Source organism: Oleomonas cavernae (assembly GCF_003590945.1).
GTDB lineage: Bacteria > Pseudomonadota > Alphaproteobacteria > Zavarziniales > Zavarziniaceae > Zavarzinia > Zavarzinia cavernae.
Genome location: NZ_QYUK01000011.1, coordinates 2,629,510 through 2,684,506, shown reverse-complemented (window position 1 = coordinate 2,684,506; position 54,997 = coordinate 2,629,510). Strand labels below are relative to the sequence as shown.

The following is a 54,997-nucleotide window of genomic DNA, read 5'->3' as shown; positions in this document are numbered from 1 at the left end:
CTGGCGTCCTGACGCCGGCAGGGGCGCCGTGCGTCCTTCGAGACGGCCCTTCGGGCCTCCTCAGGATGAGGAAAATCTTTTTGGCACAAAGGTTTACCTCATCCTGAGGAGCCATGCGAAGCGTGGCGTCTCGAAGGACGCACGATGCCCGTCCCACGCCCCTGCCGTCGCGGCTTTGTGGGGTTTGTTTCATCGTGGTGTAAGAAATCGCTTTCCTGCATCCTTCTTTTGGGTATTTTTACCCCAACTGACAAATTGTCGGAATTACCGGCAAGGCGGGAGGAGCGGCGAGAAGCCATGTACGACTATATCATCATCGGCGCCGGCTCGGCCGGCAGCGTCATGGCCAATCGCCTGTCGGCCAATCCCAATACCAAGGTCTTGCTGCTGGAAGCCGGCCCGACCGACCGCCACTGGTCGGTGCAGATGCCCTTCGGCGTGGTCGCCCTGATGAAGTCCAAGCAGCGCAACTGGGGCTTCCACACCGTGCCCCAGAAGAACATGGCCGGACGTGAGATGTTCTGGCCGCGCGGCAAGACCCTGGGCGGCTCGTCCTCGATCAATGCCATGATCTATACCCGTGGCCACCGCGACGATTACAACGACTGGGCGGCCCTGGGCCTGACCGACTGGTCCTACGATCGCGTCCTGCCCTATTTCAAGCGGGCCGAGCACAACGAGCGCATCACCGACCAGTACCACGGCAACTTAGGCCCCCTGAACGTCACCGACCCGCGCAACCCCAATGCGCTGTGCCCGCTCTATCTCGAAGCCGGTCAGCGCTGGGGCCTCAATCTCACCACCGATTTCAACGGCGCCGACCAGGAGGGGGTGGGTTACTACCAGCTCACCCAGAAGGACGGCCAGCGTTACTCGGCCGCCAAGGCCTATCTGTGGGATCTCAACCGCGACAATCTGACCATCGAGACCGGTGCCCATGTCATGGGTATCGAACTCGATGGCAAGCGGGCGCGGGGCGTGCGTTTCCGCCAGGGCAAGAAGGGCGAGCGCTACGAGGAAGCGGCCCAGGCCGTCATCCTGTGCGGCGGCGCGATCAATTCGCCCCAGCTTCTGCAACTGTCGGGCATCGGCGACCCGGCCGACCTGACGGCGGCGGGCGTGGCGGTCAAGCACGCGCTGCCCGGCGTGGGCAAGAACCTGCGCGATCACCTGGACATCACCCTGCAGCAGCGCACCAGGACCAGCGAATCCTACGGCTTCTCATGGCGCATGAGCTATCGCGGGGTGATGGGCCTCTATAATTACTTCACCCAGCACCGCGGCATCTTCACCACCAATGTGGCCGAGGCCGGCTGCTTTGCCCGCACCAACGAAGGCGATCCGCGCCCCGACGTGCAGATGCACTTCATCCCGGCGATCCTGGAGAACCACGGCCTGACCATGAAGTTCGGCCACGGCTTCTCGACCCATGCCTGCCAGCTTCGCCCCCAGTCGATCGGGCGGATCTGGATCAAGTCGGCCGATCCCTTCGCCGACCCGGCGATCGATCCCAACTATCTCGATCACCCGGAAGACGTCGCCTGCATGATCCGCGCCTTCAAGCTGTCGCGCGACGTGATCCAGGACCAGGTCTTCGCCGACAAACGCGGGCGTAACCACGACTTCCACTGGGAAGCGGTGAAGACCGATGCTGAGATCGAAGCCTATCTGCGGCAATGGGCCGAGACGGTCTACCATCCCGTCGGCACCTGCAAGATGGGCCTCGACGACATGGCCGTGGTCGACCCGGAAGGCCGCGTCCACGGCATCGACGGCCTGCGCGTGATCGACGCCTCGATCCACCCCACCCTGATCGGCGGCAACACTAACGCGCCCACGATCATGACGGCGGAGAAGATCTCGGAATACATGCTGGGCAGCAACGCCGCCTATTCCCGCGTGGCGGCGTGACGGGATCCGCTTCCAAAGTGGTGTCTCGCACCAGCGCTCTGCGTCCTTCGACAGGCTCAGGATGAGGGGAATCTTTGTGGCACAAGGACTTTCCTCTTGGTGAGCCTGTCGAACCACGCTTGGCGGCCGTCCGGGATGACCATGGAGTAACCCGGGCCGGCGCCCCATGAACCGGGGGCCGGGCGGAGGATACACGCAAGACCTGTCAATTTCTACGCGCGGCAACCTCGGCGCCGGTATTCGCCCCCGGCCGGCCGGGCGGGCTGGGGCGCAGCCCGGCCAGGAAGCGCGTGGGGCCGAAGGGGCGGACCACGAAGTGATAGGTCGCGAAGGTGATCGCTGCGGCGCCTGTGCAGATCACCGCCGCCTTCAGCCACAGGTTCCAGTCCAGCGGCACGATGATGAAGGCGAGCGCCACCACCGGCAGGTGGTGCATGACATAGAGCGGCAGGGTCGCCTCGCCCATGTAGCGGTCGAAGGCGGTGCGCTGGCGCCCCATGTAACGCCCCAGGCCCAGCAGGCCGGCGACCAGGCACCAGGCGGCGACGCCGTGGCCGGCCCGGGCCAGCGCCGGCAGCGTCGCCTCGCCCCAGTAGAACAGGGCGAAGGCGCCGAGCCCGGTCGCCAGCAACAGCTTCCAGCGGTCGGCGATGGCCTGTTCGATGCGGGGTTCGCGGGCGACGATGGCGCCCATCAGGAAGAACACCACCTCGCCCGCGATATTGGCCCAGTCGCCGAACAGGTTGGGCAGGTCGCCGAAGATCGGGCGCAGGGCGACCTCGACCGCGGCGCACAGGAGCGCCGGCACCACGATCCAGGCCCAGCCGCCGCGCATCCGGTCGTAGGCGCGGGCGATATGGCGCAGGACGAAGGCGAAGACCAGCGAGAACAGCAGCAGGTAGATGATGAACCACAGGTGCGACCAGGTGAACTGGTTCAGCCGGGTGAAGAAGCGCACGTAGAAGCTCAGGAAATCGAGGTCGAAGGGGCCTGGTTGCTCGACCAGGCCGCTGGGCCGCAGGTCGATGCCCGACCGGCGTTCGAGATATTTGATGACCGGCGCGAACAGGATCAGGCCGACCAGCAGGGGCGGCAGCAGGCGCAGGAAGCGGGTCTTGAGGAAGGTCAGGACGCTGCGCGAGCCCAGCGCCGTCACCGCCGCGAAACCGGCGATGAAGAAGAACAGCGGCATGCGCCAGACGTGGCAGAAGGCGGCGAAGAGATCGAGCACGCCCGATTCGACCGCGTTCTTGATGTGATAGGCGGGGTCGTGGTCGAACACCTTGGCCGTGTGGAACGGAAACTGGATGAGGCAGGCGCAGATGCGCAGCAGGTCCAGTTCGCGCCGGCGGCGCCCGGCCGGGAAGGCGCGCTCATGCCGGGCGGAACAGGCGCGGCAGGAACATGCCCGCGCGCCGGCGATAGGCGCTATAGTCGGCCCCAAGCGGGCTGTCGGCGAATTTCGCTTCCTCGCGCAGGGCGGCGGCGGCAAAGCAGGCCCCCATCAGGATCACGGTGGGGATCAGCCACAGTTCCTTGGCGGCGATCACCCCGGCGATCCAATAGAGCAGGTAGGCGGTATAGAAGGGGTGGCGGACGAAATTATAGGGCCCGGCCGTCAGCAGGAACTGCGGCTGGTCGGCGGAAAAGGCCACCGACAGGCGCTGCCGCCGGGTGGTCGAGACGGCCCAGAGATAGAGCGCGGCCGAGATGGCGTAGAGCACCAGCGCGGCGATGAAACTGCCCCAGCTTGCCCGTTCGTCGGTGATCTCGGCGATATGGACGCCGGTCACGATGCCCGACAGCACGGCGACGACGCGCATCGGCCAGGGCGTGCCTTCGGGGCGGCGGAACAGCACGACATAGCCGACGGTGAAGCCGACGAAGATCACGCAGGCGACGACGAGCAGGATATGTTGGGGCAGATGCATGCAGTCTCGATTCTCTCAGGCCTATGTTTTTTGTAAGGCCGATCGTAAACGGCGCGGACTATAGGGGCAGGTAATCGGCCTGCAAAGCCGCGACCGTCCCTGTCCGCAAGAAACAAGGTTGCACCGTTGCCGGCCAAGACACATGTTGCGTGTAAGTCAGCTCATACTGCTCAAAAGATGATGCCGATACCTGGATTGCCGCTTGTTCGCCGCCTTCGCGCGCTTATTCCACTCTGTGCCGCCCTGCTGCTGGCTGCCTGTGCGTTGCAGCTTCCCGTGTCGACGGAACGGGCGACGCAGTTCGAGGAATTCGGCGACAATCCCGGCAACCTGGACATGCTCGCCTATATCCCGGCCAATCTGAAGCCCGGCGCGCCGCTGGTGGTCGCCTTGCACCATTGCTTCCAGATGGCCGAGGAATATGCCGACGAGGTGGGCTGGCTGACCCTGGCCGACAAATACGGTTTTGCCGTGCTGCTGCCGCAGCAGAGTGTCTTCAACGATCCCAACTATTGCTTCCAGTGGTTCAACGCCTGGCAGCAGGACGCCAAGGGGGACGAGCCCGCCTCGATCCACGCCATGATCGTCTCCATGCTGCAGGCCTATGGCCTCGACCGGCACCGGGTGTTCGTCACCGGCCATTCGGCCGGGGCAGCATGGCGCTGATCCTGATGGCCGGCTATCCCGACCTGATCGCCGGCGGCGGCGTCTTCGGCAGCCTGCCGGTCGGCCAGTCCAGCGTCGTGCTGACGGCGCCGGTCGCAATGGCCGGCATCGGCACCAGCGAGCCAGAGGCCCTGGCAGCACGCATCACCGGGCAGACCGACTGGCGCGGCCCCTGGCCGGTCCTGTCGGTCTGGCAGGGCCAGGACGATCCGATGGTGGCGCCCTCCAACGGGCCCAGGGTGCGCGATCAGTGGCGTGGCTTGATGGGCCTTGCCGATGTTGCCCCGACCGTGGACCGCATCGGACCCTATCGGCGTGAAACCTGGGTCGGGCCCGACGGCCGCGGCCTGCTGCAATATGTGGCGCTGGACGATATCGGCCATTCCGTGCCGGTCGCCGCCGCTGCCGGCTGTGGCCGCAAGCCCCGGGGGTGACCCAACTGGTCAGCGATGTCGGCGTCTGTTCGTCGCTCGAACTGCTGCGCTTCTGGGGCATTGTGAACTAGGCTGCGGGCACGACGAGCATTGGGGTCGCGCCATGTATCAGCCGGCACACCACCGGGAAGACCGCCTCGCGGTTCAGCACGCGCTGATCGGCAGCCATCCCCTGGGCCTGCTGGTGACGGCGGGGCCAGGCGGGCTGATGGCCAACCCGATCCCGTTCCTGGTCGATCCCGGGCGGTCGCCCTTGGGCACGCTGCGTGCCCATTGCGCCCGTGCCAACCCGCAGTGGCGGGAACTCGACAAGGTCGACGAATGCCTGGTCGCGTTCCAGGGGCCGCAGGCCTATGTCTCACCGTCGTGGTACGCGACGAAGGCCGAGACCGGCAAGGTCGTGCCGACCTGGAACTACATCACCGTCCAGGTCCGGGGGCGGCCCCGGCTGGTCGACGACCCGGTGTGGCTGCGCCAGCAGATCGGCGATCTCACCCGGTCGCAGGAGACGGGGCGCCCCGATCCCTGGGCAGTCGAGGATGCGCCGGCCGAGTATCTCGCGACCATGATCCGAGGCATCGTCGGCATGGAAATCCCGATCGCGCGCATCGAGGGCAAGTGGAAGGTCAGCCAGAACCGCACGGCCGAAGACCGAGCCGGCGTCGCCGCCGGGCTGCGCGCCGACGATGCCGCGGCGGCCATGGCCGATCTGGTCGCGGCCTGGCGCGGCGCGGCCGACTAGTTGTCGGTGGTGGGAACCTTAAGGGCCGACGCCGGCGCCCAGCCCGCCGTACCGCTGGATTGCGCCACCAGGATCCAGCCGGCCTGATCGTCCAGGATCAGCAGGCGCTGATGGCCGGCCGGCAGGCGGGCCACCACGGCACACTCACGCTTGCCGCAGCGGCGCAGGGCGATGCCTTGGCCACCGACCTCGACCTCGCGGATCGGGGCCTGGGCGGTGCGCGGCGTCCGCAGCTCGGCCGTCGGCCGGTCCAGCCGCAGTGCCTCGGCCGACAGGAGGGCGTCGCCCGGTTCGACCTCGCCGCTCAGGGGAAAGGCCGCGGATCCGAACAATGCCGTGGCATAGGCGCTGACCACGGGGTGGTCGCAGGGGGCGAGGTCGGCCAGGGCGAGGCGGGCGCTCCATCCGGCGGCCGGCAGGTTCGGGTGTTTGCGGGCGATGTCGGCGCGCGTGCCGCTGACCGGCACGCTGGCGACCACCCGGTCGCAGGCGACCAGCAGGACGTCGGACATGCGCAGGCCCAGGTTGATGTCGCCCGCCCAGCCCGACAGGGTCACGACGCCGCCCTCGACATGGCTCTTGTCGATCGCCCCGACGGCCCCGCCGTTCGAGATGGTCCACAGCCAGATCGGATAAGTGTTGTCGCCCGCGCGCGAATCGACGGCGACCAGCGGCCCGGATGCGACGGCCGGGGCCGGTTGCTGCGGCGGCGCCAGAACCAGATCGAGGCCGGCCCGGCTCTGCTCGATCGTGGAGGCCGCCGGTGACGGTTCGGCCGTCGGTGCCATCGGCTCGTCCATGAGGATGAGCGCGCCGGCGGCGACGGCAACGAGCAGAAGCAGAAGGATGCGGAGAGGCGGCATGGTGGCGAAGGGGCAACACTGGCGATGAAAGGCAAGCTTTAACCCAGCTTGGCGCGGCGGTCGAGGCTTGCACCACCCGAATCATCGGCCGATGATCGCGAAAATTTGTCCTGGCGTGCCATGGACCCTCAACCAGACACCGAAATGCCCCTTTGGACCGCGCCCGCGGCCTCCTCCCTCGACCGCCGGTCGCTGCTGCGCCTCGGCCTGAGCGGCTTTGCCTTGGCAGCCGGCGGCATTCGTCCCGCCAGCGGGCAGCAGGCCCGCTATCTCCGCATTGCCACGGGCAGTGCCGCCGGCACGTATTTTCCGGTCGGCGAGACCATGGCCCGCCTGCTCAGCCACCCGCCGGGCCTGCCGCCCTGTGATCCCGGCGCCGCCTGCGGGGTGCCTGGTCTGATCGCGACCTCGGAAACCAGCGAAGGCTCGGTTGCCAATGTCCAGGCGGTGGCCGGTGGTGCGGTCGAGACCGCCCTGGCCCAGGCCGATGTCATTTCCTGGGCGCAGACCGGCAGCGGCCTGTTCGCGGACAAGCCGGCGATGGCCAACCTGCGGGTGATCGCCAATCTCTATGCCGAGAGCATGCACCTCGTGGTTCGCCGCGATGCCAAGATCGCCTCGGTCAAGGATCTGAAAGGCAAGCGCGTCTCGCTCGACCGGCCCGGCTCGGGCTCGCGGGTCGACGCCCTGCTGATCCTGGCCGCACACGGCATCAAGCAAAGTGCGCTCAAAGTGTTCGAACTGGGGCCGTCACAGGCCTCGGATGCGCTGGCCGGCGGCGAAATCGACGCGTTCTTCTTTCTGGGCGGCGCACCTGCGGCAACCGTGCTCGACATCGCCGGGGGCGACCAGATCGACCTGGTGCCGATCGCCGGCGAGGTCCGCGACAAGCTGCTTTCCCAGGCCCGCTACTTCACGGCGACAGTGATCCCGGCCGGGACCTACCCCGGGATCGGCGAGACCCCGACCTTGAGCGTCGGCGCCCAGTGGATCTGCGCGGCCGAGCGCAACGAAGAGCTGATCTACGACATCACCCGCAGCCTGTTCGACCCGGTCAACCGCCCGGTCCTGGAAGCGAGCCACCCCAAGGCCGCGGAAATCTCCCTGGCCAATGCCACCCGGGGCATCGCGGTGGCGCTGCACCCGGGCGCCATCCGCTTCTACCGCGAGATGGGCATCACCCTGCCGCCCAACGCCATCTGACCTCAAATCGCGGCCTCGGCCCGGGCACCTTCCGCCCAGGCCATGTAACTGGGATGGTGCGACGCCACCTCGAGATAGGCCCGGGCCGCGGGCGATACCCGCAGGTCGTAGGTGATGAAGCGGCTGACCACGGGCGCGAACATGGCATCGGCCAGGCTCCAGGCGCCGAACAGATAGGGGCCGCCCTGGCCCCACTGCCTGCGGCAGTCGTTCCACAAGGCGTCGATCCGGGTGATGTCGCCCAGGCATTGATCGCTGATCGGGTGATTCGCGAAACGGGCGAGCATGTCCATCGGGCATTCGTTGCGCAGCGCGCCGAAGCCCGCGTGCATCTCCGCCCCCGCGGCGCGGCAGACCGCACGGGCGACCGGATCCTGGGGCAGGATCGGGGTCTTGGCGTTCTCCGCCGCCCACTCGCAGATCGCGATCGATTCGCCGATCGCGACGGCGCCCAGCTTCAGCGCCGGCACCTTGCCGGCGGGCGAATGGCGCAGGATTTCGGCCTTGCTGGTCTCGGTCCGCAGCTTGATCCTGACCTCGTCGAAGGCGATGCCGGCGGCATGGAGGGCGACCCAGGGCCGCATCGACCAGGACGACAGGTTCTTGTCCCCGATGACCAGAACGGGGATCGGCGTCTCGACCATGGGCAGGGCTCCACTCGATGGCTAAAGTGGGCAACAGGCAACCCTGCCCCGAGTCGTTGTGCAAGCCCCCTTCCGCGAATGCCAGACCAGCGAAGCCCCGCAATGCCCCAGACCGAACCCGTCAGCCTCGCCTTGCCCCTGCCGCTGGTCGCCAGCCGCGATTTAGCCGTGCCGATTCACTGCCTGACCAAGGGCGGGCTGGACGCCCTGGCCGACCGCGTGCCCCCCTTCGCCCTGGCCTGGGCCAGGAGTGCCGGGTTCGACGGCAAGGCGGGCAGCCACCTGATGGTGCCCGGCCCCGACGGCGACCTGGGCCTGGTCCTGTTCGGCATCGGCGGCGCCCAGCAGGAGGCCGAGCCCTATGCCTTCGCCGCCCTGTCGGCCGCCCTGCCGGCCGGCACCTATGAGATTGCGACGCCGCTGGGCCCCCGCGAGGCCAATGCCGCGGTGCTGGGTTGGATCATGGGGCGTTACGCCTTCCGCCGCTACAAGGACGACGACGGCAAGGCGCCACCCCTGCTGGTGCCGCCGATCGGCGCCGATCTCGACCAGGTGCGCCGCACCGCCGAGGCGGTCTACCTGATCCGCGACCTGGTCAATACCCCGGCCAGCGACATGGGGCCGGAAGACCTGGCCGCCGCGGCGATCCGCGTCGCGGCGGTCCACGACGCACGCATCGCCGTCACCGTCGGCGACGACCTGCTCGAGGCCGGCTATCCCATGGTTCACGCGGTGGGGCGGGCGTCGGACCGGGCACCGCGGCTGATCGACCTCAACTGGGGCGAGTCGGATGCGCCGCGCGTCACCCTCGTGGGCAAGGGCGTGTGCTTCGATACCGGCGGGCTGGACCTCAAGCCCTCCGCGGGCATGCTGTTGATGAAGAAGGACATGGGTGGTGCTGCCCATGCCCTGGGCCTGGCCCATATGATCATGGACGCGCAACTGCCGGTGCGCCTGCGCGTGCTGATCCCGGCGGTGGAGAATTCGGTCGCGGGCAACGCCATGCGGCCCGGCGACGTGCTGACCTCGCGCAAGGGCCTGACGGTCGAGATCGGCAATACCGACGCCGAGGGCCGCCTGGTCCTGGCCGATGCCCTGGCCGAGGCGGACGAGGACCGCCCCGACCTGCTGGTCGACTTCGCCACCCTGACCGGCGCGGCCCGCGTCGCCCTCGGCCCCGAGTTGCCCGCCCTGTTCACGCCCGACGACGAGCTGGCGGCGGCGCTGGCCGATCACGCCTTCGAGCAGCGCGATCCCTTGTGGCGCCTGCCCCTGTGGGCGCCCTACGACAAGGGCCTGGAATCGAAGGTGGCCGATCTCAACAACGTCTCCGACGGTCCCTTTGCCGGGGCGATCACGGCGGCCCTGTTCCTCAAGCGCTTCGTCACCGAGACCACGACCTGGGCCCACCTCGACCTCTTCGCCTGGACCGCCAAGCCGGGCCCCGGCCGGCCGGTGGGGGGCGAGGCGATGGTGGTGCGGGCCCTCTTCGCCCTGATCGCCGAACGGTTCCCGGCATGATCGCGTCGGGCACTTTCGACCGGCGCATCGTGCCGGCCCGACCCGACCTCGCCGCGCGCTTTCTGGAGGGCAAGGTCGTGGCCGATCGCTTCGTCGAGGGCGCGCCCTATTACGTCATCGTCGGCCACGCCCCCCTGCGGCCGCGGCCCGAGGCGGCCTGCCCGCTCGATTCGCAGGTGCTCTACGGCGAGACCTTCACCGTCTACGAGGATCGCAAGGATGGCTGGGTCTGGGGGCAGTTGGCGACGGACGGCTACGTCGGCTACGCGCCGCGCGCCGCCCTGGCGCCGGGGGCAGCACCCGAGCCCACCCATGTGGTGGCGGTGCCTCGCACGCACCTCTATCCCGCGCCCGATCTGAAACGCCCCGCCGTCATGGCGCTGAGCCTGGGCAGCCCGCTCTGTGTGGTGGGGGGCAGCGGCGACGGCAAGTGGCTGCAATTGTCCTGCGGTCGCTTCGTCTTCGCGCAGCATGTCGCGCCGATCCACCGGCCATTCGCCGACTGGGTCACGACGGCGCAGGCCTTCCTGGGCACGCCCTATCTGTGGGGCGGGCGCAGCGCCGAGGGGATCGACTGTTCGGGCCTGGTCCAGGCCTGCCTGGGGCGGGCGGGCATCCCCGTGCCCCGCGACAGCGACCTGCAGGCCAAGGCGGGCGTGCCGGTCGACCCCGGCGCGCCGATCGAGCGGGGCGACCTGCTGTGCTACCCGGGCCATGTCGCCTTCGATCGCGGCGACGGCACCGTCATCCATGCCACCGCCGCCGTCATGGGCGTGACGATCGAACCGCGTGTCGCCCTGGAAGCCCGGGTGCGGGCCGAACGGCACACCCCGCCCGGTGCCGAGGCGGTAACGGCGATCCGGCGCTTTGGGAGTCTGACTCTGACGACCTGATCACCGACTCGCTCAGTTCTTCAGCATGGCCGCGTCGATCAGGGCCTGGGTATAGGGCTCCCGGGGGCGGCGATGATGTCGGCGACGGAGCCCTGCTCGACGATGCGGCCGCCCTTCATCACGATCATACGGTGGCTCATGGCACGGACCACCTTCAGATCGTGGCTGATGAACAGATAGGCGAAGCCGCGCCGGGCCTGGAGGTCGCGCAGCAATTCGACGATCTGGGCCTGGATCGAACGGTCGAGGGCCGAGGTCGGCTCGTCCAGCACCACCAGGTCGGGGTCGAGGGCCAGGGCCCGGGCGATCGCCACGCGCTGGCGCTGGCCGCCCGAGAATTCATGGGGAAGCGGTCGATCATGGCGGCGTCGAGGCCGACCTCGGCCAGGGCCGCCTGGACATGGGCGCGGCGCTCGGCTGTGTTGTGCACGATGCCGTGGGCGGCCAGGCCTTCGCCCACCACCTCGCCGATGGTCATGCGCGGGCTCAGACTGCCGTAAGGGTCCTGGAAGACGATCTGGAACGCGCGGCGGCGATGGCGCAAGGCACGCCCCGACAGACTGCGCAGGTCTTCGCCCAGGAACACGATGCGTCCCGTCGAGCGCACCAGGCGCATCAGGGCAAAGCCCAGCGTCGACTTGCCCGAGCCGGACTCGCCGACGATCGCCAGGGTCTCGCCTCGGCGCACGCTGAGCGAGGTCTGGTCGACCGCGATCAGTTCGCTGCGGGCGCGGCCGAACAGGTTGCGCTTGAGGGTGTAGGCGACGCGGATGTCGCTCGCATCCAGCACCACCGGCGCATCCGCCGCGACCGGGCCGGGCAGGCCCTTGGGCTCGGCCTCGATCAGGTGGCGGGTATAGGGGTGCTGGGCCTGGGTGAAGATCTGCTCGGTCGGGCCTTCCTCGACCAGCTCGCCCTTGGTCATGACCAGGACACGGTCGGCATGGCGGCGCACGACGCCCAGATTGTGCGTGATCAGCAGCAGCCCCAGGCCGCGCCGGCGGACCAGATCCTCCAGCAGGTCGAGGATGCGGGCCTCCACCGTCACGTCCAGGGCCGTGGTCGGCTCGTCGGCGATCAGCAGCTTGGGTTCGCCGGCCAGGGCCATGGCGATCATCACCCGCTGGCGCTGGCCGCCCGAGAGTTCGTGCGGGAAGGCGTCGAGCCGCTCGACCAGGGCCTCGAGGCCGACCTCGCGCAGCAGTTCGGCGATGCGGGCGCGTCGCCCGGCGCCATCGAGCGTGGTACGCAGCTCCAGCACTTCGTCGATCTGGCGGCCGATCCGATGCAGCGGGTTCAGCGCCGTCATCGGCTCCTGGAAGATCATGGCCGCCTTGGGGCCGCGGGCATCCCGCAGGGTGGCGTTGTCCGCCCCCACCATCTCGATGCCGTCGAGCAGGATCGAGCCTTTGGGATTGCTGCCCAGGCCGGGCGGCAGCAATTGCAGGACCGAGAGCGCGGTGACCGACTTGCCCGAACCGGATTCGCCGACCACGGCGACGATTTCGCCGGGCGACACCTGAAGGCTGACGCCCTTGACCACGTCGACCGTGCCGTGTTCGGCGCGGAAGCGAACCCACAGGTCCTTGATGGCGAGGATGGGGCTCATGGCCCGCGCCTCGGGTCGAAGGCATCGCGCGTCGCCTCGCCGATGAAGACCAGCAGCGACAGCAGCAGGGCCACGGTGAAGAAGGCCGAGAGCGGAATCCACGGCGCCTGCACCGCCAGGTCCTTGGCCTGCGACAGCAGCTTGCCCAGGGACGGGGCCGATTGCTGCAGGCCGACGCGCAGATAGTCGAGCGAGGTCAAGGTGGAGATCGAGCCGTTCATGACGAAGGGCAGGAAGGTGATGGTGGCGACCAGCGTGTTGGGCAGGACATGGCGCAGCATGATGCGGATGTCGGAGAGGCCCAGCGCCCGTGCGGCGCGGACATAGTCGAAATTGCGCGCGCGCAGCGCCTCGGCCCGTACCAGGCCGACCAGCTCCATCCACGAGAACAACAACATGATGCCCAGCAGCCACAGGAAATTGGGCTCGATCACGCTGGAGAGGATGATCAGCAGGTAGAGCGTCGGCATGCCCGACCAGATCTCGATGAAGCGCTGCATCAGCAAGTCGGTCAGGCCGCCCAGGTAACCTTGCAGCAGGCCGGCCAGCACGCCGATGACGCTGGCGAGCGCGGTCAGCGCCAGGCCGAACAGGATCGAGATGCGGAAGCCGTAGATCAGGGTGGCGACGATGTCATGGCCGTCGTTGTCGGTGCCCAGCCAGTTGAGCGCCGAGGGTGCCGCCGGATAGGGTGCGACCTCGCGCACCACCGTGTCCCAACTGAACGGGATCAGCGGCCAGACCACGGTCGCGCCCTTTTCCTTCAGCAGGTCCAACAGGAAGGGCGCGGTGTAATCGGCCGAGGTTTCGAAATCGCCGCCCAGCTCGGTCTCGGTGTAATCGACCAGGACCGGGAAGTAGTGTGCGCCTTCCATGCCGATGTAGAGCGGCCGGTCGTTGGCGATGAGCTCGGCGAACAGGCTGAGCCCGAACAGGCCCAGGAAGATCCACAGCGACCAGTAGCCGCGCCGGTTGGCCCGGAAGCGCGCCAGCCGCCGGCGGGTGAGCGGGGTAAAGGCGAAGCGGTCCATTACGCCGCCCCCCTCATGTCATCCCGGCGAAGGCCGGGATCCATTCTGGGGCAGCGCGCGATGGCGCAATGGATCCCGGCCTTCGCCGGGATGACGGTTATAAATGGGGTACCGCCCATCACACGTCCCGCCGTTCGAAGTCGATGCGGGGATCGACCAGGGTATAGGTGAGGTCGCTGATGATGCTGGTCACCAGGCCGATCAGCGAGAACAGGTAGAGCGTGCCGAAGACGATGGGATAGTCGCGCTTCTCGGCCGCCTGGAAGCCCATCAGGCCCAGCCCGTCGAGCGAGAAGATGACCTCGATCAGCAGGGACGAGGTGAACATGATGCCGATGAAGGCGGCGGGGAAGCCGGCGATGACGATCAGCATGGCATTGCGGAAGACGTGGCCGTAGAGCACGCGCCCCTCGCTCAGGCCCTTGGCCCGGGCGGTGGTGACATATTGCTTGCCGATCTCGTCGATGAAGGAATTCTTGGTGAGCAAGGTCAAGGTGGCGAAGCCGCCCAGCACGATCGACAGGATGGGCAGCACCATGTGCCAGGCGTAATCGACGAGCTTTCCCCACAGGGAGAGGTCGTGGAAATTGTCCGAGACCAGGCCGCGCAAGGGGAAGATCGACCAGAAGCTGCCGCCGGCAAAGAACACGATCATGAACACGGCGATCAGGAACGAGGGCACGGCATAGCCGACCACCACCACGGCGCTGCTCCACACGTCGAACCGGCTGCCGTCGCGGATCGCCTTGCCGATGCCCAGGGGGATCGAGATCAGGTAGATGAGCAGGGTGCTCCACAGCCCCAGCGAGATCGACACGGGCAGCTTTTCCAGCACCAGGTCGATCACCGGCCGGGCCTGGAAGAAGCTGCGCCCCAGGTCGAAGGTCAGGAAATCGCCGACCATGATGAAGAAGCGCTCGACCAGCGGCTTGTCATAGCCGAACTGCTGTTCCAGTTCCTTGATGAAGCGCGGGTCGAGGCCGCGGGCGCCGCGGTAACGCGAGGCATCACCCCCGCCACCGGTGCCGCCGCCCAGGGTTTCGGCGCCGCCGCTGGACAGGCGCCCCTGCATGGCATTGTCCGACGAGGTATAGCGCGCGATGACCTGTTCCAGCGGCCCGCCGGGGGCAAGCTGGATCACCATGAAATTGATCAGCATGATGCCGAAGATCGTGGGGATGATCAGCAACAGGCGGCGCAGGATATAGATGCCCATCTATGGCGCCTTTCCGGCATCGGTCGCCGCAGCCCGCGCGGCGTCGTACCACCAGGTGTCGAGCACGCCCAGGTCGTAGCGCGGCGGCAGGGGCGGGCGCCCGAAGCGGTCCCACCAGGCGATGTTGCGCTCGCTCTTGTACCATTGCGGGATGATGTACTCGTTCCACATCACCACCCGGTCCAGCGCCCGGGCCGCGGTTTCATAGTCCGGCCGGGTATCGGCCGCGATCACCCGTTCGATCAGGGCGTCGACCACGGGATCCTTGATGCCGGCGAGGTTCTGGCTGCCCGGGCTGTCGGCCGCGCCCGAACCCCACAGGTCGCGCAGTTCGACCGTCGGGGTGGGATCGAGGCCGTAACGCTGGGTCACCACGTCGTAGTCGTAGTTCTGCCGGCGCACGGTGTAACCGGTCGTCTCCATCTCGCGGTATTTGGTGATGAAGCCCAGGCGGTCGAGATTGGCCATGAAGGGCCGGACGATGCGCTCGAACGACGGCTCGTCGAGCAGGAACTCGATCTCGAAGGTCTCGCCCTTCTCGTTCACCAGCCGGCCGTCGGCGATGCGCCAGCCGGCCTGGGCCAGCAGGTCGCGCGCCGCCTTCAGGCGGTCGCGCAATTCGCCCGAGCCATCCGACAGCGGCGGGAAGTAGGGTTCGCCATAGACGCTGTCGGGTACCTTGCCGCGGTACATTTCGAGCAGCGAAAGCTCGGCCGCCGTGGGGCGGCCGTGGGCGGCCAGCGGGGCATTCTCGAAGATCGAGGCCATGCGCTTGTAGGCGCCGAAGAACAGGGCCCGGTTCGACCATTCGAAATCGAAGGCCGAGCCGATCGCCTGGCGCACGCGCATGTCCTGGAACTTGGGCCGCCGCAGGTTCAGGAAGAAGGCCTGGATGCCGGTGGGGCGTTCGTCGGCGACGCTGGCCCGCCGGATCAGGCCCTTGTCGACGGCGGGGCCGGCATAGCCGGTGGCCCACAGGCGCGAGGTGAACTCCTCGCGGAAATCATAGGCCCCGGCCTTGAAGGCTTCGAAATCCACGTCGCGGTCGCGGTAGTAATCGAAGCGGACGCGGTCGAAGTTGAAGCGCCCGCGGTTGACGGGCAGGTCGCGGCCCCAGTAATCCGCCCGCCGCTCGAAGGTGATGCTGCGGCCGGGCTCCACCACCGCCACGCGGTAGGGGCCCGAGGCCAGCGGCGCCTCCAGGCTGGGCATGCCGAAGTCCCGGTCCTTCAGCCAGGCGGCGGCGAGCACCGGCATGGTGGCGATGGCGATGGGCAGGGTGCGTCTGGTGGCGCCGGTGAAAATCACCGTCACGGTCAGCGGGTCGGGGCTCTCGATCGCGCCGATGTCGGCCAGGCGCTGGCGCCACACCGGGTCGCCCTTGGTGCGCAGCGCCTGGGCCGTGGCAGCGACATCCGCCGCCGTGACCGGCGTACCGTCGGCGAAGCGGGCCTGTGCCCGCAGGCGGAAGGTGACGCTCGACAGGTCCGCCGCCACCTCGACCGATTCGGCCAATTGGCCGTAGAAGCTGTCCGGCTCGTCGGCGCTCGCCACCAGCAGGCTATCGAAGGTCAGGTCCAGGCCGCCGTAGAGCAGGCCCATGCCGCTGATCGGCGGCAGGCCGCGGACGATGAAGGGATTGAGCGAATCGAAGGTGCCCAGGGCCGACAGGCGCAGCAATCCGCCCTTGGGGGCATCGGGGTCGACATAGGCGAAGTGGCTGAAATCGGCCGGGTAGCCCAGGTCGCCGAAGGGCGAGAAGCCGTGGCGGGGCTCGCCATGGGCCGCGGCCACGCCCAGCATCAGGGCGAAGGCGGTCAGGATCAGGCGAAGGGCGGCGCGCGACATCGGGCGGGATGATAGCAAGCCGCGCGCGCCGTGAAAGCCACCTCGATTGGGTTTGGCCGGCAATCACGCTATCCTCGCCGCCCTGAGGCAGCGGGCGGAGGCATGGTGGCCGGGACTGACTTGCGTTTCCCGATGATCGAGGGGCGCGACGGCTGGTTGTTTCTGACCGGGCTGCCGGACGGCAGGCAGGATCACTTTGCCTGGTACCGGGACCCGGCCACCCTGTCCCAGGCGGCTTTGCGGCGCTGGGCCGTCGCCCATCGCCGGCGCCAGGCCAAGCTGGCGGCCATGGGGCTGCCGCCGCTGCTCACCGTGGTGGCGCCCGAGGTGGCCTTCGTCTATCCCGAGCAATTGCCCGAGGGCGTCGCCTTCGATCCGCAGCAGTCGCCCTACCGGCGCCTGGCGCGCGAATTCTCGGGCCGGGAACTGGCTTATATCGCCTACCCGATCGCCACCCTGCGCCATGCGCGGGATCGCCGTCCCACCTATCCGCCGCATGATTTCCACTGGACGCAGTGGGGGGCCTACATCGGTTACCGCGCCTTGATGGACATGGTGGTGCGCTACCTGCCGAAGGCCAGGGTGATCATGCCCGCCGAGATCGACTGGGCGTCGCGGCAGATGATCGGCATGCTGGGGGTGCAACTCGAGCCGCCACCCCGCGCGGCACAGCCGGTCGCCCGCATCGAAGCCGGCCAGCCGGCGGCGCAGCAGTTGCGGATACAACTGGAATACGGGCTTTACATGGCTGTCTATGACGGCGGCGATCCCAGCCTGCCGTCAGCGCTGATTTGCATCGATTCCTTTGGCGTCGGCATGGTGCCTTATCTGCGCCGCTCGTTCAGGCGCCTGGTGGTGATGTTCGTCGGCAACCGCATGCTGTTCGATGTAATCGAGCGAGAGGCACCCGATATCGTGCTGCTCGAGCGGGCGGAGTTCATGCTCGTCCCCTCGGGGACGGACGACGAGACGGTCGACGCGCACATCATCATCGATGATCTGCACAGCGCCGATCCGGCTGAAGCCGCCGCTGCCCGCGGTGTGCGCAAGCTGATCGGGGAGAAGAAATACGCCGAGGCGGCTGCCGCGGCGGCAGATGTCTGCGCGCAATGGCCGGCCGCCAGCCACCACTATTTCCGCGCGGCGGCCCTGAACGCGGCCGGCCTTGCGGGGGAGGCCGCTGCCGCCTGCCGCGATGCCCTGGCCCAGGATCCGGCCACGGCCGCCATCCACGAGATGCTGGGCGACCTGCTACGGGCCGAGGGTCGCGGCGACGAGGCCCTGGAGCATTACCGGGCGGCGATCACGCTCAAGCCGGCGGCCCCGCGGCCCCGGCTGTTGGCGGCGCGCGTGCTCCAGCAGCAGGGGCGCCTGGACGAGGCGCAAGAACAGGTCCGGGCCGGGCTTGCGGCTGCGCCCGACGAGGCCTTCCTGCACAATGAACTCGCCGCGATCCTGCACACGCGCGGGGAACATCAGGCGGCCTATGACGCGGTATTGCAGGCGCTCTCGCTGGATGAAACCAATCCCGGCTACTGGCACCTGGCCGCGACCATCAGCTTCAAGCTGGCGCGTTGGCGTGAGTCGGTGGCCAACCTGGAACGCTATACGACCCTGGCGCCGGCGCAGGCGGCCAGCGTCGAACCGTTCCTGGCCGCGGCGCGCCAGGCGGTGGCGCGGCTCAACCCCTGAGGGCGGCGTTCTTGGCCGGATCGAACCACCAGGTATCGGGGAAGCCGGTGGCGTAGCGCGGCTGCGTGTCGGGGCGGCCGAAACGGTCCCAGACGGCGATGCGGTCGATGGCCGAATACCAGTGCGGCACGACGTAGTAACCCCAGGACAACACGCGGTCCAGGGCACGGCAGGCGGTGACCAGGCCCTCGCGGTCGGTGGCGAAGATGATCTTGTCGATCAGCACGTCGACGACCGGATCCTTGATCCCGATCAGGTTACGGCTGCCGTCGAGATCGGCGACCGCGCTGCCCCAGAATTCCCGCTGCTCGTTGCCGGGCGACAGGGATTGCCCAAACACGTTCACGATGACGTCGAAGTCGAACTTGTTGGTCCGCTGGATATATTGCGGCGGATCGACACTGCGAATGTTCGCCGCGATGCCGAGTTGTGTCAGGTTCTTGATATAGGGCTCGACGACCCGCTCGAAGGTCGAATCGTCGAGCAGGAATTCGATGGTCAGCGGCTGGCCGCCGCCATCGACCAGCTTGCCGCCCTTCACGGTGTAACCCGCCTCGGTCAGCAGTTGCTTGGCCCGGCGCAGCAGGGCGCGGTCCTGGCCCGAGGCGTCGCTGACCGGCACCGTGAATTCGCTGGTGAACAATTCCGGCGGCAGCTTGTCGCGGAACGGTTCCAGTAGCGCCAGTTCGGCGCCTTGAGGCAGGCCGGTGGCGGCCATTTCGGAATTGGCAAAGTAGCTGGTGGTGCGGGTATAGGCGCCATAGAACAGCGCCTTGTTGGTCCATTCGAAATCGAAGGCGAAGCCCAGGGCCTGGCGCAGCTTGGCATTCTGGAACTTGGGCTTGCGGATGTTCAAGACGAACGCCTGCATGCCCGCGGGGTTGTTGTCGGGCAGTTCCAGCTTCTTGACCTTGCCCGCCGTCACCGCCGGGAAAGTGTAGGCGGTCGCCCACAGCCGCGCCACGCGCTCGACGCGGGCATCGAGCGCGCCGCTCTTGAACGCTTCCATGTTCGCCGTTTCGTCGCGGAAGTAGTCGTAGCGCAAGCGGTCGAAATTGTTCAGGCCGCGGCTGACGGGCAGGTCGCGGCCCCAGTAGTCGGCCACCCGTTCCAGCACGAGGGCGCGCCCGGCGTCGACCCGCCCGATGCGATAGGGCCCCGATCCCAGGGGGACATCGAGGCTGGGAATGGCAAAGTCGCGGCCTTCCCAATAGCGGCGGGGCAGGGCGACCAGTTGCCCCATGATCAGCGGCAGTTCACGGTTGCCCGGCTGATCGAAGATGAAGCGCAGGCCATGCTCGCCCACGGCTTCCGCCTTGGCGACATTGGCGTAGTAGCTGCGATAGAAGGGGTGGCCCTTGGTCTTCAGGGCTTCCAGGCTGAAGATCAGGTCCGCCGCGGTGACCGGCGTGCCGTCGTGGAACCTGGCCTGGGGCCGCAGGGTGTATTCGACAAAGGCGCTGTTGGGTCCGACGCTGATCGATTCCGCCAGCAGGCCATATTCCGAGAAAGGTTCGTCCTGGGCCTGAACGGTCAGGGTATCGTAGATGGCGCCCGCACCCGCGGCGGGATCGCCCAGGACGATGAACGGGTTGAGCGAATCGAAGCTGCCCAGCACGCCCAGCCGCAATTCCCCGCCCTTGGGGGCGTCGACGTTGACATAGTCGAACTGGGTGAAGCCGGCGGGGTATTTGAGGTCGCCGTGCATGGCGAGGCCGTGGACCGGCGCCTGGGCAAAGGCCCGGCGCGTGAGCAGCGGGCCAAGCAATGGCGTGGCGGCGAGGGCGGCGAGCAGGCTGCGGCGGGAAAGTCCGGATGCCGTCATGCCCGCCGCCTCATCAGTCTATGGCGTCGGCAGCGGCACGGGCGAATCGGCCAGGGTGCGCAGGTAGGCGAGCAGGTCGGCGCGGTCCTGCGGCTTCTTCAAGCCGGCAAAGCCCATCTTGGTGCCCGGGACGTAATCCTTGGGCGAGCGCAGGAAGGTATAGAGCGCCTCGTAGTCCCAGCTGCCGGGCTTGGCCTTCATGGCCTCGGAATAGGCGAAGCCTTCCATGTGGCCATGCTTGTTGCCGACGATCCCGTAGAGGTTCGGGCCGACCTTGGCGGCACCGCCCTTGTCGACCGTGTGGCACGAGGCGCACTTGGCGAACTGCTTCTGGCCGTTCTCGGCCGAAGCCGAGGCCAGGAGGGTCGCGACCGGCGGATCCTGCGGCGCTGCCTCGGCAGGCCCGGCTTGCGCGGTCGTCGCCGCTTCCTCGACGCCCTCGACCACATAGGCCGGCTTGTCGAGATGATGCGGCGACACCAGGGCGTCGCCGACGTTGCCGATGACCAGAAGCACCAGGACACTGCCCAGCACCGCACCGGCGATCTTATTAAACTCGAAGGAATCCATTGCCCTCGTCCCCTCTGACCAGGATGTACGAACCCCGGCAGGCGCGCGGAGATTAGCCGTTTCCAAGCAAAGGGCGCAACCCGTATAAGGTTGTGCGATCGCCGCGGAAACTGGCGCCCCGGAAACTGGCGCCAAGCCGGTGCGCAATCGCCGTGTCACGTTGCCGCAGCGCTTCCCGGCGCCCGTCCAGGCGAGGTCATGCCCGCGTTGCATCAGGCCCGTACGGCCGGCCGCACTGGTCGGCGGCGTCGTCTTGCGTCTATCGTCGCGGCGCCGGCCCGATTCGTCGGGCTGCGCCCCTGGTCCACCTCCGAAGGCCGCCTGTCATGACCTATGATCCCGCCCGTGTCGGCAACGCCACCGTCGCCTACCAGGGGGCTCCCGGCGCCTTCTCGCATCTTGCCCTGACCGAGCTGTTCCCGCAGGCGACGCCGCTGGCCTGCCCGACCTTCGACGAGGCCCTGGCGGCGATCTCGGAGGGGCGGGCGCTGGTCGGCGTGATTCCGATCGAGAACACCCTGGCCGGGCGGGTGGCCGACATCCACCAACTGCTGCCCAACGCCAACCTCTATATCGTCGGCGAGCATTTCCTGCGCGTGCGCCACCAGTTGCTGGCGCCCAAGGGGGCGACCCTGGCCGGCCTGAAGACGGTGCATAGCCATCAGATGGCGCTGGCGCAGTGCCGCTCGCTGCTGCTGAGCAACCAGCTCACGCCGGTGGTGCACGACGATACGGCGGGGGCGGCGCGCGACGTCGCCCTGTGGAACGATCCCACCATCGGCGCCATCGCCTCGTCGATCGCGGCCGAGATCTACGGCCTCGACACCCTGGCCGCGAATATCGAGGATGCGGCCCACAACACCACCCGCTTCATCGTGCTGTCGCGCGAGCGGGTCGATGCCCTGGCCGACGTGCCGGCCATCACCACCTTCGTGTTCCGGGTGCGCAACGTGCCGGCCGCCCTCTACAAGGCGATGGGCGGCTTTGCCACCAACGGCATCAACATGACCAAGCTCGAGTCCTACCAGATCAGCGGCAGTTTCACCGCGACCCAGTTCTACGCCGACATCGAAGGCCACCCGGAGGACCGGGCCGTCCAGCTTGCCCTGGAGGAACTGGCCTTCTTCTCGACCGACGTGAAGATCCTCGGCTGCTACCCGGCCCACCCGTTCCGCCGGGAGGCCAGCAGCAGAGTCCCGGCCTAGTCGAACGCCCCCTCGACCCACGCCTTCACCAGGTGATGGGCGATGGCGATGGCCGGGGGCATGAAGAGATCGCTGTTGCGTCCCGCCAGGGCGTCGGCGCAGGTGGCACGGTCGACCCAGCGGGCTTCTTCCAGTTCTTCCTCGTCGATGGTGATGTCCGTCGACGTTGCCTCGGCAAAGCAGCCGATCATCAGGGACGAGGGGAAGGGCCACGGCTGGGTCGCGTGATAGGCGACGCGGCCGATGCTGATGCCGGCTTCTTCCTTGATCTCGCGGCGCACCGCTTCCTCGATCGTCTCGCCGGGTTCGACGAAGCCGGCCAGGGCCGAGAAGAAGCCGGGCGGGAATTGCGGCTGGCGGCCCAGCAGGCAGCGGTCGCCCGCCGCGGCCAGCATGATCACCACCGGGTCGGTGCGCGGGAAATGCTCGGCCTTGCAATCGGGGTTGGGGCAGCGGCGCGACCAGCCGCCGGCCTGCACCTCGGTAGGCGTGCCGCACTGGGCGCAGAAACGGTGGCGGGCATGCCAGTCGACGATCGACTTGGCCTGGGCCGCGATCGCCGCATCCTTGGGGTCGAGGATCATCGAGGCGCCGCGCAATTCGTTGAAGCGGCCGATGCCGTCCAGCACGCCGCCCCGGGCCGGGTCCGGGCCGTTCGACAGGTCGACGGCGAAGACGGGGGCGCCATTGTCGAGGCCCAGAAAGACCGGCGCCGGCGCGCGTGCCACCAGATTGTCGATCAGGCCGTTGCGCAGCAGGCCCAGGGTCGAGGTGCCGCCCTGCTCGATGATGAAGGGGCGGGTCTTCCACAAGGGCAGGATCTGGGCTTGCGCGTCGGCCAGGCGATCGGCGATCCAGGCCGCGTCCTTGCGCTTTTCCGAGGCGCGGTCGAGCGGGTTGCCGGCGAAGGTGGTCGCGGCGCTCGGTTCGGTCATGGTGGAAATCCTCAAGGCACAGCCTGGACGCTCAGCGGGTGGGTGCTGGCGGTACAGTACCGCCAGGCTGGCGCAGGCGGCGTTCGCATTCCGAAGCCTTGAATTGCAGATCACGCAAGGCCGTGCCCTCGTCGGGCAGGGAAGGGTCGCAACGCCGGGCCAGCGCCAGCCACATCTTGTAGCGTGCCGCCTGGGCGCCGTCACTCACGTCGCCGGTTGCCGTCTCGGGCGGGGGGGGGTCTCGGGCGGTAGGGGCGGCGGGTCGGCCGGGGCCAGCAGCAGGGCCTCGCGGGTGACATCCGCCGGCTGGCGCGCCACCTCCCACGAGGTGCCGCCATCCTCGGACTGGTAGAGGGCGATGCCGTCGGTCGCCAGCAGGACCGTGCCCCACAGGGCGAGCTTGTAGCCGTTCACGTCATAGGTGGCGGGCGAACCGGCCAGCCGGTCGAGGCAGCCTTCCAGGTCGTTGCCGCGCGAGGGCTCCCACTTGTCGCGGATCAGGCGCCGACAGGGTGCCGACACGTCGTCCTGGGCGACCGCCGCGACGGCACCAAAGCCGTTGGCGCAAAGGATGCTGCTCGCGACGGCAACCGCCATCACGCCAGCCCCCCAAGCCTTGCGCGATCCCCGCTTCATGGCGCCACTGTTGCGCCATGGATTGTTACCGTCCACCGCGATCGCATCCATAAACACCAGTAAATTACCGGCCTGCGGCAGGCTTGCCGCCATGTCGGGAAAATATTTCAACAGCAGGAAATAGGGTCTTTACTTCCCGCAAGACGGGCGTATAAGTCCGTTCCTCTCGCCAGCGGCACCCTGCCGGCCTGGCCGTTTTCGGAGCAAGACCCGTGTCACGCATGTGGATTGAACAGGACAATCGCCGGATAGCCGAAGGGCTATCGACGGTCGACCTGCATCCGGCATGCGCTGGATACGGTCGCGCCGGCGGCCATGGGGCGAGAGAGGATGTTTCCGTCTGACGAACAGGTCAGCGGCGACGCAGCAAACCTCTCCGGCCCCGCCGCGAGAGGTTTTTTTCTGCCCGCCGCCAGGATATTTCCGCGCGCCGGGCCAAGGGACCCGGACCTTGGGGTGTAACGCCCAAAGCGCGGGGACCGCCGGAGGGAACGGGGGCGACAAGCCCCGACACCGATGGCGGTGCCAGGAATGTCGGCGATCCCGGCCAGGCCTGGCAAAGGCCCCGCAACAGGCGGGGCCGACAGTCATATTTTCAATCCTGCCGTGGCGCAGGGAACTATTTCTTCGTAGAGGTCGCAGGTTCGACTCCTGCCGACGGGCGCAAGCCCGCCGAAGCTCGACGGTAGAGCACTGGAAAAGAGCGTTCCCGAAAGCAACCCGGCAGGCCCCATCGTGGCGCAGGCGGCGAATTCTTCGGCTGGCGTGGGGGCCCTTGGCTCCTCGACTTTATAGATACGTCACCACCAAGCTACCCGATGGGGTAACCTTTATCGAGACCTGCCGTGGCGCAGGGGACGACTTCTTCGATCATAACGCAGAGGCCGCAGGTTCGATTCCTGCCGACGGGCGCGAGCCCGCCGAAGCTCAATGGTAGAGCACTGGAAAAGAGCGTTCCCGAAAGCAACCCGGCAGGCCCCATCGTGGCGCCGGCGGCGATTACTTCGCTGGAAACGAAAAAGGGCGCCGCCACCAAACTACCCGATGGGGTCACCATCGCCACTCTTGCCGTGGCGCAGACAGCGGTTACATCGCTCCACCAAGCCAGGGGGCCGAGAACCCCCACCGCCGGCACGCCGGCGGGGCAGCCGCTTTCACTACTTCCCGGCAAGACCGATTTTTCCAAGGAGCCCGACACCGGCAGAAAGGAGGTGCGACATGGCTCGTCTCAACATCAAGTCCCTTCTCGCGGGGATCACCGCGAAGACTCACGAGGGCGCGCTCGCCGTGCCCCTCACGCCCTATGCCTCCCTGCGCAAGGCGGTGCTGAGCTGCCTGTTGTGGGAGGACAGCTTCTACGAGGGCGGGGTCGCCATCGCCGACCGCATCGCCAACCTGGTCCCTCAGGTCGAGCCGGCACGCGTTGCCGATCTGGCCCGCGAGGCCCGGCGCGCGTTCAAGCTGCGGCATGTGCCGCTGCTGCTGGCCCGCGAGATGGTGCGGCACGAGCGCTACCGGCCGCTGGTCGCAGGCGTGCTGGCCGACGTGGTCGAGCGGCCGGACGAGCTGGCCGAGTTCCTGGCCCTCTATTGGGCCGGCAGCCCGGAGGGCATCGTCAAGCGGGCGCCGCTGGCCGCCCAGGTCAAGAAGGGCCTGGGCCGGGCCTTCCTGAAGTTCGACGAGTACCAGCTCGCCAAGTACGACAGGGATGGCCCGATCAAGCTGGTCGACGTGCTGCGCCTGACCCACCCCAAGCCGGAGAGCGAGGCGCAGGCCCTGCTCCTGGCCAAGGTGAAGGCGGGCAGCCTCGCCACCCCCGATACCTGGGAGGTGGCGCTCTCGAGCGGGGCCGACAAGCGCGCGACGTTCGAGCGGCTGCTGGGCGAGAACCGGCTGGGTGCCCTGGCCCTGTTGCGCAACCTGCGCCTGATGGAGAAGGCCGGCGTCGAGCACGACCTGATCGAGACGGCGCTGGCGGCCAAGCGGGTCGACCGCGTGCTGCCGTTCCGCTTCGTCACGGCGGCGCGCCACGCGCCCTGGGCCGAGGCGGCGCTGGAGGCGGCCATGTTCCGGGCAACGGGCAGGCTGGACCTGGCGCTGGCCGGGCACACGGTGCTGCTGATCGACGTCTCCGGTTCGATGGGGGCGCCGATCGCACCCCGGAGCGAGACGACGCGGATCGACGCGGCCTGCGGCCTTGCCGTGCTGGCGCGGGAGGTGTGCGACCAGGTTGAGGTGCACACCTTCTCGAACCAGCTGGTCGAGGTGGCGTCGCGCCGGGGCTTTGCCCTGCGCGACGCGGTCGTGGCCAGCCAGCCGTTTGCCGGAACCCTGTTGGGCAAGGCGGTGGCGGGCCTGGAGCGGCGCCTGCGCAAGGCCACCCGGTTCATCGTCATCACCGACGAACAGAGCCACGACACCGTGGCCTGGCCGCCGGGGGTGCCGACCTGGGTCGTCAACGTGGCGCCGTACAAGCCGGCACTCGTGCGGGACAGCGCCACGCTGACCCGCATCGATGGCTGGTCCGAGGCGGTGCTGGCCTATGTGGCGGCCTGCGAGCGCGAGGCCGCGTGACAAGCCGGGCGGGCGAGGGGGAAACCCCTCGCCCGCCCTTTTTGCGTTTTGGGACTTGCCCAAACGCCGTCGAACGTCGATATAGACGCCGGGAGGTTGGCGATGGACAGGTCCCTCGCGAACCCGGTCAGGTCCGGAAGGAAGCAGCCGTAACGAATCCGATCTGGGTTGTTGTCCAGCCTCCCACCTTACTTACATTTGTCCCTCAGGCGCCGGGCGGCCGCATCCGCGGCCTTGGCTCGCTCCGCTAAAGCTACGCGGGCGCTCAATGCGCCTTGTTCAAGTGGCCGGGCATGGCCACAATCGCGCCCGATGAATGACAGCTCGATTCCCGCCGCCGAGGTGGCCGTGCCTTACCGGGTGCTGGCCCGGAAATACCGGCCGTCCAACTTTGCCGAGCTGATCGGCCAGGAGGCGATGGTCCGCACCCTGACCAACGCCATCGCGGCCGGGCGCCTGGCCCATGCCTTCATGCTGACCGGGGTGCGCGGGGTGGGCAAGACCACCACCGCCCGCATCATCGCCAAGGGCCTGAACTGCATCGGCCTGGACGGCAAGGGCGGGCCGACGGTCGAGCCCTGCGGGGCGTGCGTGAACTGCGTGGCGATCGCCGAGAGCCGGCACATCGACGTCCAGGAAATGGACGCCGCCAGCCGCACCGGCGTAGGCGACATCCGCGAGATCATCGAGGGCGTGCGCTTCCTCCCCGTTCAGGCGCGCTACAAGGTCTACATCATCGACGAAGTCCACATGCTCTCCACCAGTGCCTTCAACGCCCTGTTGAAAACGCTGGAAGAGCCGCCGGCGCATGTGAAGTTCATCTTCGCCACCACCGAAATCCGCAAGGTGCCGGTCACCGTGCTCTCGCGCTGCCAGCGCTTCGACCTGCGCCGGATCGAGCAGGAGCGGCTGATCGCTCACCTGCATGGCATCGCGACCAGGGAAGGCGCCAATGTGGCGCCGCCGGCCCTGGCCCTGATCGCCCGGGCCGCCGAAGGCTCGGTGCGCGATGCCCTGTCCCTGCTCGACCAGGCCATCGCCCATGCGGCGGGCGAGGTCGACGAGGGGGCGGTGCGCGACATGCTGGGCCTGGCCGACCGGGCGCGCGTCTTCGATCTGTTCGAGATGGTCATGCGCGGCGATGTGAAGGCCGCCCTGGGCGAACTGACCGACCAGTACGACACCGGTGCCGATCCGGCGGTGGTGCTGCAGGACCTGCTGGAACTGGCCCACTGGCTGACCCGGCTGAAGATCGTGCCCGATGCGGCGGGCGAGGCCACCGCCTCGGAACACGACCGCACCCGCGGCCTGGAACTGGCCAGGGCGCTGTCGATGCCCGTGCTGGCGCGGGCCTGGCAGATGCTGCTGAAGGGCCTGGGCGAGGTGCGCATGGCGCCCAGCCCGCTGTCGGCCGCCGAGATGATCCTGATCCGCCTGGCCTATGCGGTCGACCTGCCGCCGCCGGCCGACCTGGTGAAGCAGTATCTGGACGAGCGGGCCCAGGGCCAGCCCGGTGCCCCGCGCGGGCCGCAGGGCGGCGGTGGCGGGGCCAGCGCGCTTGCCGTCTCCAGCCCCGTCGCCATGGGCCGGCCACTGCCGGCGCCCGGCCCCGAGCGCAGCCCGGTCGCCTCGGCGCAGGGCAATGTCGTCTATCTCAAGAGCCCGGAAACGGCACCGCCGGCGAGCTTCGCGGCCGTGGCCGCCCTGGTTGAGAGCAAGCGTGAAATCCGTCTGCACGCCCATCTGATGAACGACGTTCATCCGGTGGCCTTCGCCCCCGGCCGGATCACCCTGCGCCTGCGCGATACCGCACCGCGCAGCTTAGGCCGCGACCTGGCCGAGTTGCTGAAGACCTGGACCGGGCAGCCATGGCTGATCGACACCTCGCTGGAGCCGGGCGGCCCCACCCTGGGCGACCTGGCCCGGGCCGACAAGAACGCCCTGGCGGAACGGCTGTTGAATTCCGATCCGGTGAAAGCGCTGCTCAGCGCCTTTCCCGGGGCCAAGCTGGTGGAAATCCGGGCCAAGGCCAAGGCGGGCGCGGTTGCAATCGAGCCGCCGGCCGACGATATGCCGGAGCAGGAGCCTGACGAGGATGCCCCCATCCTCGACATCTTCGATTTCGAGACCGACGACGATTGAGAGAGCACCCATGAAACTCAACGAAATCATGAAGCAGGCCCAGGTCATGCAGGCCAAGATGGCCGACATGCAGAACAGCCTCGACACGGTCGAGGTCGAGGGGCGCTCGGGCGGTGGGTTGCTGACCGTCACCATGAACGGCAAGGGCGAGCTCAAGCGGGTGAAGATCGACCCCAGCCTGATCGTCGCCGACGAGGCCGAGGTACTGGAAGACCTGATCGTCGCCGCCCACCGCGACGCCAAGGGCAAGGTCGAGGCGCGCATGGCCGAGGAAATGCAGAAGGCGACCGCCGGCATGGGCCTGCCCGCCGGCTTCAAGCTGCCGTTCTGATCGCTTCATGGCATCCGGCGGACCCGAGCCCGGCGGCGCCCTGGACCGCCTGATCCAGTTGCTTGCCAAGCTGCCCGGCCTGGGCCCCCGCTCGGCCCGCCGCGCCGCCCTGCACCTGATTGCCAGGCGGGAGGCGCTGATGGGGCCGCTGAGCGCCGCCATGGCCGAGGCGCTGGTCGCGGTGAAGGCCTGCTCGCTGTGCGGCAACATGGACACCAGCGACCCCTGCGCGATCTGCCGCGACCCCGGCCGCGACCAGGGGGTCATCTGCGTCGTCGAAGGCGTGGGCGATCTGTGGGCGATCGAACGCTCGGGTGCTTTTCGCGGGCGTTACCATGTCCTGGGCGGGCACCTGTCGGCGATCGACGGCATCGGCCCCGACGATCTGCGCATCGCCGGCCTGATGCCGCGCCTGGGGCCGCCGCTGCGCGAGGTGGTGCTGGCCCTGAATGCGACCGTCGACGGCCAGACCACGGCGCACTATGTCGCCGGCCTGATCGAGCACAAGGGCGTGTCGGTGACCCGGCTGGCCCACGGCGTGCCCGTGGGCGGCGAACTCGATTATCTCGACGACGGTACCCTGGCGGCGGCCCTGAAGGCAAGGCGGCCTTCCGAGAGCTAGTCGCCGGCCCGGCGCAGCTTGATGTCGCCGGTCGAGGGCCGCCAGAGCTTTTCCGAGCGATCACGATAGAGTGGGCGCGGCGGCTCGAAGCGCTGCCAGCTATCGCTCCGGCCCAGGAGCTTTTTCTCGACGCGCGTCTCGAGCCCGGTCGGCTTTGCCGTCGTCCCGGTGGTGGGCTTGGTTGCCTGTTCGGCCGCGGCGACACTGGTCGACATGGCCAGGGCCAGCAGGCCGGCGGCGGCGATTGTACTCAACTGTTTCATCACCATGGCTCCCAAGCAGCCTGAATCTATAACAACACGCAGGCCCCAAGCTGGTTGCAGGGCCGGGCTGAATGACCGATCTTTGCCGCGGAACGGGGCCTGGGGAGGCGATCGAATGCGTCGATTTGTTGTGCTGTTGCAGGTGGTCCTCGCCGTCTTGGTGGCGGGATCGGCGGCCCACGCCGCCGACCAGACCTTGCTGGGCGCCTGGAAGATCAGCGATGCGGTGATGGCCCCCTGGGTTGCCCAGCAAAGCCCGGACGAAGTGGCCGAGATGGCCAAGCTCAAGGGCCAGCCCGTCACCTTCGCGGCCCACGAGGTTATCGCCGCGTCCGTCATCGGCTGCACGGATGTCGGCTACGAGGTCACCCGCATCCCGCCTGAAGGCCTGTTCCAGGGCGGCCTGCCCGAGGGCCGTCAAGCCCAGGCAGCGGCGGCGCTGGGCCTGCCGCCGGGCGAGGTGCCCGGGATCGACGTCGCCTGCTCGACCGGCCTGTTCTCCTATCATTTCCGGGACGCCAGCACGGCCCTCTTCGCCCTCGACAACGTGATCTACACGCTGACGCGGCAGTAAACAGGCCCCTCCGGCCCGGCTGCGCGATTTTACCGCGAAGGCAAATTCGAGATTCTCGCCAATGGCCCGAATGGTGCCTAATATCGATGCTTTGCGGCGTTGAGCATCTGGCGATTTGAGAGACCAAACATGTTTGCGGGTCGTGCCCTGGGGCGCTTGCTTCTTTCCTTCTGGTTGCCGGTCATCATGCCTGGGGTCGCGCTCGCCGCCAGCGACTATGTCGCGCCGGCGCCGTCCTGGGCATTGCCGATGGCTGTGCCGGCCGCCAACCCCGATCGCGCCGCCGAGGTTTCGGGCGGCCTCTATTTCCTGCTGGTCGACCGGCAGATCGATTGGCGCGAAGGCGAGGTCGAGTACTACTCACGCTACGCCTATCAGGTGCAGAGCCGGCAGGGCCTCGAGGAAGCCGCGGCGATCAGCGAAGTGTTCGACCCCACCCACGAGACTCTGCGCGTCAACAAGGTCACGGTGACCCGCGATGGCCAGACCATCGACCTGACGGGGACGACCGATTTTGAAACCTTCCGCCAGGAGGAAGACCTGTCCGAAGGCATCCTCGATGGCTATCTGACGGTCCACGCCAACCTGAAGGATATCCGGGTCGGTGACATTGTCGATTACGCCTTCACGGTGTACCGCAAGCCCAAGATCGCCGCCGGGGATCTCTCGGTGCGTTTCAGGACGGCATGGTCGACGCCGACGGCCTTCGCGCGGGCGCGGATCATCCTGCACGGGGACAAAGCGCTCCGTCAGCGATCCGCCGACGGGCGCAAGCTGGACCTCGTGGCCCAGGATGCCGCAAGCCGGACCTACGAGTGGACGGTCAGCGATCCGCAGCCGATGCCGGCCGAGGCGAATGTGCCGAGTTGGTACGATCCCTGGTCGACGATCGAGGTGACGACCATGGCGGGATGGGGCGACCTGACCGGCGAAATGGCGCCGTACTACACGACGGACCAGGCCCTGCCGAAAGCCTTCGGTGATCAGGTCGATCTCATCGCGTCGAGCTATGTGGCGCCCGAGGAGCGGATGAGCCGGGCGCTGCGGCTGGTCCAGGACCAGATCCGCTATGTCGGCATCGAAATCGGCAAGGGCTCCTATTTTCCGCGCAGCCCGCAGGAGGTCGTCACCAGCGCCTACGGCGATTGCAAGGACAAGGCCCTGCTGCTGGCGACCGTGCTGAAGCGCCTGGGCATCGAGTCTCATGTCGCACTGGCAAGTATCGACGAAGGGTGGGCCTTGGCAGACCGGTTGCCCTCACCCTATGCCTTCGATCACGCGATCGTAACCGCCAGGATTGCCGGCGAGACCTATTGGCTCGACCCGACCCGGTCCCATCAAGGCGGCGTCGGCCGGAATCTGGCGCCGCCGAACTATGGCTGGGGCCTGCCGATTTTCGCCGGCTCGGCCGAACTCGTGCCGATCCCCCGGGCGAGGCCAGGGCACGCGACCGCCGTCACGCGCGAAGCCTTCGAGGTGCCCAAGGCGGCGGACGAACCCGTCACGCTGACCGTGACCACCACTTATCAAAGCCGCGAAGCCGATTGGATGCGCCGCCAACTGGCCTCGTCGTCCCTGGCCGCGACCAGCAAAAAGTACGGCGACTACTACTATCGCCTCTATCCCGGGCGACCATGCAGGGCCCGATCACCGTCGACGACGACCGCGATGCCAACGAATTGACGGTGACCGAGCGCTATCTGATCGACAAGCAGGAACTGGCCGAGGGGGTGGAGGACCACCGTTGGCCGCTGCGGGCGGACCTGTTGGAAGACATGCTGGAGACACCGGGCGCGGCCAAGCGGCGGGCGCCGGTCGACCTGCCCTATCCGATGTTTCGGGAGCATGTGGTCTCGATCACGGGCGAGGGCGTGCATATGACCGCGCTCGATCACATTACCGTGGGCAACGACTATTTCCATTTCAGCCGGGAATCGGAGAGCCGGCGGGGCTCGTTCACGGCGGACTGGAGCCTCGAGATCAAGCAGCCCGAGGTCCCGGCGGCGGGCATCAAGCCCTACCTGCGGGACGCCAAGGATGTGGATGGCTTTCTGTGGAGTACCTACGACCTGAGCGCCGTGCTCGGCCGGGGCGGCGTCTCCAGCTCCAAGGGCATGACGTCCTTCGCCGGCGCCACCCCGGATAAACCGCCCACGCCGCAGCAACTCGCCGAGATGACCAAACGCGTGCTCTGGCCGTCGGCGATCTTCCTCTCGATGAGCGGGCTGATCTTCTGTGCCGCGATCTTCAATCTGCGGGCCGATCGCGCCTATGCGCAGCAAGGCTTCTACTACCCCGTCAGCCTCGACAAGTTCCTGGCGCTAAGCCTCGCGACCTGGGGCACCTACACCATTTTCTGGCTGTGGAAGTGCAATCGCTGGCGAAACGAGTTCGAGGGCGGGCGGACCTGGGCGTTCTGGCGGGCGCTTTTCTATCCCTTCTGGCTGTTTCCCATGTTCCGGGCGGCCAATCGGCGCAACGAGCGAGCACCGCTGCCGCGATGGCTGGGCGTGGGTGCGGCCATCCTGTCGGCGGCGCTCTATTTCGCCAGTTTCGGGGTGAACATGGCCTTTGTCGGCAGCGGCAAGGCGTTTGCCGTGGCCCTGCTGCTGGCGGTGCTGCAGACCGCCTGCGCGGTTCCCGCCGTGCTCGCCGTCAACCGGCTGCACAGACCGGGCAACATTGCCCTGGTCCAGAACTCGAAATACAACGCCTGGAACATTGTCGGTATCGTCGTGGGGATAGCGACGGTCTTCGCCCTGCTGCTGTTGCCGCGGTTCGCCGCCGCCGGCTAGCGGGCCTGTATCAATAGGCGATCTTCACCACTTCGATGCTCTCGGCCCCGGCCGGCGTCGCGACCTGCACCACGTCGCCTTCCTCGGCCTTCAGCAGGGCGCGGGCGACCGGCGAGACCCAAGAGATCTCGCCCTGTTCCGAGCGCGCCTCGTCGGTGCCGACGATGCGCACCGTGCGCTCGGTATCGTCGTCGCCGACATAGGTCACGGTCGCGCCGAAGAAGACACGGGCCTTGTTACGCTGCTGCGCCGGGTCGACGACCTCGGCGCCTTCCAGGCGCTTGGTCAGGAAGCGGATGCGCCGGTCGATCTCGCGCAGCCGCTTCTTGCCATAGAGATAGTCGCCGTTCTCCGACCGGTCGCCATTGCCCGCCGCCCAGGACACGATCTCGACGATCTTTGGCCGCTCGACCCGCGAGAGGTCGCGCAATTCGTCGGCCAGGCGGCGATAGCCTTCCGGGGTGATGTAGTTCTTGGGGGCGGTGGAACTGGTTGTGAGCGACATGGAACTCGCTTGCTGTATCGCCTTACTTGATCACGCCGCAAGCCACCCGTGGGCCGGCGCCGCCGATGGGCTGGGCGGCGTAGTCGTCGGGGTTGGCGTGGATCACCAGGGCGGAGCCGTCGGCGTCGAGCAGGGCGGGACGGTCGGTGCCGGGCGTCAGGGCCACCAGGGTCGAGTAGAGTTCGACGGTCACGCTGCCGTCCGCCGCCACATAGAGGTTGGGCAGGTCGCCCGCATCCGTGGCTGCCGGGTTCAGCAGGCCGTGCACCAGCGCGGCGTCGCCGTGAACGTGGCCGCCGGCCTTCTTGAACTCGGCGTCCGAGCAGTCGCCCTTCTCATGGAAGTGCATGCCGTGCCAGCCGGGCGTCAGCCCCTTGGCCTCGATGCGCAGGATCACGCCCTTGGGCGCGCCCGTCAGGGTGGCGGTGCCGAGGGTCGCGCCTTCGGGGTTCTTGATCTCGACGGTAGTGGCAGCCGGCGGCGTTTCCGCCTGCGCGGCCATGACAAGGCCAAACGTGAACAGGGTAGCGAGCGACGTGCGCAGCATGTGGTCCTCCGCGGTCTTGTTGGCGCGCCGGTGCGTGCCCGCCCCCGGCGCCGCGCCACCATAACCCCGAAGCAATGCGGTGCCTACTCCGCCGCCTTGCCCCAACCGGCGGCCGGCTGCACGGCGATTTCGCTCGCCGTCGACTTGATGCGGTTCTGGCCGTCGACATAGACCAGCCTGGCGGCGAAGCCGGGCAGTTCGGCTTCCTCGACCTCGACATAGGCCGCAATGATCAGGATGTCATTGTTCTGGGCCTTGCGGGCGGCGGCGCCGTTCAGCGAGATCACGCCCGAGCCGCGTTCGGCCCGGATGACATAGGTCGAGAAGCGCTCGCCGTTGTTGACGTTGTAGATGTCGATCTTCTGCAGGGGCAGCAGGCCCGAGGCTTCGAGCAGGTCGTCGTCGATGGCGCAGGAGCCCTCGTAGTCGAGCTCGCACTGGGTGACCTTTACGCGGTGCAACTTGGCCTGAAGCATGGTGCGGCGCATGTTTTCCTCCGCCCGGTCTCTCGTCGCCGGATCGGCGGCCCTCCTAACATCCAGGGGGCAGGGGGACAAGTATTTGCATTGTCGCGGGCGAGGATTGCGCGGGCATCGCTTGACGCGCCCCATGGCTCGTCATACCTACCGGAGATGGCCATCCGTCCCATCCTTGTCGCGCCCGATCCGCGCCTGAAACAGAAGTCGACCAAGGTCGAGGTCTTCGACGACACCCTCGCGCGCCTGATCGCCGACATGTTCGAGACCATGTACGAGGCGCCGGGCATCGGCCTGGCCGCGATCCAGGTCGGGGTGGCCAAGCGCCTGCTGGTCATGGACATCGCCCGCGAGGACGAACCCAAGGGGCCGCGCGTCTTCATCAACCCGGAGATCGTCTGGTCGGGCGAGGAACGCTCGGTCTACGAGGAGGGCTGCTTGTCGGTGCCCGAGCAATATGCCGAGATCGAGCGGCCGGCCAAGGTCCGCGTCCGCTTCCAGGACGCCAAGGGCGAGGTTCACGAGGAAGAGATGGAGGGGCTGCTGGCCACCTGCATCCAGCACGAGATGGACCATCTCGAAGGTGTGCTGTTCGTCGACCATCTGTCCTTTGCCAAGCGCAGCATGATCCTGCGCAAGGTGGCCAAGGCGAAGAAGTTCGCCAAGGTTTGACCCGCCTGCGCCTCGCCTTCATGGGCACGCCCGACTTTGCGGTGCCCACCCTCAATGCCTTGATCGCCGCCGGCCACGAGGTCGCCGCGGTCTACAGCCAGCCGCCCCGCCCGGCCGGCCGGGGCCAGAAGCTGACCCCGTCGCCCGTCCACCTTGTGGCCGAGGCCGCCGGCATCGCGGTGCGCGCGCCCAAGAGCCTGCGCGACCCCGCTGAACAGGCGGCCTTTGCCGATCTCGAGCTCGATGCCGCGGTGGTGGTGGCCTACGGCCTGATCCTGCCGGCGGCCGTGCTGTGGGCGCCGCGCCTGGGCTGTTTCAACCTGCATGCCTCGATCCTGCCGCGCTGGCGCGGGGCCGCCCCGATCCAGCGGGCGATCTGGTCCGGCGATGACGAGACCGGTGTGGCCGTCATGGCCATGTCCGAAGGCCTGGACGAGGGGCCGATCGTGCTGGAACAACGCATCGACATCACGCCCACGGACACCGCCGGCAGCCTGCACGACAAGCTCGGCGCTTTGGGCGCGCCCCTGATGGTCGATGCCCTGGCCCTGATCGCGGCGGGCCGGGCGCGGCCCCGCCCGCAGGATGTCGAAGGCGTGACCTACGCCCGCAAGATCGCCAAGGAAGACGCGCGCATCGATTTCTCGGTCTCGGCCGATGCCATCGATTGCCAGGTTCGCGCCCTGCTGCCGGCGCCCGGCGCCTATGCGCAGATCCTGGGCGAACGCTGCAAGATCCTGTGTGTCGTGCCGCTCCATGACGAAGTCCACAAGGCAACGCCGGGCATGGTCCTGGACGAGCGCCTGACCATCGCCTGCGGGCGCGGCGCCGTGCGCCTGGTCAAGATCCAGCGCCCGGGCAAGGCGCCGATGACCGCCGCCGACCTTCTGCGCGGCTTCAGGGTGCCGGTCGGCACCGTCCTGGGCTAGGGCCGGTGCCGCGCTACCGCATTACCGTCGAATACGACGGCGGGGCCTTTTCCGGCTGGCAGCGGCAGGACGATGTCCCCACCGTGCAGGGGGCGATCGAGGCAGCGGCCGCCCACCTGAACAATGGCATGCCGGTGACGTTGATGGCGGCCGGGCGCACCGATGCCGGCGTCCACGCCACCGGCCAGGTCGCCCATTTCGACCTCGAGCGCGAGATCGAGCCGGGAACGCTGGCCAATGCCCTGAACTTCCACCTGAAGCCGGCCCCTGTGGCCATCGTCGAGGCGGCGCTGGCGGCGCCCGACTTCCATTCCCGCTTCGATGCCACCGGCCGACATTACCTCTACCGTATTCTCGACCGCCGCCCGCCGCCCGCCTACACCACCGGCCGGGTCTGGCATGTCAGCCGGCGGCTGGATGTCGAGGCGATGAATGAGGGCGCCAAGGTGCTGGTCGGGCATCATGATTTTTCCAGCTTCCGGGCCACCGAATGCCAGGCCAAGTCGCCGATGAAGACGCTGGACCGGCTGGTGCTGGCCCGGGTGGGCGAGGAAATTCACGTCGAGGCCAGTTCGCGCTCGTTCCTGCACCACCAGGTACGGATCATGGTCGGCACGCTGAAGCTGGTGGGCGAGGGCAAATGGACGCCGGCCGATGTCGCGGCGGCGCTGGCGGCCAGGACCCGTGCCGCCGGTGGGCCGACCGCCCCGGCCGAGGGCCTGGTCCTGACCCGGGTCGACTACGGCACGGCCGCAACACAGCCTGAGAAATAATCGGCTGACGCGCCGAGCCGGAACCGCGATCATCGGCCTGCATTCTGCTGACAGATCGAATCGCGGGAGGACGCTCAATGAATAGTCGCATCGTCGTTGCGGCGTTGTTGGCTTTCACGCTGGTGGCCCCGGCGCAGGTGGTGGGCAAGCCGAAGAATCCGGGTCAAGGCCACGGCAACGCCGATACCACCGACAGTGTCGGAGAGGCCGTGGGCGGCGCCGTCGCGGCGGCCTTGTTCGGCGCCTCCGACCGGCAGTTGATCTCCAACTATTTCCTGCGCAACAGCGGCTACCTCGACGGCCTGCCGCCGGGCATCCGCAAGCAACTGGTCACCAAAGGCCGCCTGCCGCCGGGGATTGCCAAGAAGGCGCTGCCGCCGGGCCTGGCCGGGCAATTGTCGCCGCTGCCGTCCGGTTTCGACCGGATGATCATCGGCCCCGATGTCCTGCTGGTTGAAATCGCCACCGGAATCATCGTCGACATCATCCGCGACGTCGTTCGTTAACGAATACGGAACCCGGATCGCGCTGCTGCATTCCTTGTGCATCAACTCTGCCAGGGTGGCAAAAATGAGTATCCGCAAACCGCTAATTCTGATGGCTCTCGCCGCGGCGCTGATCGCGCCTGCCGGCGCGGCCCTTGCCGACAGCGACCACGGGCGTGGCCGCGGTCACGACAAGCACCGATATTACTATTCCGACCGCGAATATCGCCACCATCGTGGCGATGACGATCGGGTGGTGGTCATCCGTCCGGCGCCGCGCCGTGACCCCTACGCCTATGGCCGGGGCTACGATCGCGGCTTCAACGACGGTGCGCGCTTTGCCAGTCGGGACCGTGATCGGATGCGCGGCTGGTATACCCGCTATCCGTCCTATTATCGCCCGATGCCCCGGGTCACTATCGTCAGCTTGTCCGCGGCGGCTACCTGCCGCGGGGCTACTACTACGAGGCGCCGCCGATCCTGGTGCGCGACTTCGATCCGCTGCCGCGGGGCTATGGCTATTACGTCGTCGACCGCGACATCGTCATCGCGTCGGTCGCGACCGGCTTGATCCTGGACGTGCTGCTGGGCGGCAACTGACCGCCGGGCGACCGGGCCGATCCGAGCGGCCCGGTTGCCTAGGCGTGCAGCCGGCGGCGGCCGCCATAGCCGGCCACGGCTTCCATCAACTCGGCCACGGCATTGCGCGTGGCCGGTGACGGGACACCGCCGAAGGCGCCGACGATGCGGCTGGCGAGGTGGGAGAGTTCGCTGGCCTCGCCGGCGCTTTCCGAGGCGGCCCCCACCGTCAGGGCAAATTCCACCATCCGCGCCATGATGCCGGGTTCGATCACCTTGAGCAGGGCGTTCATTTCGGCGATATCGATGACCGCGCCATGGCCCTGTTCGATATCCTCGATACGGGCCACGGAAAGCGCCGAGCGCGCCGCAAGCGTGTCGATTGAAAGACCCTGCATCGCCCGCAGGCCGCGGAGCCACCGCCCGATCCCCTGGATCAGTTTTTCCATTTGTGGGTCTTGCGAAAATTCCACCGTCGTCGCCCCCTGAATTAAGCCAGCTCTGCGACCCTTAACCTCTCCGCCTTTGCCTCCGGTGTAATCCCCATCCGATCAGGGGGGTTGACCAATGTCGGCGGTTCGGGGGTGCTCTCCCCCGAGCCGCCAATATTAACCCTGTTTGCCGATGTTAACCTTATTTCCCGATTTTGGCGCGAATTGCGGCGAGGCGGTCGGTCACCGTGGTCGGCTTGGGGCCGGAGGCGCTGGCCAGCGCCGCGGCGATGTTGGGATCGTCCTGTTCGGGCTTGGTCGGCTTCAGCAGGCTGGCCTTGGCATTGGCGGCCTCGGCTGCGACCAGGTCCTTCTCGGCCGCGTCCTGCATGGCCTTCAGGGCGACGTTCAGGCTCGAGGTGGCGCCGGCCAGGCCGGCCGCACGCTTGGCCGCGTCGGCCTGGCGCTCGGCCATGTCCCGCTGCTGCTCGGCGCGCGCCATGGTGCGCTGGGCGCGTTCGAGCTCGCTGCGGGCATCCTTCAGCTTGGCACCAGCACCGCTGTAGGCTTCTTCCAACTGGGCCAGGAAGGACTGTGCGTCCTCGGCATCCTTGGCTTCGCGGTCGATGTCCGGGGCCATGTCTTCCAGCATCTTCAAGAGCTGGTTCAGGCTCTTCTCCAGGCTCGCCTTGCGCTCGGGGTCATTGGCTTCGGTCGCCTGGATCTGCAGCGTCTCGGCCGCGGCCAGGCGCTGCTCGCTCAGGGCCTTGATGGCGTCCGACTCTTTCTTCTCCTTCTGGAACGAGGCGCGGGCCTTGGCGACCTCGGTCCCCAGGGTGTCGAGGTGCTGCTCCATGGTGCGCAGCTCGGCCTCGGTCGCAGCCTTGGGATCCCAGCGGACCAGGGCTTCGAGCCCCGATTGCACGGCCTGGTCGGTCTTCACGCCGATCAGATTCTTGATGAAGGTGAACATGGGCTCTCCCTTGGGGTTGTGAGGGGTGGAACTTAGGCGTCAACCGGCCATGGCGCCGGCGTTGAGCAGGGCCACCGCGACCTGAGTGGCGGCCAGAGTCAGTGCGGCGGCGTCGTTGCCGCGTTCGATCTGTTCCTTGAAGCCGCGTAGCACCAGGGCCACCACGAGCAGCGTCACCAATTGCAGCACCAGGGCGACGACGCCCCACAGGACGATGTCGATCAGCGCCGTCGAGGTGGCGAGGGTCGAGGCCAGCGGGATCGCCAGGGCCAGGACCGCCCCCGCCAGGACGATGCCGGCTGCGCTGTTGCCCTGGGCCACCAGCGACCGTTCATGGAACGGGGTCAGGAGCTGATAAAGAAAGACACCGATGGCCAGCAGGATGACCGTGATGCCGAATTGCGTCAGCAGTGTCGGCAGCGCGCCGCCCAGCACGTCGAGAATGTGATCCAAGGTCGCCTCCATGGGGTGCCTCTGTCCTGCGTCAGCTCAACGAGAGGGCGCTGGGGTTGATGTCGATGCCGGCGTGCAGTTCGACCCAGGCCTCGCCCTTGGCGTCGACCGCGGTGACCAGCAGGTATTCCACCGCCGGCGCGGGATCCGCGCGGCCGGTCTTGCGGGCATAGAGCATCATGTGCAGCTTGCGCTCTATCGTGCCCTCCAGGTTCTCGATCGCCTCCGTCACGTCGCGCGGCGGCACTTTGGACGATCCGGGCGACCAGGCGCGGGCATAGCGCTGCCCGTCCTTGGTCTCGAATTCCGGCCAGCCGATCATGCCGTCGGTCTTGTCGAGCCAGAAGCCCCATTCGTCCTTGTCGGCCGGCTGAATCTCGTCGAGGCGCTTGAAATAACGGCATTCCGACGGGTTGCCCTGGGCGTCCAGGACCAGTTGGAAGAAGGCGCCCTCGTCTTCGAGGTAGAGCCGGTGATAGGTGCCGGCGCCGTCGGTCACGGTGCCGATGGCATCGACGCCGATCCGGCCATTGTCCATCCCCGCCTTGGGGGCGGTCACCTTGGTCATGCCTTCGGCCAGGATAAAGGGGGCGGGGTCCAGGGTCAGGGGCATGCCGACGCGGAACAGGTCGGGCTGGTATTTGGCGCCCGAAGCCTTGTTGCGCAGGATCGCGGCGGCGGTGCCCAGCATGGTGCCGTCGCCGCCTTGGGTGCGGGGCGGCTGACCGCCCGGGGGTTTGCGGGGGCGTGACATCTTCCACATCATGAACAGGACGAAGCCGCCGATCAGGACCACGATCAGAATCGTGCCCATGCCCGGGCCTTCGCCCAGGCCGCGGGCCCGGGCGACCTGGTCGGGCACGTCGGCCGGCACCTGGCCGGCGCGGGCCGGATCGCCGCCGCCGGCCGCCAGTTGCCGGTCCAGCGCGGCGAGCTTAGCCTTCAATTCAGGATCGCTTTGCGCCTGGGCGTCGGCCTCCGCCCGCCATTCGCGGTAACCGGGGTCGTCGCGATTGTCGCGGAAGAAGTCGGCATGGCTGCGATCGCTGATCGTATCGAGCAGGTACCACAACAGCACGGCATCGAAGACGCCGAAGCTGGAGCGGCCGCGCGAGGCATAGTCGGGCGGGCGATAGCCGCGATCGCCGTAGTAACCGTAGGGGTCGGCATCGTCGCTGCGCGGCCGCCGCGTCGTCGAACCGCTGCCGCCCGAGCCGCTGCCGCCCGAGCCGCTGCCGCTGCTGCCGGCCGAAGGGGTGCGGGTTTCGGGCGTGAGGAAATCGTCCAGCGCGCTGCGCGATTGCCCGCGCGAGGCGCTGCGATCGGAGCCCGATCCTGAATAGCCGCTGTCATAGCCCGACGAGCCGGCACTGCCGCTGCCGGGCCTGGCATAGCCGCCGCTGGAGGACGAGCTGCTGTCGCCGAAGGAAGGGGTGCGGGTCGACCCGCTGCTGCCGCCGGGCCGGCTGTACCCGCCTGACGAGCCGCTGCGGCGGGCTTCGGCCTGATCCGGCGCGGCCACGGTGAAGGCCGCCGCGACCACCGCGGTGCGGACAAGCGCCGGCGCGACCGGGCCCGAGCCCAGCCCGATCAGGGCCGCCATCAAGGCGGCGCCCAGGCGCCGCCTCAATCGCAGACCGGCATGCCGGTCAGTTTTGGTCATGGCGCGGGCGCGCGACCGTCAATAGGTCAGCGTCGCCGGCAGGCCCTTGGCTTGCTCGATCCAGTCCGCGACGTCGGCCGGCGTGGGCAGGCGGCGCACCAGCGATTTGGCGGCGTTCACCTCTTCCAGCTTCTTGTGCAGGTTGGCGGCGACCCGGTTCTTCAGTTCCTTCACCGTGTCAACGCCGGCGAATTCCAGCAGGTCGCCATATTCCTCGCCGATGCCCTTGATCCGCATCAGGTCGGCGCGATTGGCCCATTCCAGGATCTGGTGGGTGGTCAAGCCGGCCTTTTCGGCAGTGGCTTCGCGGGCGGCGGGGGTCAGGCTGGCGTTCAGGAGTTCGGCGGTGGTATCGATGCCGATGGCCTTCAGCTTGTCCCGGAAAACCGGTCCGATGCCTTCGATTTTTTCGATTGCGTAGGACGACATAGGCCCACTCTCCCCTTGATTGCAATCAATACGGAAACGCCAAGCACCGGAACAACGAACATGCCCGAGCGAGGTTACAGTCTCGCGACGGCATGGCAACGAAGAAAAAAGGACGATCGTCAAGTTTTGCCCGCGGGCTGGAACACTCGCGGCTGCCACATCTTTCCTTCAAGTGGGGCTCGTGAAGCAAGGAGCCAGCCATGACGAAGAGAATGATCGCCGTCGTCGGTGCCGCCGTGCTTGCCTTGGCAGGCGCGCCGTCCCAGGCCAGAACAGTGGAGGATCCGACGGGCGCGATGCTGCCTCTGGTGACCTCGGCCGCGACGGTCAGCTACATCCAGTCCGCGGGGCAGATCGACTTGTTCGAGATCGCTGCCGCGAAACTTGCCTTGCAGCGCAGCAAGCGCGCCGATGTCCAGGCCTTCGCCGTCGAGGTGGCACGGGCGCACCAGGACGCCGCGGCAAGACTGCAGGGCGAGTTGATCGGGCTCGAGCCGACGATCAGCCTGCCGGCCCAACTCGATGCCGAGCATCAGGCCGGTCTTGCGGCGCTGGAACGTGCTGGCGAGGCCGATTTCGACCGCCTCTACATCGAAGGCCAGGTGGCCGCCCAACACAGGGCGCTGAAACTGCATCAGGCCTATGTCGACGGCGGCGACGATTCGCAGATCAAGACGGTGGCCAGGGGTGCCGCCGCCATGGCTGCCTCGCACCTGGAGGCGGCGAAGACCCTGTCGGGCAGGGGGTAGCGATGGGTGATGGTGCCCCCGGCAGGGATTGAACCCGCGACCTTCGGTTTACAAAACCGCTGCTCTACCGCTGAGCTACAAGGGCACGGCCCCTACATAATGGCAGGCCGCACGGAACGGAAGGGCAAAGCGCGAGCGCTGTTCAGCTCAAATAGCTGACGCCGGTGAGCTTTTCCGACAGGGCCCACAGGCCGGCGCCGGTCTTCTCGCTCTGGGCTTTTTTCAGCGCCACCGCGGGGGCCGGGGCGCCGCCCCACATCTCGAAGGGGCCGTCGGGGCCCCAGTAGCTGCCGCCGGCGATGCCGGGCGTCATGGCGGCGTGCAGGGTCGGGATCGCGCCCTTGGCCGACGACTGGGCGAGCAGGGCGCCGCTGAGGGACATGACGGCCTTGGCGATCGCGGATTTCTCCATGATCGGGCCGGCGGTCAGCAGGTTGGTCGCGGCAAAGCCCGGGTGGGCGGCGGTGCTGATGGTCTTCGACCCCGACGCGGCGAGGCGTCGGTGCAGTTCGAGGGCGAACACCAGATTGGCCAGCTTGGCCTGGCCGTAGGCGTCCCACTTGCTATAGGGCCGGCGTTCCCAGTTGAGGTCGTCGAGGTCGATGCGGCCGCGGCGGTGGGCCAGGCTGGCCACCGTCACGATGCGGCTGCCGCCGGTCTTCTGGACCAGGGGGAGCAACCGGCCGGTCAGGGCGAAATGGCCCAGGTGGTTGGTGCCGACCTGCATTTCGAAGCCGTCCTTGGTGCGGCGCAGGGGCAGGGCCATGACGCCCGCATTGTTGATCAAGAGGTCCAGGCGCTCGAGCCGGCCCATGACCTGGCCGGCGAAGCCGGCGACGGAGGCGAGATCGGCCAGGTCCAGGGCCATGAACTCCACCCGCGCCGCCGGGTGGCGGCCGCGGATCCGGGCGATCGCGGCCTCGGTCTTGGCCTGGTCGCGGCAGGCGAGGATCACCTGGGCGCCCCGCTGGGCGAGGCCCAGGGCGGTTTCCAGTCCCAGCCCGCTGTTGGCACCGGTGACGACGGCCACGCGGCCGGTTTGATCCGGCACGCTGTCGATGCTCCACTGCGCCATGATTTCCCCCGCAACCCCTGTACGGCCGGCGCTCGTTGAAGCGTCGCCAGCTCGCCTATTTCAGCGCCCGCGCACCAGTTCGTACAGCGCAACAGCCGCCGCATTCGAGACATTCAGCGATTCGATGCCGCCGCCGATCGGCAGCTTGGCGATCGCATCGCAGCGCTCCTTGGTCAGGCGGCGCAGGCCCACCCCCTCGGCCCCCAGGACCAGGGCGACCGAGCCCGTGGTATCGGTATCGGCCAGGGTCTGCGCCGTGTCGGCATCCAGCGCCACGCGCCAGTAGCCGAGTTCGCCCAGCTCGTCCAGGGCGCGGGCCAGGTTGACCACCCGGACCAGGGGAATGACGTCCAGGGCGCCCGAGGCGGCCTTGGCCATCACCGCGGTGGCGCCGGGGGCATGGCGGTCGGTGACGACCACCGCCTTGGCCCCGAAAGCCGCGGCCGAGCGCATGATGGCGCCAACATTGTGGGGATCGGTCACCTGATCCAGCACGACCACGATGGCGCGTTCGTCGATGTCGCGGGCGCAGGCCTCGTCCAGGGCCAGTTCCTCGAGCGGCTCGATCTTCAGGGCGACGCCCTGGTGCACCGAGGCGGGTGGCAGGACCCGCTCGATCATCTCGCGCGAGACCGATTCGTATTCCAGGCCGCGGGCGGCCAGGGCACGGGTCAACCGCGGGCCCAGGGCATCGGCATCCTGGGCGGTGATCATCAGGCGCAGGCAGCGTCTGTCGGGGTTTTCCAGCGCCGCCAGGACCGGATGGTGGCCATAGAGCCACAGGCCCGATTCGCGCGGGGCAGGGCGCGGTCGCGTGCCCGGGCCCTGGGGCGCGGCATTGACGGAAGCCGTCTTGACCGGCGCCGGCTTGGCGCCGGCTAGCGTCCGGGGGCCTGCCGGCTTGGCGCCGGTCAGGGGCCTGGTCGCCGCCGGCTTGGCGCCGGCCGGGGCCTGGGGCGTCGCCGGCTTGCCGCCGCGGCGCTGCTTGTTGCCGTCCGGGGGCGGCGGCGGTTTGCCGCCGCGGCCGCCGTGTTTGCGTCTGTCCATGCCGTGTCTTATAGTCCGGCTCTCCTGGTCGGCGCAATCAGCGGGCGACGCTGTCTTTCTGTTGTTCATATCCCAGGCCGTGCGGAGGTTTTCCGGCACCGTGGTTTCCCGATTGACACGGCAACGCAAATGACCATAGTGCGGCGCTCTGGCGGGCAGGTCTTCCTGTGCGTCACACCCTGAGTGGAGGGGTGGCCGAGCGGTCAATGGCAGCAGACTGTAAATCTGCCGACGAATGTCTACGTTGGTTCGAATCCAACCCCCTCCACCACACGGGCCTTCGGGCCAGCGGGCGGGTGGGCGGCGAGCCTGAGGCCCGGCGGGCCAGGGCATACCGGGGACGACGGCGGATGGGTTGGAACTGTAAGCCTGGTGCGCGGGTGTAGCTCAATGGTAGAGCCCCAGCCTTCCAAGCTGGTTGTGTGGGTTCGATTCCCATCACCCGCTCCAAGCTCCCGGCCGGGAACGGCAACGGGTCGGCCGGAAACGGCGGGGCGGTGTGGTGAATAAAGTTTCCCGGGTTGCGGCGCGGTGCCGTAGCCCTTCTTCACAAGTCGATGGTTTAGACGGACTGCGGAAATGGCCAAGGAAAGTTTCAAGCGGACGAAGCCGCACTGCAACATCGGGACGATCGGACACGTCGACCATGGCAAGACGTCGCTGACGGCGGCGATCACCAAGGTCCTGGCGGAGTCTGGTGGTGCGACGTTCACGGCGTATGACCAGATCGACAAGGCGCCGGAAGAGCGGGCTCGTGGCATCACGATCTCGACGGCGCACGTCGAGTACGAGACCAAGAACCGGCACTATGCCCACGTCGACTGCCCCGGCCACGCCGACTATGTGAAGAACATGATCACGGGCGCGGCGCAGATGGACGGCGCGATCCTGGTGGTGTCGGCGGCCGACGGCCCAATGCCGCAGACGCGCGAGCACATCCTGCTGGCGCGCCAGGTCGGCGTGCCCTCGCTGGTGGTGTTCCTGAACAAGTGCGACATGGTCGACGATCCGGAACTGCTGGAACTGGTCGAGCTGGAAGTGCGCGAACTGCTCTCGTCCTACCAGTTCCCCGGCGACGACATCCCGGTGGTGAAGGGCTCGGCCCTGTGTGCGCTCAACGACTCGGACAAGAAGCTGGGTCATGACGCGATCATCGAGCTGATGGCGGCGGTCGATGCCTACATCCCGCAGCCCGAGCGCCCCAAGGACCGTCCGTTCCTGATGCCGATCGAAGACGTGTTCTCGATCTCGGGCCGCGGCACCGTGGTGACCGGGCGTATCGAGCGCGGCATCGTGAAGGTGGGCGAGGAAGTCGAGATCGTCGGCCTGAAGGACACCAAGAAGACGACGGTGACCGGCGTCGAGATGTTCCGCAAGCTGCTGGACCAGGGCGAGGCGGGCGACAACGTCGGTGCGCTGCTGCGCGGTGTCGGCCGTGACGACGTCGAGCGCGGCCAGGTCCTGGCCAAGCCGGGCTCGATCACGCCGCACACCAAGTTTAAGGCCGAGGCCTATATCCTGACGAAGGAAGAGGGCGGCCGTCATACGCCGTTCTTCACCAACTATCGTCCGCAGTTCTACTTCCGGACCACGGACGTGACCGGCGTCGTGACCCTGCCCGAGGGTGTCGAGATGGTCATGCCGGGCGACAACGTCGCCATGGAAGTCGAGCTGATCGCGCCGATCGCCATGGACGAAGGCCTGCGTTTCGCGATCCGCGAGGGCGGCCGTACCGTCGGCGCCGGCGTCGTCGCGTCCATCGTGAAGTGAGGCCGACGGCATACTGAGTTAGCCCTGCCCGGGCCGGAGGAGTGTAGCTCAATTGGTAGAGCACCGGTCTCCAAAACCGGGGGCTGGGGGTTCGAGCCCCTCCACTCCTGCCAACTTCATGATGGCGAAGCTGGCCGGGCGGGAAAAGTGAACTGGGTTAAGGGCCGGACGCGGGTGACTGCGTCCCGGCCCTGGACTCGTTGAGGGGAAAGGTGTATACCGCCGGCCCCGCCTAAGGATGAGTGAGCGCATGAGCAAGCCGAGTCCGATCGAGTTCGCGCGGCAGGTGCGCCAGGAAGTTTCCAAGGTGACCTGGCCTTCGCGGCGGGAGACCGGCGTTACGACCGTGATGGTGTTCATCATGGTGGTGGTGGCATCGCTGTTCTTCCTGGTGGCCGATATCGGCCTGTCGAAGCTGGTCGAATTTGCCCTCGGCCTGGGAGCGTAAGTCGATGGCAGCGCGTTGGTACATTGTTCATGCCTATTCCGGCTTTGAGAAGAAGGTCGCAGGCGCGATCCGCGAACAGGCCGAACAGAAGGGCATGACCGAGCAGATCACCGAGGTTCTGGTGCCGACCGAGGAAGTGGTCGAAGTGCGCCGGGGCCAGAAGATCAATGCCGAGCGGAAGTTCTTCCCCGGCTATGTTCTGGTGAAGATGGAGATGAGCGATCAGGGCTATCACCTGATCAAGAACACCGCGAAGGTGACGGGTTTCCTCGGGCCGGCCGGCAAGCCGACGCCGATTACCGAGACGGAAGCCCAGCGCATCCTGCACCAGGTGCAGGAAGGCATCGAGCGGCCCAAGTCGACGATCAGTTTCGAGATCGGCGAACAGGTGCGGGTGGCGGACGGCCCCTTCACCTCGTTCAACGGCGTGGTGGAGGATGTCGACAACGAGCGTTCGCGCTTGAAGGTCGCGGTTTCGATTTTCGGCCGGGCAACCCCGGTCGAATTGGAGTTCGCCCAGGTCGAAAAGGTCTGAGGTGGATGGCCCGGCGGCGTGCCGCCGGGTGGCGAGGGGTCGATAACGGTGCGGGGACGCACGGTGCATCGGCCGGTGAGGGAGGCCAACCCGGACAGTCCACCGGGGGCCGTACCCACAACCTCCCGGTTCAACCGGTCGGTCTCGGTGTGAGGCTGGCCAGGAGAGGGATGCGTTATGGCAAAGAAGATTGACGGTTATATCAAATTGCAGGTGCCGGCAGGCTCCGCCAACCCGTCGCCGCCGATCGGGCCGGCGCTGGGTCAGCGCGGCGTCAACATCATGGGCTTCTGCAAGGAATTCAACGCCCAGACCCAGAGCCTGGAAAAGGGCATGCCGATCCCGGTCGTGATCACGGTGTTCTCGGACAAGTCGTTCACCTTCGTGACCAAGACCCCCGGCCACCTACTTCATCAAGAAGGCGGCGGGCGTGAACAAGGGCTCGACGACTCCGGGCCGCGGCACGGTCGGTGCGATCACCAAGGCGCAGCTCCTGGAGATCGCCGCGATCAAGATCAAGGATTCCAATTCCAACGACGTCGAAGCCGTGGCGCGCCAGCTCGCCGGTTCCGCCCTGTCGATGGGCCTGCAGGTGAAGGAGTAACCCCGATGGCTGTCGCAAAGCGTCTGCGCAAGGCCCACGAGGGCATCGATCCTGCCAAGTCCTATCCGCTGACCGATGCCGTGAAGATGGTTCGCGAGCGCGCCACCGCCAAGTTCGACGAGACCATCGAGGTCGCGATGAATCTGGGCGTCGATCCGCGTCACGCCGACCAGATGGTCCGCGGCGTCGTCCTGCTGCCCAACGGCACGGGCAAGACCGTGCGCGTGGCCGTGTTCGCCAAGGGCGACAAGGCCGAGGCGGCCAAGAAGGCCGGTGCCGACATCGTCGGCGCCGACGACCTGGCCGAGAAGGTCCAGGCCGGCCAGATCGAGTTCGACCGCTGCATCGCCACCCCGACATGATGGTCGTGGTCGGCAAGCTGGGTAAGGTGCTGGGCCCGCGCGGCCTGATGCCGAACCCCAAGCTGGGCACCGTGACCGCCGATGTCGTCGGCGCCGTCAAGGCGGCCAAGGGCGGCCAGGTTGAGTTCCGCGTCGAGAAGGCCGGTGTGCTGCAGGCCGGTGTCGGCAAGGCGAGCTTCTCGCCCGAGGCGCTGGAACAGAACATCAAGGCCTTCGTCGAGGCGGTCAATCGGGCCAAGCCGACGGGCGCCAAGGGCACCTACCTCAAGAAGGTCGCGCTCAGCTCGACCATGGGCCCGGGCGTGAAGGTCGAAGTCGGGACGGTCGTCGGCTGACGACCATCTGACGATTTGTGAGTTTGAAGGTCTCCCGGTCACCTGATCGGGGGACTTTCAGGGTTTCCCGGTCGGCAACGGCCGGGAAGGGTGGTCCGGGAGACCGGATCGCCACCCTGTCCGAGACTGCTGGTGTTCTCCCTGTCGCATGCGAACAGGGGGAACTTAAAAACCGCCAGCATAGACGGGAGACAGCTCGATTTCGGGCCCGGACGTATCCGGGCAGCAGCACGGGTTTTAGCGCCTCGTGTCCAAGATCGGGTCTTTCCTGGGACAGGTGTCACGGGTCGCGGCCGCTAGCCGCGATCTTGGGCAAAAACGGCCGGGCACGCATGGTGCATGTTCGGCTAACTCGGGAGTAACAAGGTGGACAGAGCCGCAAAGAAGGAGCTGGTCACGACCCTCTCGGAGGTCTTCGACAAGACCTCTCTGGTGGTCGTGGGGCACTACAGCGGGTTGAAGGTCTCGGAGATCACCGATCTCCGTCGCCAGATGCGCGCTGCCGGTGCCGGCTTCAAGGTTTCCAAGAACCGGCTCACCAAGCTTGCGCTCCATGGCACGAAGTTCGAAGCCATCGGGGACCTGCTCAAGGGTCCGACCGCGATCGCCTATTCGGATGATCCGGTCGCCGCGGCGAAAGTCGCGGTCGAATACGCCAAGAAGAACGACAAGTTCGTTCTGAAGGGCGGCGTGATGGGCGGGACGACATTGGACGTCGAGGGTGTCAAAGCCCTGGCGACCCTGCCGTCCCTCGACGAACTGCGTGGCAGGCTCCTTGGCATGATCCAGACCCCGGCGTCGCGGATCGCATCGGTGCTTCAGGCACCGGGCGGTCAGTTGGCCCGGGTGCTTTCGGCTTATGCGACCAAGGACGAGGCGCAGGCGGCGTGAGCCACCTACTCAACCCAATCCAGGAAAGACTAAGGACACACTACAATGGCTGATCTTGCCCGTATCGTTGATGAACTCTCGGCCCTGACCGTTATCGAAGCGGCCGAACTCTCCAAGCTGCTCGAAGAGAAGTGGGGCGTTTCCGCCGCCGCCCCGGTGGCCGTTGCCGCTGCCGGTCCGGCCGCTGCCGCTGCCCCGGTCGAAGAGCAGACCGAATTCTCCGTCATCCTGCAGGAAGCCGGGGACAAGAAGATCAATGTGATCAAGGAAGTCCGCGCCGTCACCGGCCTGGGCCTCAAGGAAGCCAAGGATCTGGTCGAGGCTGCCCCCAAGGAAGTCAAGGGCGGCGTCTCCAAGGACGAAGCTGCCAAGATCAAGGCTCAGATCGAGTCGGCTGGCGCCAAGGTCGTCGTTAAGTAATTTAACGATCGATCTGTCGGTTATCGGGGGCGGGTTCGCCCGCCCCCGGTCTCCCTTCGGCGGCGAAGGGCCGGCCCGGAGGGCGATGACGGAACATCCGGCTGCGCGCCGTTCCGCATCTTTATCAAGGTAGCGCAGACGAGAGTTGTCGAGAGGCTCCCCATGGCGATTTCCTTCACTGGCCGCAAGCGGGTCCGCAAGAGCTTCGGGCGCATCCCTGAAGTCTCGACCATGCCGAATCTGATCGAAGTTCAAAAGTCGAGCTACGACCAGTTCCTGCAGATGGACGTGCCGGCCGAGAAGCGAACCGATACTGGTATCCAGGGCGTGTTCAAGTCGGTCTTCCCGATCAAGGACTTCTCCGAGAACGCTCATCTCGAGTTCGTGAAATACGAATTCGAACACCCGAAATACGACGTCGAGGAATGCCAGCAGCGCGGCATGACCTTCGCGGCGCCCTTGAAGGTGACGCTGCGTCTGATCGTCTTTGAGACCGATGAAGATACGGGCGCCAAGTCCGTTCTCGATATCAAGGAACAGGACGTCTACATGGGCGACATGCCCCTGATGACCGCCAACGGCACCTTCGTGGTGAACGGGACCGAGCGCGTGATCGTCAGCCAGATGCACCGGTCGCCCGGCGTGTTCTTCGATCACGACCGCGGCAAGACCCACGCCAGCGGCAAGTACCTGTTCGCCGCCCGGGTCATTCCCTATCGCGGCTCGTGGCTCGATTTCGAGTTCGACGCCAAGGATATCGTCCACGTCCGCATCGACCGCCGGCGCAAGCTGCCGGTGTCCTCGCTGATGTTCGCCCTGGGCATGACCGCGGAAGAGATCCTGCATCACTTCTACCGTGTCGTGGCCTATCGCCGCCAGGGCTCCGGCAAGGACGGCAAGGCCCAGGGCCAGTGGCGCACCGCCTTCGAGCCCGAGCGCATCCGCGGCATCAAGCCGTTGACCGACCTGATCGACGCCAAGACCGGCAAGGTCGTGGTGCCGGCGGGGACCAAGGTCACCCCGCGCATGGCCAAGAAGCTGAAGGAAGAAGGCGTCGAGGAACTGTTCGTCGCCTCGTCGGATCTGGTCGGCCGCTATGCCGGCAACGACATGATCAACGAGACCACGGGCGAGATCCTGATCGAGGCCGGCGAGGAACTGACCGAAGCCTTGATCAAGGTGATGGAAGAGTCGGGCGTCCAGGAATTCGCGACCCTGGATATCGACCATGTCACGGTCGGCCCCTATATCCGCAACACCATGATGGCGGACAAGAATCAGTCCTATGAACAGGCGCTGATCGAGATCTACCGCGTCATGCGTCCCGGCGAGCCGCCGACCCTCGACACCGCCTCGGCGCTGTTCCAGGGCCTGCTGTTCGATAGCGAGCGTTACGACCTCTCGGCCGTGGGCCGGGTGAAGATGAACTCGCGCCTGAATCTCGAGACCCCGGATACCCAGCGCACCCTGCGCAAGGAAGACATCCTGGCGGTGATCAAGACCCTGGTCGAGCTGAAAGACGGCCGCGGCGAGATCGACGACATCGATCACCTGGGCAACCGTCGCGTCCGCTCGGTCGGCGAGCTGATGGAAAACCAGTATCGCATCGGCCTGCTGCGCATGGAGCGAGCGATCCGCGAGCGCATGTCCTCGGTCGAGATCGAGACCGTGATGCCGCACGACCTGATCAATGCCAAGCCCGCGGCGGCGGCGGTGCGCGAGTTCTTCGGTTCCTCGCAGCTCAGCCAGTTCATGGACCAGACCAATCCGCTGTCCGAGATCACGCACAAGCGTCGTCTCTCGGCGCTTGGGCCTGGCGGTCTGACCCGTGAGCGTGCCGGCTTCGAGGTGCGCGACGTGCATCCGACCCACTACGGCCGCATCTGCCCGATCGAGACCCCGGAGGGCCCGAACATCGGCCTGATCAACTCGCTGGCGACCTATGCCCGGGTGAACCAGTACGGTTTCATCGAGACCCCCTACCGCAAGGTGCTCGACAGTCGCGTGACCAGCGAAGTCGTCTATCTGTCGGCCATGGAGGAAGGCAAGTACACGATCGCCCAGGCGAACGCGGAGCTGGACGGCGAAGGCCGCTTCATGGCCGACCTGGTGTCGTGCCGCGAGGCGGGCGAGTTCGTCATGACCATCCCGTCCCAGATCAACATGATGGACGTGTCGCCGAAGCAGCTCGTCTCGGTCGCCGCGGCCTTGATCCCGTTCCTGGAGAACGACGACGCCAACCGCGCGCTGATGGGCTCGAACATGCAGCGCCAGGCGGTGCCGCTGATCAAGGCGGAAGCGCCGCTGGTCGGCACCGGCATGGAAGAGGTGGTGGCCCGGGATTCGGGTGTTGCCATCATCGCCAAGCGCAGCGGCGTCGTCGACCAGATCGACGGCACGCGCATCGTCGTCCGCGCCACCGAGGAGAATGATCCGGCGGCCTCGGGCGTCGACATCCACCGCCTGCTGAAGTTCCAGCGTTCCAACCAGAACACCTGCATCACCCAGCGCCCGCTGGTGAAGGTGGGCGACCTGGTGAACAAGGGCGACATCATCGCCGACGGTCCCTCGACCGAATTGGGCGAACTGGCCCTGGGCCGCAACGTGCTCGTCGCGTTCATGCCCTGGAACGGTTACAACTTCGAAGACTCGATCCTGATCTCGGAGCGCATCGTCTCGGACGACGTGTTCACCTCGATCCACATCGAAGAATTCGAAGTGATGGCCCGCGACACCAAACTGGGGCCTGAGGAAATCACCCGCGATATCCCCAATATCGGCGAAGAGGGCCTCAAGAACCTCGACGAAGCTGGCATCGTCTATATCGGTGCCGAGGTGAAGCCGGGCGACATCCTGGTCGGCAAGGTGACGCCGAAGGGCGAAAGCCCGATGACGCCGGAAGAAAAGCTGCTGCGCGCCATCTTCGGCGAGAAGGCGTCCGACGTGCGCGACACCTCACTGCGCCTGCCGCCCGGCGTTGCCGGCACGGTGGTCGAGGTGCGCGTGTTCAACCGCCACGGCGTCGATAAGGACGAGCGTGCCCTGGCGATCGAGCGCGAGCAGATCGAACGCCTGGCCAAGGACCGCGACGACGAGTTGGCGATCCTGGAGCGTAACGTCTACAGCCGCCTGAAGGCCCTGCTGCTCGACAAGACCGTCGCCTCCGGCCCCAAGGGCATGCGCGCCGGCTCGACCGTCGAGACCGCGAACCTTGCCGAACTGACCAAGGGCCAGTGGTGGCAGATCGCCATCAAGGGCGACGAGCAGACCAACCTGGACCTCGAGTCGCTGAAGAAGCATTTCGACGAAGCCAAGGACCGCTTGCAGAAGCGTTTCGAGGACAAGGTCGAGAAGCTGCAGCGCGGCGACGAGATGCAGCCCGGCGTGATGAAGATGGTCAAGGTCTTCGTCGCGGTGAAGCGCAAGCTGCAGCCCGGCGACAAGATGGCCGGCCGTCACGGCAACAAGGGTGTCATCTCGCGCATCATGCCGCGCGAGGACATGCCTTACCTTGCGGACGGCACCCCGGTCGACATCGTGCTGAACCCGCTGGGCGTGCCCAGCCGCATGAACGTCGGCCAGATCCTCGAGACCCACCTGGGCTGGGCCTGCGCCGGCCTGGGCCGGCAGATCGGCGAGATCACCGACAAGGTCCGCCGTGGCGCCGACATCAAGGGCCTGCGCGACAAGCTGAAGGCGGTCTATTCCGCCGACGAGTACAAGGACAAGATCGCCCCGCTGACGGACGATCAGTTGTTGGAGATGGGCGACAACCTGCGCCGCGGCGTGCCGATCGCCACCCCGGTGTTCGACGGCGCCCACCAGGACGACATCGAGGCCGAACTGGAGCGCGCGGGCCTGCACCGCTCGGGCCAGGTCACCCTGGTCGACGGTCGTACCGGCGAGGCCTTCGACCGCAAGGTCACGGTCGGTTACATCTACATGCTGAAGCTGCATCACCTGGTGGACGACAAGATCCACGCCCGGTCGATCGGCCCCTACAGCCTGGTCACCCAGCAGCCGCTGGGCGGCAAGGCCCAGTTCGGCGGCCAGCGCTTCGGCGAAATGGAGGTCTGGGCCTTGCAGGCCTACGGCGCCGCCTACACGCTGCAGGAAATGCTGACCGTGAAGTCGGACGACGTGGCGGGCCGCACCAAGGTCTATGAGTCGATCGTGCGCGGCGAGGACAATTTCGAGGCCGGTATTCCGGAATCGTTCAACGTTCTCGTCATGGAAATGCGCTCGCTGGGCCTCAATGTCGACATGGGGGGCAAGGGCGGGGTGTAACCCCGTCCTGCCTGCCCGTCGGTAAAGCCATAGTGAATATCAGTTCGAGCAACCAGAGCAGTCGCGGGGACGCTCGCGACGCAAGGGAGCACAAGTTATGAACCAAGAGGTCCTTTCGCTTTTTGGCCGTGAGCCTGGCACCCAGGCCTTCGATCAGATCAAGATCTCGATCGCTTCCCCTGAAAAGATCAAGGCGTGGAGCCACGGCGAGATCAAGAAGCCGGAAACCATCAACTACCGCACCTTCAAGCCGGAGCGGGACGGCCTGTTCTGCGCCAAGATCTTCGGTCCGATCAAGGACTACGAGTGCCTGTGCGGCAAGTACAAGCGCATGAAGTATCGCGGCATCACCTGCGAGAAGTGCGGCGTCGAAGTCACGCTCTCCAAGGTCCGGCGCGAGCGCATGGGCCATATCGAGCTGGCCTCGCCCGTGGCCCATATCTGGTTCCTGAAGTCGCTGCCCAGCCGCATCGGCCTGCTGCTGGACATGACGCTGAAGGATCTCGAGCGGATTCTGTACTTCGAGAACTATGTGGTGACCGAACCCGGCCTGACGGCGCTGAAGCGCTATCAGTTGCTGGGCGAGGAAGACTTCATGCGTGCCCAGGACGAGTATGGCGAGGACAGCTTCGAGGCCGGCATCGGCGCCGAGGCGATCCGCAAGATGCTCGAGAAGCTGGACCTCGAGGGCGAGCGCGACGAGCTGCGCCAGGAACTGGCCACCACCACCTCGGAAGCCAAGCCCAAGAAGATCGTCAAGCGCCTGAAGCTGATCGAGTCCTTCATCGAGTCGGGCAACAAGCCCGAATGGATGATCCTGACCGTCGTGCCGGTGATCCCGCCCGAGCTGCGCCCGCTGGTGCCGCTCGACGGCGGCCGCTTC

52 protein-coding genes, 4 tRNA genes, 1 other RNA gene and 3 pseudogenes (2 of these 60 running past the window's edge) are annotated in these 54,997 nt (G+C 67.2%); 35 read left to right on the top strand and 25 right to left on the bottom strand.

Annotated elements, in window-relative coordinates; translation table 11 throughout:
• Together D3874_RS16715 and D3874_RS16710 are read left to right on the top strand one after the other, a co-directional pair.
• Positions 1-12: the end of an antibiotic biosynthesis monooxygenase gene (locus D3874_RS16715; protein ID WP_199699101.1), read on the top strand. The gene continues 351 nt to the left of window position 1, outside the view; the window shows 12 of its 363 coding nt (coding positions 352-363); the start codon falls outside the window, past its left edge; the stop codon is at positions 10-12.
• A gap of 285 nt (positions 13-297) precedes the next feature.
• A complete protein-coding gene (locus D3874_RS16710) occupies positions 298-1,911 on the top strand; it encodes a GMC family oxidoreductase (RefSeq protein ID WP_119779090.1) in 1,614 nt (537 codons plus the stop codon).
• 205 nt (positions 1,912-2,116) lie between these two features.
• Here D3874_RS16710 and D3874_RS16705 read toward each other — a convergent pair whose 3' ends face one another.
• Positions 2,117-3,355: an acyltransferase family protein gene (locus D3874_RS16705; protein ID WP_158596070.1), complete on the bottom strand. Its 1,239-nt coding sequence runs from the start codon at positions 3,353-3,355 to the stop codon at positions 2,117-2,119.
• Positions 3,285-3,842 carry a methyltransferase family protein gene (locus tag D3874_RS16700; RefSeq protein ID WP_119782331.1) on the bottom strand — a complete coding sequence of 186 codons (558 nt, stop codon included), beginning with the start codon at positions 3,840-3,842 and terminating at the stop codon, positions 3,285-3,287. Before D3874_RS16700 ends, D3874_RS16705 begins: the two co-directional genes overlap by 71 nt.
• A gap of 276 nt (positions 3,843-4,118) precedes the next feature.
• Here D3874_RS16700 and D3874_RS16695 point away from each other — a divergent pair, with 276 nt between their 5' ends.
• The 3 genes from D3874_RS16695 to D3874_RS16685 all read left to right on the top strand — a co-directional run bounded on the left by D3874_RS16695 (position 4,119) and on the right by D3874_RS16685 (position 5,684).
• Positions 4,119-4,508, top strand: a complete 390-nt coding sequence (locus tag D3874_RS16695; protein WP_158596069.1) for an alpha/beta hydrolase family esterase — start codon at positions 4,119-4,121, stop codon at positions 4,506-4,508.
• Positions 4,499-4,942 (top strand): hypothetical protein, encoded by a 444-nt coding sequence (locus D3874_RS16690; RefSeq protein ID WP_119779087.1) that lies wholly within the window; start codon positions 4,499-4,501, stop codon positions 4,940-4,942. Before D3874_RS16695 ends, D3874_RS16690 begins: the two co-directional genes overlap by 10 nt.
• A 103-nt stretch (positions 4,943-5,045) precedes the next feature.
• A complete protein-coding gene (locus tag D3874_RS16685) occupies positions 5,046-5,684 on the top strand; it encodes an FMN-binding negative transcriptional regulator (RefSeq protein ID WP_119779086.1) in 639 nt (212 codons plus the stop codon).
• Here D3874_RS16685 and D3874_RS16680 read toward each other — a convergent pair.
• Complete coding sequence (locus D3874_RS16680; RefSeq protein ID WP_147385699.1) at positions 5,681-6,472, bottom strand: SH3 domain-containing protein; 792 nt, start codon at positions 6,470-6,472, stop codon at positions 5,681-5,683. The genes D3874_RS16685 and D3874_RS16680 overlap by 4 nt on opposite strands.
• A gap of 219 nt (positions 6,473-6,691) precedes the next feature.
• Here D3874_RS16680 and D3874_RS16675 point away from each other — a divergent pair, with 219 nt between their 5' ends.
• On the top strand, positions 6,692-7,750 hold the full coding sequence (locus tag D3874_RS16675; protein ID WP_158596068.1) for a TAXI family TRAP transporter solute-binding subunit: 1,059 nt from the start codon (positions 6,692-6,694) through the stop codon (positions 7,748-7,750).
• A 2-nt stretch (positions 7,751-7,752) separates the two neighbouring features.
• On the opposite strand, the gene D3874_RS16670 is transcribed toward D3874_RS16675, so the two are convergent.
• Entirely contained in the window at positions 7,753-8,394 is a 642-nt protein-coding gene (locus tag D3874_RS16670; RefSeq protein WP_119779083.1) for a glutathione S-transferase family protein, read from the bottom strand.
• 102 nt (positions 8,395-8,496) lie between these two features.
• On the opposite strand from D3874_RS16670, the gene D3874_RS16665 reads away from it, so the two are divergent.
• Both D3874_RS16665 and D3874_RS16660 read left to right on the top strand, forming a co-directional pair.
• A complete protein-coding gene (locus D3874_RS16665) occupies positions 8,497-9,915 on the top strand; it encodes a leucyl aminopeptidase family protein (RefSeq protein WP_199699100.1) in 1,419 nt (472 codons plus the stop codon).
• On the top strand, positions 9,912-10,808 hold the full coding sequence (locus D3874_RS16660; RefSeq protein WP_119779082.1) for a C40 family peptidase: 897 nt from the start codon (positions 9,912-9,914) through the stop codon (positions 10,806-10,808). Before D3874_RS16665 ends, D3874_RS16660 begins: the two co-directional genes overlap by 4 nt.
• Positions 10,809-11,119: 311 nt before the next feature.
• Here the strand turns inward: D3874_RS16660 and D3874_RS16655 are convergent.
• The 4 genes and pseudogenes from D3874_RS16655 to D3874_RS16640 all read right to left on the bottom strand — a co-directional run.
• Positions 11,120-12,417 (bottom strand): annotated as a pseudogene (locus D3874_RS16655) (ATP-binding cassette domain-containing protein); the annotation flags it as partial.
• Positions 12,414-13,448, bottom strand: a complete 1,035-nt coding sequence (locus D3874_RS16650) for an ABC transporter permease (RefSeq protein WP_119779081.1) — start codon at positions 13,446-13,448, stop codon at positions 12,414-12,416. The pseudogene D3874_RS16655 and the gene D3874_RS16650, both read right to left, overlap by 4 nt.
• Before the next feature lie 118 nt (positions 13,449-13,566).
• Positions 13,567-14,664, bottom strand: coding sequence for a microcin C ABC transporter permease YejB (locus D3874_RS16645; protein ID WP_119779080.1), 1,098 nt, complete (start codon positions 14,662-14,664; stop codon positions 13,567-13,569).
• Complete coding sequence (locus tag D3874_RS16640) at positions 14,665-16,512, bottom strand: extracellular solute-binding protein (protein ID WP_119779079.1); 1,848 nt, start codon at positions 16,510-16,512, stop codon at positions 14,665-14,667.
• A gap of 102 nt (positions 16,513-16,614) precedes the next feature.
• On the opposite strand from D3874_RS16640, the gene D3874_RS16635 reads away from it, so the two are divergent.
• A complete protein-coding gene (locus D3874_RS16635; protein WP_119779078.1) occupies positions 16,615-18,204 on the top strand; it encodes an alginate O-acetyltransferase AlgX-related protein in 1,590 nt (529 codons plus the stop codon).
• On the opposite strand, the gene D3874_RS16630 is transcribed toward D3874_RS16635, so the two are convergent.
• Both D3874_RS16630 and D3874_RS16625 read right to left on the bottom strand, forming a co-directional pair.
• On the bottom strand, positions 18,194-20,029 hold the full coding sequence (locus D3874_RS16630; RefSeq protein ID WP_119779077.1) for an extracellular solute-binding protein: 1,836 nt from the start codon (positions 20,027-20,029) through the stop codon (positions 18,194-18,196). The two genes, D3874_RS16635 and D3874_RS16630, sit on opposite strands and share 11 nt — an antisense overlap.
• Positions 20,030-20,047: 18 nt before the next feature.
• Positions 20,048-20,599 (bottom strand): c-type cytochrome, encoded by a 552-nt coding sequence (locus D3874_RS16625; RefSeq protein ID WP_119779076.1) that lies wholly within the window; start codon positions 20,597-20,599, stop codon positions 20,048-20,050.
• A gap of 326 nt (positions 20,600-20,925) precedes the next feature.
• Here D3874_RS16625 and D3874_RS16620 point away from each other — a divergent pair, with 326 nt between their 5' ends.
• Complete coding sequence (locus D3874_RS16620; RefSeq protein WP_119779075.1) at positions 20,926-21,804, top strand: prephenate dehydratase; 879 nt, start codon at positions 20,926-20,928, stop codon at positions 21,802-21,804.
• Here D3874_RS16620 and nudC read toward each other — a convergent pair.
• From nudC to D3874_RS16610, 3 genes are read right to left on the bottom strand one after another with little or no spacing between them, the layout of a single operon-like run.
• Positions 21,801-22,739 (bottom strand): NAD(+) diphosphatase, encoded by a 939-nt coding sequence (nudC, locus tag D3874_RS16615; protein WP_119779074.1) that lies wholly within the window; start codon positions 22,737-22,739, stop codon positions 21,801-21,803. The two genes, D3874_RS16620 and nudC, sit on opposite strands and share 4 nt — an antisense overlap.
• Before the next feature lie 31 nt (positions 22,740-22,770).
• Positions 22,771-22,947, bottom strand: coding sequence for a hypothetical protein (locus D3874_RS28605; protein ID WP_158596067.1), 177 nt, complete (start codon positions 22,945-22,947; stop codon positions 22,771-22,773).
• The gene (locus tag D3874_RS16610) at positions 22,944-23,336 is read right to left on the bottom strand and encodes a hypothetical protein (protein ID WP_147385698.1); all 393 of its coding nucleotides are present in this window, start codon (positions 23,334-23,336) and stop codon (positions 22,944-22,946) included. The genes D3874_RS28605 and D3874_RS16610 overlap by 4 nt, the downstream gene beginning before the upstream one ends.
• A gap of 1,257 nt (positions 23,337-24,593) precedes the next feature.
• Here D3874_RS16610 and D3874_RS31250 point away from each other — a divergent pair.
• The 5 genes from D3874_RS31250 to recR all read left to right on the top strand — a co-directional run bounded on the left by D3874_RS31250 (position 24,594) and on the right by recR (position 29,044).
• A complete protein-coding gene (locus tag D3874_RS31250; RefSeq protein ID WP_119779072.1) occupies positions 24,594-25,949 on the top strand; it encodes a TROVE domain-containing protein in 1,356 nt (451 codons plus the stop codon).
• Positions 25,950-26,039: 90 nt separating this feature from the next.
• An RNA gene (gene ffs, locus D3874_RS16600) (signal recognition particle sRNA small type) lies at positions 26,040-26,137 on the top strand.
• A gap of 124 nt (positions 26,138-26,261) precedes the next feature.
• Positions 26,262-28,091 carry a DNA polymerase III subunit gamma/tau gene (locus D3874_RS16595; protein WP_119779071.1) on the top strand — a complete coding sequence of 610 codons (1,830 nt, stop codon included), beginning with the start codon at positions 26,262-26,264 and terminating at the stop codon, positions 28,089-28,091.
• A 10-nt stretch (positions 28,092-28,101) separates the two neighbouring features.
• Positions 28,102-28,422, top strand: a complete 321-nt coding sequence (locus tag D3874_RS16590; RefSeq protein ID WP_119779070.1) for a YbaB/EbfC family nucleoid-associated protein — start codon at positions 28,102-28,104, stop codon at positions 28,420-28,422.
• Between the two features lie 7 nt (positions 28,423-28,429).
• Positions 28,430-29,044 (top strand): recombination mediator RecR, encoded by a 615-nt coding sequence (gene recR / locus D3874_RS16585; RefSeq protein WP_119779069.1) that lies wholly within the window; start codon positions 28,430-28,432, stop codon positions 29,042-29,044.
• On the opposite strand, the gene D3874_RS16580 is transcribed toward recR, so the two are convergent.
• Positions 29,041-29,307, bottom strand: a complete 267-nt coding sequence (locus D3874_RS16580; protein WP_147385697.1) for a hypothetical protein — start codon at positions 29,305-29,307, stop codon at positions 29,041-29,043. The genes recR and D3874_RS16580 overlap by 4 nt on opposite strands.
• A gap of 115 nt (positions 29,308-29,422) precedes the next feature.
• On the opposite strand from D3874_RS16580, the gene D3874_RS16575 reads away from it, so the two are divergent.
• The 3 genes from D3874_RS16575 (at position 29,423) to D3874_RS16565 (ending at position 32,676) form a co-directional block, all read left to right on the top strand.
• Positions 29,423-29,881 (top strand): hypothetical protein, encoded by a 459-nt coding sequence (locus tag D3874_RS16575; protein WP_147385696.1) that lies wholly within the window; start codon positions 29,423-29,425, stop codon positions 29,879-29,881.
• A gap of 129 nt (positions 29,882-30,010) precedes the next feature.
• A complete protein-coding gene (locus D3874_RS16570; protein ID WP_119779066.1) occupies positions 30,011-31,564 on the top strand; it encodes a DUF3857 domain-containing transglutaminase family protein in 1,554 nt (517 codons plus the stop codon).
• Positions 31,516-32,676, top strand: a complete 1,161-nt coding sequence (locus D3874_RS16565) for a hypothetical protein (protein ID WP_119779065.1) — start codon at positions 31,516-31,518, stop codon at positions 32,674-32,676. Before D3874_RS16570 ends, D3874_RS16565 begins: the two co-directional genes overlap by 49 nt.
• A gap of 10 nt (positions 32,677-32,686) precedes the next feature.
• Here the strand turns inward: D3874_RS16565 and greB are convergent, their stop codons facing one another.
• The 3 genes from greB to panD all read right to left on the bottom strand — a co-directional run bounded on the left by greB (position 32,687) and on the right by panD (position 34,216).
• The gene (gene greB, locus D3874_RS16560) at positions 32,687-33,181 is read right to left on the bottom strand and encodes a transcription elongation factor GreB (protein WP_119779064.1); all 495 of its coding nucleotides are present in this window, start codon (positions 33,179-33,181) and stop codon (positions 32,687-32,689) included.
• Between the two features lie 22 nt (positions 33,182-33,203).
• The gene (gene sodC, locus D3874_RS16555; protein WP_119782329.1) at positions 33,204-33,728 is read right to left on the bottom strand and encodes a superoxide dismutase[Cu-Zn]; all 525 of its coding nucleotides are present in this window, start codon (positions 33,726-33,728) and stop codon (positions 33,204-33,206) included.
• An 83-nt stretch (positions 33,729-33,811) separates the two neighbouring features.
• On the bottom strand, positions 33,812-34,216 hold the full coding sequence (panD, locus tag D3874_RS16550) for an aspartate 1-decarboxylase (protein WP_119779063.1): 405 nt from the start codon (positions 34,214-34,216) through the stop codon (positions 33,812-33,814).
• Between the two features lie 144 nt (positions 34,217-34,360).
• Here panD and def point away from each other — a divergent pair, with 144 nt between their 5' ends.
• The 4 genes from def to D3874_RS16530 all read left to right on the top strand — a co-directional run bounded on the left by def (position 34,361) and on the right by D3874_RS16530 (position 37,084).
• Complete coding sequence (gene def, locus D3874_RS16545) at positions 34,361-34,876, top strand: peptide deformylase (RefSeq protein WP_119779062.1); 516 nt, start codon at positions 34,361-34,363, stop codon at positions 34,874-34,876.
• Positions 34,877-34,881: 5 nt separating this feature from the next.
• Positions 34,882-35,805, top strand: coding sequence for a methionyl-tRNA formyltransferase (fmt, locus tag D3874_RS16540; RefSeq protein ID WP_119782328.1), 924 nt, complete (start codon positions 34,882-34,884; stop codon positions 35,803-35,805).
• 5 nt (positions 35,806-35,810) lie between these two features.
• Positions 35,811-36,578: a tRNA pseudouridine(38-40) synthase TruA gene (gene truA / locus D3874_RS16535; RefSeq protein ID WP_119779061.1), complete on the top strand. Its 768-nt coding sequence runs from the start codon at positions 35,811-35,813 to the stop codon at positions 36,576-36,578.
• A gap of 77 nt (positions 36,579-36,655) precedes the next feature.
• On the top strand, positions 36,656-37,084 hold the full coding sequence (locus D3874_RS16530) for a hypothetical protein (protein WP_147385695.1): 429 nt from the start codon (positions 36,656-36,658) through the stop codon (positions 37,082-37,084).
• A gap of 617 nt (positions 37,085-37,701) precedes the next feature.
• Here D3874_RS16530 and D3874_RS16525 read toward each other — a convergent pair.
• From D3874_RS16525 to D3874_RS16505, 5 genes are all read right to left on the bottom strand, one after another.
• Entirely contained in the window at positions 37,702-38,091 is a 390-nt protein-coding gene (locus D3874_RS16525; protein ID WP_119779059.1) for a helix-turn-helix domain-containing protein, read from the bottom strand.
• Positions 38,092-38,275: 184 nt separating this feature from the next.
• Complete coding sequence (locus tag D3874_RS16520) at positions 38,276-39,046, bottom strand: hypothetical protein (RefSeq protein WP_119779058.1); 771 nt, start codon at positions 39,044-39,046, stop codon at positions 38,276-38,278.
• A gap of 39 nt (positions 39,047-39,085) precedes the next feature.
• Positions 39,086-39,511 (bottom strand): DUF350 domain-containing protein, encoded by a 426-nt coding sequence (locus tag D3874_RS16515; protein WP_119779057.1) that lies wholly within the window; start codon positions 39,509-39,511, stop codon positions 39,086-39,088.
• Between the two features lie 19 nt (positions 39,512-39,530).
• Positions 39,531-41,162, bottom strand: a complete 1,632-nt coding sequence (locus tag D3874_RS16510; RefSeq protein ID WP_147385694.1) for a DUF2491 family protein — start codon at positions 41,160-41,162, stop codon at positions 39,531-39,533.
• An 18-nt stretch (positions 41,163-41,180) separates the two neighbouring features.
• The gene (locus tag D3874_RS16505; RefSeq protein WP_119779055.1) at positions 41,181-41,591 is read right to left on the bottom strand and encodes a DUF4332 domain-containing protein; all 411 of its coding nucleotides are present in this window, start codon (positions 41,589-41,591) and stop codon (positions 41,181-41,183) included.
• A 200-nt stretch (positions 41,592-41,791) separates the two neighbouring features.
• Here D3874_RS16505 and D3874_RS16500 point away from each other — a divergent pair, with 200 nt between their 5' ends.
• A complete protein-coding gene (locus tag D3874_RS16500) occupies positions 41,792-42,340 on the top strand; it encodes a DUF4142 domain-containing protein (RefSeq protein WP_119779054.1) in 549 nt (182 codons plus the stop codon).
• 10 nt (positions 42,341-42,350) lie between these two features.
• On the opposite strand, the gene D3874_RS16495 is transcribed toward D3874_RS16500, so the two are convergent.
• The 3 genes from D3874_RS16495 to rlmB all read right to left on the bottom strand — a co-directional run bounded on the left by D3874_RS16495 (position 42,351) and on the right by rlmB (position 44,462).
• A tRNA-Thr gene (locus tag D3874_RS16495) sits at positions 42,351-42,425 on the bottom strand.
• 57 nt (positions 42,426-42,482) lie between these two features.
• Positions 42,483-43,415: an oxidoreductase gene (locus D3874_RS16490; protein ID WP_119779053.1), complete on the bottom strand. Its 933-nt coding sequence runs from the start codon at positions 43,413-43,415 to the stop codon at positions 42,483-42,485.
• A 60-nt stretch (positions 43,416-43,475) separates the two neighbouring features.
• Positions 43,476-44,462 (bottom strand): 23S rRNA (guanosine(2251)-2'-O)-methyltransferase RlmB, encoded by a 987-nt coding sequence (gene rlmB, locus D3874_RS16485; RefSeq protein WP_119779052.1) that lies wholly within the window; start codon positions 44,460-44,462, stop codon positions 43,476-43,478.
• 185 nt (positions 44,463-44,647) lie between these two features.
• On the opposite strand from rlmB, the gene D3874_RS16480 reads away from it, so the two are divergent.
• The 12 genes and pseudogenes from D3874_RS16480 to rpoC form a co-directional block, all read left to right on the top strand.
• A tRNA-Tyr gene (locus D3874_RS16480) sits at positions 44,648-44,733 on the top strand.
• Between the two features lie 105 nt (positions 44,734-44,838).
• A tRNA-Gly gene (locus D3874_RS16475) sits at positions 44,839-44,912 on the top strand.
• 129 nt (positions 44,913-45,041) lie between these two features.
• Positions 45,042-46,232 (top strand): elongation factor Tu, encoded by a 1,191-nt coding sequence (gene tuf / locus D3874_RS16470; RefSeq protein ID WP_119779034.1) that lies wholly within the window; start codon positions 45,042-45,044, stop codon positions 46,230-46,232.
• Positions 46,233-46,269: 37 nt separating this feature from the next.
• A tRNA-Trp gene (locus D3874_RS16465) sits at positions 46,270-46,345 on the top strand.
• A gap of 137 nt (positions 46,346-46,482) precedes the next feature.
• A complete protein-coding gene (gene secE, locus D3874_RS16460; protein WP_119779051.1) occupies positions 46,483-46,680 on the top strand; it encodes a preprotein translocase subunit SecE in 198 nt (65 codons plus the stop codon).
• 4 nt (positions 46,681-46,684) lie between these two features.
• Positions 46,685-47,215: a transcription termination/antitermination protein NusG gene (gene nusG / locus D3874_RS16455; protein WP_119779050.1), complete on the top strand. Its 531-nt coding sequence runs from the start codon at positions 46,685-46,687 to the stop codon at positions 47,213-47,215.
• Between the two features lie 177 nt (positions 47,216-47,392).
• A pseudogene (gene rplK / locus D3874_RS16450) lies at positions 47,393-47,819 on the top strand (50S ribosomal protein L11).
• Between the two features lie 5 nt (positions 47,820-47,824).
• A pseudogene (rplA, locus tag D3874_RS16445) lies at positions 47,825-48,516 on the top strand (50S ribosomal protein L1).
• Positions 48,517-48,882: 366 nt separating this feature from the next.
• Positions 48,883-49,407 (top strand): 50S ribosomal protein L10, encoded by a 525-nt coding sequence (gene rplJ / locus D3874_RS16440; RefSeq protein WP_119779049.1) that lies wholly within the window; start codon positions 48,883-48,885, stop codon positions 49,405-49,407.
• 45 nt (positions 49,408-49,452) lie between these two features.
• Positions 49,453-49,827, top strand: a complete 375-nt coding sequence (gene rplL / locus D3874_RS16435; RefSeq protein ID WP_119779048.1) for a 50S ribosomal protein L7/L12 — start codon at positions 49,453-49,455, stop codon at positions 49,825-49,827.
• A 162-nt stretch (positions 49,828-49,989) separates the two neighbouring features.
• Positions 49,990-54,114: a DNA-directed RNA polymerase subunit beta gene (gene rpoB, locus D3874_RS16430; RefSeq protein ID WP_119779047.1), complete on the top strand. Its 4,125-nt coding sequence runs from the start codon at positions 49,990-49,992 to the stop codon at positions 54,112-54,114.
• Between the two features lie 97 nt (positions 54,115-54,211).
• Positions 54,212-54,997 carry the start of a DNA-directed RNA polymerase subunit beta' gene (gene rpoC / locus D3874_RS16425; RefSeq protein ID WP_119779046.1) on the top strand. The gene runs 3,393 nt beyond the window's last position, so only the first 786 of its 4,179 coding nucleotides appear in the window; the start codon lies at positions 54,212-54,214; its stop codon lies beyond the right edge, outside the window.

Excerpts from the sequence above, each read along its gene's own strand:
- D3874_RS16710 (WP_119779090.1), top strand. The coding sequence starts at position 298 with ATGTACGACTATATCATCATCGGCGCCGGCTCGGCCGGCAGCGTCATG.
- D3874_RS16700 (WP_119782331.1), bottom strand. The coding sequence starts at position 3,842 with ATGCATCTGCCCCAACATATCCTGCTCGTCGTCGCCTGCGTGATCTTC.
- D3874_RS16690 (WP_119779087.1), top strand. The coding sequence starts at position 4,499 with ATGGCGCTGATCCTGATGGCCGGCTATCCCGACCTGATCGCCGGCGGC.
- D3874_RS16685 (WP_119779086.1), top strand. The coding sequence starts at position 5,046 with ATGTATCAGCCGGCACACCACCGGGAAGACCGCCTCGCGGTTCAGCAC.
- D3874_RS16680 (WP_147385699.1), bottom strand. The coding sequence starts at position 6,472 with ATGGCACCGACGGCCGAACCGTCACCGGCGGCCTCCACGATCGAGCAG.
- D3874_RS16675 (WP_158596068.1), top strand. The coding sequence starts at position 6,692 with ATGCCCCTTTGGACCGCGCCCGCGGCCTCCTCCCTCGACCGCCGGTCG.
- D3874_RS16670 (WP_119779083.1), bottom strand. The coding sequence starts at position 8,394 with ATGGTCGAGACGCCGATCCCCGTTCTGGTCATCGGGGACAAGAACCTG.
- D3874_RS16665 (WP_199699100.1), top strand. The coding sequence starts at position 8,497 with ATGCCCCAGACCGAACCCGTCAGCCTCGCCTTGCCCCTGCCGCTGGTC.
- D3874_RS16660 (WP_119779082.1), top strand. The coding sequence starts at position 9,912 with ATGATCGCGTCGGGCACTTTCGACCGGCGCATCGTGCCGGCCCGACCC.
- D3874_RS16650 (WP_119779081.1), bottom strand. The coding sequence starts at position 13,448 with ATGGACCGCTTCGCCTTTACCCCGCTCACCCGCCGGCGGCTGGCGCGC.
- D3874_RS16645 (WP_119779080.1), bottom strand. The coding sequence starts at position 14,664 with ATGGGCATCTATATCCTGCGCCGCCTGTTGCTGATCATCCCCACGATC.
- D3874_RS16640 (WP_119779079.1), bottom strand. The coding sequence starts at position 16,512 with ATGTCGCGCGCCGCCCTTCGCCTGATCCTGACCGCCTTCGCCCTGATG.
- D3874_RS16635 (WP_119779078.1), top strand. The coding sequence starts at position 16,615 with ATGGTGGCCGGGACTGACTTGCGTTTCCCGATGATCGAGGGGCGCGAC.
- D3874_RS16630 (WP_119779077.1), bottom strand. The coding sequence starts at position 20,029 with ATGACGGCATCCGGACTTTCCCGCCGCAGCCTGCTCGCCGCCCTCGCC.
- D3874_RS16625 (WP_119779076.1), bottom strand. The coding sequence starts at position 20,599 with ATGGATTCCTTCGAGTTTAATAAGATCGCCGGTGCGGTGCTGGGCAGT.
- D3874_RS16620 (WP_119779075.1), top strand. The coding sequence starts at position 20,926 with ATGACCTATGATCCCGCCCGTGTCGGCAACGCCACCGTCGCCTACCAG.
- nudC (WP_119779074.1), bottom strand. The coding sequence starts at position 22,739 with ATGACCGAACCGAGCGCCGCGACCACCTTCGCCGGCAACCCGCTCGAC.
- D3874_RS16610 (WP_147385698.1), bottom strand. The coding sequence starts at position 23,336 with ATGGCGGTTGCCGTCGCGAGCAGCATCCTTTGCGCCAACGGCTTTGGT.
- D3874_RS31250 (WP_119779072.1), top strand. The coding sequence starts at position 24,594 with ATGGCTCGTCTCAACATCAAGTCCCTTCTCGCGGGGATCACCGCGAAG.
- D3874_RS16595 (WP_119779071.1), top strand. The coding sequence starts at position 26,262 with ATGAATGACAGCTCGATTCCCGCCGCCGAGGTGGCCGTGCCTTACCGG.
- D3874_RS16590 (WP_119779070.1), top strand. The coding sequence starts at position 28,102 with ATGAAACTCAACGAAATCATGAAGCAGGCCCAGGTCATGCAGGCCAAG.
- recR (WP_119779069.1), top strand. The coding sequence starts at position 28,430 with ATGGCATCCGGCGGACCCGAGCCCGGCGGCGCCCTGGACCGCCTGATC.
- D3874_RS16580 (WP_147385697.1), bottom strand. The coding sequence starts at position 29,307 with ATGAAACAGTTGAGTACAATCGCCGCCGCCGGCCTGCTGGCCCTGGCC.
- D3874_RS16575 (WP_147385696.1), top strand. The coding sequence starts at position 29,423 with ATGCGTCGATTTGTTGTGCTGTTGCAGGTGGTCCTCGCCGTCTTGGTG.
- D3874_RS16570 (WP_119779066.1), top strand. The coding sequence starts at position 30,011 with ATGTTTGCGGGTCGTGCCCTGGGGCGCTTGCTTCTTTCCTTCTGGTTG.
- D3874_RS16565 (WP_119779065.1), top strand. The coding sequence starts at position 31,516 with ATGCAGGGCCCGATCACCGTCGACGACGACCGCGATGCCAACGAATTG.
- greB (WP_119779064.1), bottom strand. The coding sequence starts at position 33,181 with ATGTCGCTCACAACCAGTTCCACCGCCCCCAAGAACTACATCACCCCG.
- sodC (WP_119782329.1), bottom strand. The coding sequence starts at position 33,728 with ATGCTGCGCACGTCGCTCGCTACCCTGTTCACGTTTGGCCTTGTCATG.
- panD (WP_119779063.1), bottom strand. The coding sequence starts at position 34,216 with ATGCGCCGCACCATGCTTCAGGCCAAGTTGCACCGCGTAAAGGTCACC.
- def (WP_119779062.1), top strand. The coding sequence starts at position 34,361 with ATGGCCATCCGTCCCATCCTTGTCGCGCCCGATCCGCGCCTGAAACAG.
- D3874_RS16530 (WP_147385695.1), top strand. The coding sequence starts at position 36,656 with ATGAATAGTCGCATCGTCGTTGCGGCGTTGTTGGCTTTCACGCTGGTG.
- D3874_RS16525 (WP_119779059.1), bottom strand. The coding sequence starts at position 38,091 with ATGGAAAAACTGATCCAGGGGATCGGGCGGTGGCTCCGCGGCCTGCGG.
- D3874_RS16520 (WP_119779058.1), bottom strand. The coding sequence starts at position 39,046 with ATGTTCACCTTCATCAAGAATCTGATCGGCGTGAAGACCGACCAGGCC.
- D3874_RS16515 (WP_119779057.1), bottom strand. The coding sequence starts at position 39,511 with ATGGAGGCGACCTTGGATCACATTCTCGACGTGCTGGGCGGCGCGCTG.
- D3874_RS16510 (WP_147385694.1), bottom strand. The coding sequence starts at position 41,162 with ATGACCAAAACTGACCGGCATGCCGGTCTGCGATTGAGGCGGCGCCTG.
- D3874_RS16505 (WP_119779055.1), bottom strand. The coding sequence starts at position 41,591 with ATGTCGTCCTACGCAATCGAAAAAATCGAAGGCATCGGACCGGTTTTC.
- D3874_RS16500 (WP_119779054.1), top strand. The coding sequence starts at position 41,792 with ATGACGAAGAGAATGATCGCCGTCGTCGGTGCCGCCGTGCTTGCCTTG.
- D3874_RS16490 (WP_119779053.1), bottom strand. The coding sequence starts at position 43,415 with ATGGCGCAGTGGAGCATCGACAGCGTGCCGGATCAAACCGGCCGCGTG.
- rlmB (WP_119779052.1), bottom strand. The coding sequence starts at position 44,462 with ATGGACAGACGCAAACACGGCGGCCGCGGCGGCAAACCGCCGCCGCCC.
- tuf (WP_119779034.1), top strand. The coding sequence starts at position 45,042 with ATGGCCAAGGAAAGTTTCAAGCGGACGAAGCCGCACTGCAACATCGGG.
- secE (WP_119779051.1), top strand. The coding sequence starts at position 46,483 with ATGAGCAAGCCGAGTCCGATCGAGTTCGCGCGGCAGGTGCGCCAGGAA.
- nusG (WP_119779050.1), top strand. The coding sequence starts at position 46,685 with ATGGCAGCGCGTTGGTACATTGTTCATGCCTATTCCGGCTTTGAGAAG.
- rplL (WP_119779048.1), top strand. The coding sequence starts at position 49,453 with ATGGCTGATCTTGCCCGTATCGTTGATGAACTCTCGGCCCTGACCGTT.
- rpoB (WP_119779047.1), top strand. The coding sequence starts at position 49,990 with ATGGCGATTTCCTTCACTGGCCGCAAGCGGGTCCGCAAGAGCTTCGGG.